The 57671-nt window shown below is 53.6% G+C and carries 57 protein-coding genes, 1 tRNA gene and 1 riboswitch (1 of these 59 running past the window's edge); of the genes, 53 read left to right on the forward strand and 5 right to left on the reverse strand.

Going from position 1 to position 57671, the window contains the following annotated elements; genetic code table 11:
* Nucleotides 1-257 precede the first annotated feature (257 nt).
* A complete protein-coding gene (locus FE783_RS32615; protein WP_138883589.1) occupies nucleotides 258-779 on the reverse strand; it encodes a hypothetical protein in 522 nt (173 codons plus the stop codon).
* A gap of 279 nt (nucleotides 780-1058) precedes the next feature.
* Here FE783_RS32615 and FE783_RS32620 point away from each other — a divergent pair, with 279 nt between their 5' ends.
* The 10 genes from FE783_RS32620 (at nucleotide 1059) to rsmI (ending at nucleotide 8782) form a co-directional block, all read left to right on the forward strand.
* Nucleotides 1059-1250 (forward strand): sigma factor G inhibitor Gin, encoded by a 192-nt coding sequence (locus FE783_RS32620; protein WP_138883590.1) that lies wholly within the window; start codon nucleotides 1059-1061, stop codon nucleotides 1248-1250.
* 136 nt (nucleotides 1251-1386) lie between these two features.
* Nucleotides 1387-2853, forward strand: coding sequence for an aminotransferase class I/II-fold pyridoxal phosphate-dependent enzyme (locus tag FE783_RS32625; RefSeq protein WP_138883591.1), 1467 nt, complete (start codon nucleotides 1387-1389; stop codon nucleotides 2851-2853).
* 68 nt (nucleotides 2854-2921) lie between these two features.
* Entirely contained in the window at nucleotides 2922-3596 is a 675-nt protein-coding gene (gene tmk, locus FE783_RS32630; RefSeq protein ID WP_138883592.1) for a dTMP kinase, read from the forward strand.
* Between the two features lie 135 nt (nucleotides 3597-3731).
* Nucleotides 3732-4061, forward strand: a complete 330-nt coding sequence (locus tag FE783_RS32635; protein WP_138883593.1) for a cyclic-di-AMP receptor — start codon at nucleotides 3732-3734, stop codon at nucleotides 4059-4061.
* 33 nt (nucleotides 4062-4094) lie between these two features.
* Entirely contained in the window at nucleotides 4095-4541 is a 447-nt protein-coding gene (locus tag FE783_RS32640) for a YaaR family protein (RefSeq protein WP_138883594.1), read from the forward strand.
* A gap of 17 nt (nucleotides 4542-4558) precedes the next feature.
* Nucleotides 4559-5530, forward strand: coding sequence for a DNA polymerase III subunit delta' (gene holB, locus FE783_RS32645; protein ID WP_138883595.1), 972 nt, complete (start codon nucleotides 4559-4561; stop codon nucleotides 5528-5530).
* A gap of 174 nt (nucleotides 5531-5704) precedes the next feature.
* Nucleotides 5705-6508 (forward strand): PSP1 domain-containing protein, encoded by an 804-nt coding sequence (locus FE783_RS32650; RefSeq protein ID WP_138883596.1) that lies wholly within the window; start codon nucleotides 5705-5707, stop codon nucleotides 6506-6508.
* Nucleotides 6509-6535: 27 nt separating this feature from the next.
* Nucleotides 6536-6886 carry a DNA replication initiation control protein YabA gene (gene yabA, locus FE783_RS32655; protein ID WP_138883597.1) on the forward strand — a complete coding sequence of 117 codons (351 nt, stop codon included), beginning with the start codon at nucleotides 6536-6538 and terminating at the stop codon, nucleotides 6884-6886.
* Nucleotides 6887-7051: 165 nt separating this feature from the next.
* The gene (locus tag FE783_RS32660; RefSeq protein WP_138883598.1) at nucleotides 7052-7858 is read left to right on the forward strand and encodes a tRNA1(Val) (adenine(37)-N6)-methyltransferase; all 807 of its coding nucleotides are present in this window, start codon (nucleotides 7052-7054) and stop codon (nucleotides 7856-7858) included.
* Between the two features lie 18 nt (nucleotides 7859-7876).
* Nucleotides 7877-8782: a 16S rRNA (cytidine(1402)-2'-O)-methyltransferase gene (gene rsmI, locus FE783_RS32665; protein WP_138883599.1), complete on the forward strand. Its 906-nt coding sequence runs from the start codon at nucleotides 7877-7879 to the stop codon at nucleotides 8780-8782.
* A 126-nt stretch (nucleotides 8783-8908) separates the two neighbouring features.
* Here rsmI and FE783_RS32670 read toward each other — a convergent pair whose 3' ends face one another.
* A complete protein-coding gene (locus FE783_RS32670) occupies nucleotides 8909-9172 on the reverse strand; it encodes an AbrB/MazE/SpoVT family DNA-binding domain-containing protein (protein WP_120751344.1) in 264 nt (87 codons plus the stop codon).
* A gap of 396 nt (nucleotides 9173-9568) precedes the next feature.
* Between FE783_RS32670 and FE783_RS32675 the strand changes: the two genes are divergently transcribed.
* Together FE783_RS32675 and FE783_RS32680 are read left to right on the forward strand one after the other, a co-directional pair.
* Complete coding sequence (locus tag FE783_RS32675; protein WP_138883600.1) at nucleotides 9569-10861, forward strand: HD domain-containing protein; 1293 nt, start codon at nucleotides 9569-9571, stop codon at nucleotides 10859-10861.
* Between the two features lie 36 nt (nucleotides 10862-10897).
* A complete protein-coding gene (locus FE783_RS32680; protein ID WP_138883601.1) occupies nucleotides 10898-11677 on the forward strand; it encodes a TatD family hydrolase in 780 nt (259 codons plus the stop codon).
* 102 nt (nucleotides 11678-11779) lie between these two features.
* Here the strand turns inward: FE783_RS32680 and FE783_RS32685 are convergent, their stop codons facing one another.
* Nucleotides 11780-12973: an ABC transporter permease gene (locus FE783_RS32685; protein ID WP_138883602.1), complete on the reverse strand. Its 1194-nt coding sequence runs from the start codon at nucleotides 12971-12973 to the stop codon at nucleotides 11780-11782.
* Nucleotides 12970-13716: an ABC transporter ATP-binding protein gene (locus tag FE783_RS32690; RefSeq protein ID WP_138883603.1), complete on the reverse strand. Its 747-nt coding sequence runs from the start codon at nucleotides 13714-13716 to the stop codon at nucleotides 12970-12972. The genes FE783_RS32685 and FE783_RS32690 overlap by 4 nt, the downstream gene beginning before the upstream one ends.
* Before the next feature lie 276 nt (nucleotides 13717-13992).
* A riboswitch (cyclic di-AMP (ydaO/yuaA leader) is annotated at nucleotides 13993-14146 on the forward strand.
* A 281-nt stretch (nucleotides 14147-14427) separates the two neighbouring features.
* Between FE783_RS32690 and FE783_RS32695 the strand changes: the two genes are divergently transcribed.
* From FE783_RS32695 to FE783_RS32750, 12 genes are all read left to right on the forward strand, one after another.
* Nucleotides 14428-15567 (forward strand): ubiquitin-like domain-containing protein, encoded by a 1140-nt coding sequence (locus tag FE783_RS32695; RefSeq protein ID WP_338015929.1) that lies wholly within the window; start codon nucleotides 14428-14430, stop codon nucleotides 15565-15567.
* 149 nt (nucleotides 15568-15716) lie between these two features.
* On the forward strand, nucleotides 15717-16289 hold the full coding sequence (gene rnmV / locus FE783_RS32700) for a ribonuclease M5 (protein ID WP_138883604.1): 573 nt from the start codon (nucleotides 15717-15719) through the stop codon (nucleotides 16287-16289).
* Complete coding sequence (gene rsmA / locus FE783_RS32705; RefSeq protein WP_138883605.1) at nucleotides 16286-17185, forward strand: 16S rRNA (adenine(1518)-N(6)/adenine(1519)-N(6))-dimethyltransferase RsmA; 900 nt, start codon at nucleotides 16286-16288, stop codon at nucleotides 17183-17185. The genes rnmV and rsmA overlap by 4 nt, the downstream gene beginning before the upstream one ends.
* A 50-nt stretch (nucleotides 17186-17235) precedes the next feature.
* The gene (gene yabG / locus FE783_RS32710; RefSeq protein WP_138883606.1) at nucleotides 17236-18117 is read left to right on the forward strand and encodes a sporulation peptidase YabG; all 882 of its coding nucleotides are present in this window, start codon (nucleotides 17236-17238) and stop codon (nucleotides 18115-18117) included.
* A gap of 258 nt (nucleotides 18118-18375) precedes the next feature.
* Nucleotides 18376-18651, forward strand: a complete 276-nt coding sequence (gene veg, locus FE783_RS32715) for a biofilm formation stimulator Veg (protein WP_138883607.1) — start codon at nucleotides 18376-18378, stop codon at nucleotides 18649-18651.
* Nucleotides 18652-18741: 90 nt separating this feature from the next.
* Nucleotides 18742-18930 carry a small, acid-soluble spore protein, alpha/beta type gene (locus tag FE783_RS32720; protein WP_138883608.1) on the forward strand — a complete coding sequence of 63 codons (189 nt, stop codon included), beginning with the start codon at nucleotides 18742-18744 and terminating at the stop codon, nucleotides 18928-18930.
* 127 nt (nucleotides 18931-19057) lie between these two features.
* Complete coding sequence (gene ispE, locus FE783_RS32725) at nucleotides 19058-19912, forward strand: 4-(cytidine 5'-diphospho)-2-C-methyl-D-erythritol kinase (protein WP_138883609.1); 855 nt, start codon at nucleotides 19058-19060, stop codon at nucleotides 19910-19912.
* Nucleotides 19913-19992: 80 nt separating this feature from the next.
* On the forward strand, nucleotides 19993-20811 hold the full coding sequence (purR, locus tag FE783_RS32730; RefSeq protein ID WP_138883610.1) for a pur operon repressor: 819 nt from the start codon (nucleotides 19993-19995) through the stop codon (nucleotides 20809-20811).
* A 46-nt stretch (nucleotides 20812-20857) separates the two neighbouring features.
* Nucleotides 20858-21244 (forward strand): RidA family protein, encoded by a 387-nt coding sequence (locus FE783_RS32735; RefSeq protein ID WP_138883655.1) that lies wholly within the window; start codon nucleotides 20858-20860, stop codon nucleotides 21242-21244.
* A gap of 114 nt (nucleotides 21245-21358) precedes the next feature.
* Complete coding sequence (gene spoVG, locus FE783_RS32740; RefSeq protein WP_138883611.1) at nucleotides 21359-21643, forward strand: septation regulator SpoVG; 285 nt, start codon at nucleotides 21359-21361, stop codon at nucleotides 21641-21643.
* Between the two features lie 102 nt (nucleotides 21644-21745).
* Nucleotides 21746-23143, forward strand: a complete 1398-nt coding sequence (glmU, locus tag FE783_RS32745) for a bifunctional UDP-N-acetylglucosamine diphosphorylase/glucosamine-1-phosphate N-acetyltransferase GlmU (protein ID WP_138883612.1) — start codon at nucleotides 21746-21748, stop codon at nucleotides 23141-23143.
* 95 nt (nucleotides 23144-23238) lie between these two features.
* Nucleotides 23239-23868, forward strand: coding sequence for a 50S ribosomal protein L25 (locus FE783_RS32750; protein WP_138883613.1), 630 nt, complete (start codon nucleotides 23239-23241; stop codon nucleotides 23866-23868).
* A gap of 111 nt (nucleotides 23869-23979) precedes the next feature.
* Here FE783_RS32750 and FE783_RS32755 read toward each other — a convergent pair whose 3' ends face one another.
* Nucleotides 23980-24180: a hypothetical protein gene (locus FE783_RS32755; protein WP_138883614.1), complete on the reverse strand. Its 201-nt coding sequence runs from the start codon at nucleotides 24178-24180 to the stop codon at nucleotides 23980-23982.
* A 113-nt stretch (nucleotides 24181-24293) separates the two neighbouring features.
* Between FE783_RS32755 and pth the strand changes: the two genes are divergently transcribed.
* The 29 genes from pth to hslO form a co-directional block, all read left to right on the forward strand.
* Nucleotides 24294-24854 (forward strand): aminoacyl-tRNA hydrolase, encoded by a 561-nt coding sequence (gene pth, locus FE783_RS32760; RefSeq protein ID WP_138883615.1) that lies wholly within the window; start codon nucleotides 24294-24296, stop codon nucleotides 24852-24854.
* Between the two features lie 115 nt (nucleotides 24855-24969).
* A complete protein-coding gene (locus FE783_RS32765) occupies nucleotides 24970-25200 on the forward strand; it encodes an anti-sigma-F factor Fin (RefSeq protein WP_138883616.1) in 231 nt (76 codons plus the stop codon).
* A 111-nt stretch (nucleotides 25201-25311) separates the two neighbouring features.
* Complete coding sequence (gene mfd, locus FE783_RS32770; RefSeq protein WP_138883617.1) at nucleotides 25312-28833, forward strand: transcription-repair coupling factor; 3522 nt, start codon at nucleotides 25312-25314, stop codon at nucleotides 28831-28833.
* Complete coding sequence (locus FE783_RS32775; protein ID WP_138883618.1) at nucleotides 28820-29914, forward strand: peptidylprolyl isomerase; 1095 nt, start codon at nucleotides 28820-28822, stop codon at nucleotides 29912-29914. Before mfd ends, FE783_RS32775 begins: the two co-directional genes overlap by 14 nt.
* A 196-nt stretch (nucleotides 29915-30110) precedes the next feature.
* The gene (gene spoVT / locus FE783_RS32780; protein ID WP_138883619.1) at nucleotides 30111-30653 is read left to right on the forward strand and encodes a stage V sporulation protein T; all 543 of its coding nucleotides are present in this window, start codon (nucleotides 30111-30113) and stop codon (nucleotides 30651-30653) included.
* A 301-nt stretch (nucleotides 30654-30954) separates the two neighbouring features.
* Nucleotides 30955-32610, forward strand: coding sequence for a putative polysaccharide biosynthesis protein (locus FE783_RS32785; RefSeq protein WP_138883620.1), 1656 nt, complete (start codon nucleotides 30955-30957; stop codon nucleotides 32608-32610).
* A gap of 16 nt (nucleotides 32611-32626) precedes the next feature.
* Nucleotides 32627-34117, forward strand: a complete 1491-nt coding sequence (yabN, locus tag FE783_RS32790; protein WP_138883621.1) for a bifunctional methyltransferase/pyrophosphohydrolase YabN — start codon at nucleotides 32627-32629, stop codon at nucleotides 34115-34117.
* Between the two features lie 112 nt (nucleotides 34118-34229).
* On the forward strand, nucleotides 34230-34502 hold the full coding sequence (locus FE783_RS32795) for an HU family DNA-binding protein (RefSeq protein ID WP_138883622.1): 273 nt from the start codon (nucleotides 34230-34232) through the stop codon (nucleotides 34500-34502).
* Nucleotides 34502-34762 carry an RNA-binding S4 domain-containing protein gene (locus tag FE783_RS32800; protein ID WP_138883623.1) on the forward strand — a complete coding sequence of 87 codons (261 nt, stop codon included), beginning with the start codon at nucleotides 34502-34504 and terminating at the stop codon, nucleotides 34760-34762. The genes FE783_RS32795 and FE783_RS32800 overlap by 1 nt, the downstream gene beginning before the upstream one ends.
* 138 nt (nucleotides 34763-34900) lie before the next feature.
* The gene (gene yabP / locus FE783_RS32805; protein WP_138883624.1) at nucleotides 34901-35182 is read left to right on the forward strand and encodes a sporulation protein YabP; all 282 of its coding nucleotides are present in this window, start codon (nucleotides 34901-34903) and stop codon (nucleotides 35180-35182) included.
* Complete coding sequence (gene yabQ, locus FE783_RS32810; RefSeq protein ID WP_138883625.1) at nucleotides 35179-35769, forward strand: spore cortex biosynthesis protein YabQ; 591 nt, start codon at nucleotides 35179-35181, stop codon at nucleotides 35767-35769. Before yabP ends, yabQ begins: the two co-directional genes overlap by 4 nt.
* A 31-nt stretch (nucleotides 35770-35800) precedes the next feature.
* Nucleotides 35801-36124 (forward strand): FtsB family cell division protein, encoded by a 324-nt coding sequence (locus FE783_RS32815; protein ID WP_138883626.1) that lies wholly within the window; start codon nucleotides 35801-35803, stop codon nucleotides 36122-36124.
* Nucleotides 36125-36306: 182 nt separating this feature from the next.
* Entirely contained in the window at nucleotides 36307-36777 is a 471-nt protein-coding gene (locus FE783_RS32820) for a S1 domain-containing RNA-binding protein (RefSeq protein WP_138883627.1), read from the forward strand.
* A 138-nt stretch (nucleotides 36778-36915) separates the two neighbouring features.
* Nucleotides 36916-36989, forward strand: a tRNA-Met gene (locus FE783_RS32825).
* A 571-nt stretch (nucleotides 36990-37560) separates the two neighbouring features.
* Nucleotides 37561-40005 (forward strand): stage II sporulation protein E, encoded by a 2445-nt coding sequence (spoIIE, locus tag FE783_RS32830; protein ID WP_238403345.1) that lies wholly within the window; start codon nucleotides 37561-37563, stop codon nucleotides 40003-40005.
* A 183-nt stretch (nucleotides 40006-40188) separates the two neighbouring features.
* On the forward strand, nucleotides 40189-40950 hold the full coding sequence (locus tag FE783_RS32835; protein WP_138883629.1) for a VWA domain-containing protein: 762 nt from the start codon (nucleotides 40189-40191) through the stop codon (nucleotides 40948-40950).
* Nucleotides 40934-41854: a protein kinase domain-containing protein gene (locus FE783_RS32840; RefSeq protein ID WP_138883630.1), complete on the forward strand. Its 921-nt coding sequence runs from the start codon at nucleotides 40934-40936 to the stop codon at nucleotides 41852-41854. The genes FE783_RS32835 and FE783_RS32840 overlap by 17 nt, the downstream gene beginning before the upstream one ends.
* Before the next feature lie 50 nt (nucleotides 41855-41904).
* The gene (gene tilS, locus FE783_RS32845) at nucleotides 41905-43338 is read left to right on the forward strand and encodes a tRNA lysidine(34) synthetase TilS (protein ID WP_138883631.1); all 1434 of its coding nucleotides are present in this window, start codon (nucleotides 41905-41907) and stop codon (nucleotides 43336-43338) included.
* Between the two features lie 64 nt (nucleotides 43339-43402).
* Nucleotides 43403-43945 (forward strand): hypoxanthine phosphoribosyltransferase, encoded by a 543-nt coding sequence (gene hpt / locus FE783_RS32850; protein WP_138883632.1) that lies wholly within the window; start codon nucleotides 43403-43405, stop codon nucleotides 43943-43945.
* A gap of 79 nt (nucleotides 43946-44024) precedes the next feature.
* Nucleotides 44025-45989, forward strand: coding sequence for an ATP-dependent zinc metalloprotease FtsH (gene ftsH, locus FE783_RS32855; RefSeq protein ID WP_138883633.1), 1965 nt, complete (start codon nucleotides 44025-44027; stop codon nucleotides 45987-45989).
* A gap of 197 nt (nucleotides 45990-46186) precedes the next feature.
* The gene (locus tag FE783_RS32860) at nucleotides 46187-46717 is read left to right on the forward strand and encodes a GbsR/MarR family transcriptional regulator (protein WP_158302170.1); all 531 of its coding nucleotides are present in this window, start codon (nucleotides 46187-46189) and stop codon (nucleotides 46715-46717) included.
* Between the two features lie 168 nt (nucleotides 46718-46885).
* Nucleotides 46886-49978 (forward strand): efflux RND transporter permease subunit, encoded by a 3093-nt coding sequence (locus FE783_RS32865; RefSeq protein WP_138883635.1) that lies wholly within the window; start codon nucleotides 46886-46888, stop codon nucleotides 49976-49978.
* A 31-nt stretch (nucleotides 49979-50009) separates the two neighbouring features.
* Nucleotides 50010-51278 (forward strand): efflux RND transporter periplasmic adaptor subunit, encoded by a 1269-nt coding sequence (locus tag FE783_RS32870; protein WP_138883636.1) that lies wholly within the window; start codon nucleotides 50010-50012, stop codon nucleotides 51276-51278.
* Nucleotides 51279-51303: 25 nt separating this feature from the next.
* The gene (locus FE783_RS32875) at nucleotides 51304-53037 is read left to right on the forward strand and encodes a hypothetical protein (protein ID WP_138883637.1); all 1734 of its coding nucleotides are present in this window, start codon (nucleotides 51304-51306) and stop codon (nucleotides 53035-53037) included.
* Nucleotides 53038-53296: 259 nt separating this feature from the next.
* The gene (gene nadA / locus FE783_RS32880; RefSeq protein WP_138883638.1) at nucleotides 53297-54235 is read left to right on the forward strand and encodes a quinolinate synthase NadA; all 939 of its coding nucleotides are present in this window, start codon (nucleotides 53297-53299) and stop codon (nucleotides 54233-54235) included.
* A gap of 103 nt (nucleotides 54236-54338) precedes the next feature.
* Nucleotides 54339-55967, forward strand: a complete 1629-nt coding sequence (gene nadB, locus FE783_RS32885) for an L-aspartate oxidase (RefSeq protein WP_138883639.1) — start codon at nucleotides 54339-54341, stop codon at nucleotides 55965-55967.
* Complete coding sequence (gene nadC / locus FE783_RS32890; protein ID WP_138883640.1) at nucleotides 55945-56817, forward strand: carboxylating nicotinate-nucleotide diphosphorylase; 873 nt, start codon at nucleotides 55945-55947, stop codon at nucleotides 56815-56817. Before nadB ends, nadC begins: the two co-directional genes overlap by 23 nt.
* On the forward strand, nucleotides 56814-57578 hold the full coding sequence (locus FE783_RS32895) for a type III pantothenate kinase (protein ID WP_138883641.1): 765 nt from the start codon (nucleotides 56814-56816) through the stop codon (nucleotides 57576-57578). The genes nadC and FE783_RS32895 overlap by 4 nt, the downstream gene beginning before the upstream one ends.
* An 18-nt stretch (nucleotides 57579-57596) precedes the next feature.
* Nucleotides 57597-57671 carry the start of an Hsp33 family molecular chaperone HslO gene (gene hslO / locus FE783_RS32900; RefSeq protein WP_138883642.1) on the forward strand. The gene runs 801 nt beyond the window's last position, so only the first 75 of its 876 coding nucleotides appear in the window; the start codon lies at nucleotides 57597-57599; its stop codon lies off the right edge, out of view.

The raw sequence follows: 57671 nt of genomic DNA on the forward strand, positions 1-57671 counted from the left end.
GGAAGCGCGGCAACGCGTGCAGCTGACGAATACTAATCGGTCGAGGGCTTATCCTAAAAGCTTTCCGGAGGAAAGCTACTTCGGAAGCAATAACTTGGTCCCGGTAAACCCCCGGGGCACTCGATTCAGCTTCAACTCGATTCGTTTCGCATTCAGTTTTCAGGGAATAAAATCGTAAAAGTAGAGCCTTGTCCTTATTGGACTGGGCTTTTTTTGATGAGTGATGCAAAATAACCAAGCCCGGGCATCGGCCCGGGCTATTGAACATATAAAGAAGTGTCGCTTGCATTGATCTTCAGAACCCCCGGTTTCTTGGAACGCCGCAGCAAGAAAAAAATCAAATAGCGGGGAGTCAGAAACCAAACGTGGAGAGCAATCAAGGCTAACCACCGGTCGATGGATATCCAAGGGTATAAGCAGCAAATGACGGCGAGACCGATCCAAAGCAGCTGGTGGTGAATTCGCATAATGACCCTAAGAGGGAAATGCTGATTGGGCAGCAGACCGACCCATGGCAGGCGCCAGGCGTAAGACCAGGTGCCGCGCTGATCGGTACCCAGCAGCTTTAAGTACAGATTGGTTACGATGTCATACATGAGAGGCAGCAGCAGCAGTCCCCCCGCGATCCATAGCAGACTCCATGGAGAAACGGAAGTCGCCAGGAAGACAGCGCTCGGTATGGGCAAAATTCCGTAGAGCAGGAGCGGCAGCGGGCGGTGACGTACTTTTCTGATTAGTGTAAAGTTATAGATGGTCGAGTCTTTGTCCAGACGATGCAAACGAAAACCTCCTGACAAGACGGCTAGTCCGTCTTGCGATCAAGCAGGGTCAACCTGTCTCTTCTATTATATAGGGAACGTTGCGGATGGCAAAAGCATTTTCTTGAAGTTATCGAATAACGGAATCCAATTATTTTCTGACACCATTCGCCCAGAAGCAACATACCTTAATTCATAACCTTTGCAGGAAAATCGGAAAAATGTTATCTGAAATTGCTCCAGCTAGTTTACGAGAGTAGAAAATGTGGCATACTGGTAGAGAAAGGGCGGGTGGACCGAATGGAACAAGAAGAGACATTGACGAATCCATGTATCATATGCGATCAGCCGAAGCCATACGGGATCATGATCTGTTCCGAATTTATATGTGACGATTGCGAAGCGGAAATGGTCAAGACCGATGTATTGGACGCCAAATATCCATTCTTTATTCATCGTATGAACAAAATCTGGTATAAAATGAACGCCTAGCGCAGAAATATAAGCCAGGCGGTTCTATCGTTCGCATGCCGAACTTCAAGGTCTTCCTTCACGGAACAGGCCTTTTTTGCTTTTCCCGGAACGTTTCCTGTATTGTATAAGAGGAAGCAAGGATGGAGGGCATCGAATGGATCCGAACCATATGCCGCTGCTAGGGGCGTTATTGCGTCACAGCCGGCATCAGCATGCCGGGTTTCACGTACCCGGACATAAATCCGGGAAGGGCTTGCTGCCCGCAGCGGCCATTTTCCGGGAAGTGATGTCGATCGATTTGACCGAGATTACCGGTCTGGACGATTTGCACCACCCCGAGGGAGCGATTCGGGATGCGCAGCAACTGGCGGCTGCCTGTTTCGGAGCGGAGGAAACGTTCTTTCTCGTAAACGGAAGCACGGTAGGCAACTTGGCCGCCATTTTGTCTTTATGCGATCAGGGAGATACGCTGATCGTACAAAGAAATGTACATAAATCGGTTATTCACGGCCTGATGCTGGCCGGAGCCAAAGCCGTGTTTCTCTCCCCACGCTACGACCCGGCATCGGGGTTGCCCGCGGGGATAGGCACGGAACAAGTAGAACTTGCCCTGCAGCGTTATCCCGAAGCCAAAGGCGTTTTGATTACGAATCCTAATTATTATGGCATGGGAGTCGATATTCGAAAGCTGGCCGCATTAGCGCATGCGCATGGAAAGCCTTTACTCATTGACGAGGCTCACGGAGCCCACTACGGCTTTCATCCCGCCCTGCCCGATTCCGCTTTGGCTTGCGGGGCCGATCTGGTCGTCCAATCGACGCACAAAATGCTGGGCGCGATGACGATGGGAGCGATGCTGCACATCCGGGGTAGCCGAATCGATAGAGAGCGCGTTAGAAATCGGCTGTCTATGCTGCAAAGCTCCAGTCCATCGTATCCGATAATGGCTTCGCTTGATGCGAGCCGGTGTCTGCTCCAAACGGTAGGGAGAAGCTGGCTGGACCTAGGGCTCTCGGTGGTGGAACGATTCGAGAAGAGCCTTGAGCGGTGGCCGTGGTTTCGGGCCATATCCCGTGCGCCGACGGAGGCGTATGAGACGAAGGATCCGTTCAAGGTGGCGATTGCCGATGCGACGGCGACATTAAGCGGTTTTCAACTGAGAGATGAGTTAGAGCGGCGTGGAGTTATGACGGAAATGGCCGACCCTTGTCACGTGCTGCTGGTGTTCAGCTTCGCTTCGGAAACCCGGGACGCCGACATGCTCATTGGCGCGTTGGAGCACATTTCAGCCCGATTCGAATTGTCCGGCAAAGAAATCTCTCTCTCACCGGAGGTGGCGATGAAGAATGCCCCTTATCATAGCGGCGTGTCTGCCCCGGTTCCATTCCGGATGAATGCGCTGACGGCGACTAAGGAAACCCCTGTCTCCGAGGCTGCGGGTGAGATTGCTGCGGAAATGGTCATTCCATATCCCCCAGGCATTCCGGTTTTATATCCGGGAGAGCTTATAACGGAGCAAACAGTGCAAGACTTACGAGCATTGGCGGCGATGGGGGCGAAATTTCAAGGTGTGTCCGATCCGCTTTTTCGCAAAATTCGAGTATTCTTACATAAAAAGTAAGCAGGAAACGGGATTGGCTGCAGCGAATAGAACATTATGCCGATAACGATGCTGATAGGAGAACGATTGTGGCGTATACAGGATATTTTATAACGGTTGAGGGTGGAGAAGGAGCCGGGAAAACGTCGGCGATCCGCTCGATGGAGCGATTGCTTCAAGATCGCGGCTTCGATGTCGTTGTTACCCGCGAACCCGGCGGCATTGCGATAGCGGAACAAATCCGCGAGGTGATTCTGGACAAGCGCAATGTTGATATGGACGGAAGAACGGAGGCGCTTCTCTATGCGGCCGCCAGACGCCAACATCTCGTGCAGAAAGTAATACCGGCGCTCCAGGAAGGCAAGGCGGTACTATGCGACCGGTTTATTGACAGCAGCTTGGCCTACCAGGGGTACGCGCGCGGGCTTGGCATCGATGAAATTTTCGCCATGAACCGGTTCGCCATTCATGAGACGATGCCGGACTTGACCTTCTTTATGGACGTATCTCCACAAGTAGGACTTGCCCGAATTCACTCCAACCGGGACCGCGAGGTGAACCGGCTCGATCTGGAGGCAGTAGCTTTTCACGAGCGAGTCAGAACCGGATACTTGCAGCTGCTGGAGCGTTTTCCGGAACGGATCGTAAGAGTTGATGCGGAGCAGTCGGAGGAAGACGTGGTGCGTACTTTATCCGGAATATTGCTCGAGCGGCTGGAGCGCAGAATGGCGGAAGGGAACATTTGCAAGCGAAATGGTGTATAATAATAGCGAGGCCGATTATTGGGCTCTGCATGGAAATTAGCGGCACCTAAAGCCCGTGTAAACGTTTTCTTACAATTGTGGTATACTATATATCTACAGTGTTGCATCATAAACGATTAAGAGGAGGTATTGCTTATGAAGCTGGTAATCGCGGTAGTACAGGATAAAGACAGCAATCGTTTGTCCAATGCCCTTGTCAAGGAAGGATTCCGGGCGACGAAGCTGGCAAGCACCGGCGGGTTTCTGAAAGCCGGCAACACCACGTTTATGATCGGTATCGAGGATGAAAGAATACATGAAGTGTTCCACGTGATCAAGTCGAACTGTAAAGTCCGGGAGCAGCTCGTAACGCCCGTTTCGCCAATGGGAGGAACTACCGATTCTTACATTCCGTTTCCGGTTGAAGTTCAGGTTGGCGGCGCCGCCGTATTTGTCCTCCCGGTGGAACGATTCGAACATTTTTAAGCGAATCCCTACGATAAGGCAGGTTTAAGCGTCGTGAAAATCAATCCCGGCTGGCGCCCATTCGGCAAGCAGATCCAACTGACCGACAGCCCCGCTTCCCCTCCGGTTGCTTCGAAGAGCTTCTCGGACATGCTGAATCAGCAAGACGGCAAATCGGACGCGGAGCAGTTGAACCGTATGCTGCAGCAAATTCAGCTGCAGGGGGAACGGCTGAATAAATCGATGACGATCCGCGAGCTTCGGGCTTACAAAACACTGGTGAAGCAGTTTCTCGAGAAGACGGTTCGTAAAGGGATCGGAATCAAGGACACTACCGGGTGGGATCGCAGAGGCCGCGGAAAGCGGTATAAATTACTGGACGAAATTGATCGGCACCTGGTCGAAATGGCGGACGACATGCTCGAAACCGAAGAAGGGAAAATCGAGCTTCTGGGCAAAGTTGGCGAAATTCGCGGGCTGCTGATCAATTTGTTTTACTAGTATCGGAGTGAGCCAATATGAATTTTCAATCGATACCGGGACAGGAGCGTACGAAGCGGATGCTGCAAAACAGCTTGCGCACGGACAAACTGTCCCATGCCTATATATTCGCAGGTCCGCTTGGCAGCGGCCGGAAGGAAATGGCGAAAGCGCTCGTAGGGGCGCTGTTCTGCAGCCGGAATGCCGACGTAGCTTGCGGGGAATGTCTCGACTGCCGAAAGCTCGCCCACGGCAATCATCCCGATCTGTATTGGATCGAGCCGGACGGCGCCAGCATCAAGATCGACCAAATACGCGAGCTGCAGCAGCAGTTCGCGTATCGTTCGTCCTCTTCGGGAACGAAGGTATACGTGTTGAACGAGGCGGACCGCATGACCGTACAAGCCGCCAACAGCTTGCTGAAGTTTCTGGAAGAGCCCCAATCGCCCGCGATCGCCATTCTTATTACGGAGAACGGACAAGCCTTGCTGCCGACGATCCAGTCGCGCGCGCAATGGATGCACTTTATGCCGATTCCCCCCGAACAGATGAAACAAACGCTTCTCGCAGAAGGGCTGCCTCCGGAGCTGGTGCATGTCGCCGTACACTTGTCGGCCGGACTAGAAGCCGCGCGGGCGCTTATCCAAATAAATTGGTTTGCAGAAACGAGAAACGTGATGATACAATTAATGAAGGACGTGGCAGGTAAGCAGCCTTTTGTCGTCTCCGTCCAACAAAAGGTCGTCAAGTCCGAAGTGGCGGAGCATCTGGACATGTTGTTCGACATGATTATGTTGTGGTACAAAGACATGATTCATGTATCGTTCGGAAGAAAACAAAGCATCGTTTATATAGATCAGGCGGACTGGTTGGCCAAGCAGGCATTCACCCGGGACGCCGACGGTTGGATCCAGTGTATGGAACGCGCCGTGGAAGCACGGAAGCGGCTCCGGTCCAACGCGAACGCACAGCTTGTCCTGGAACAGTTTCTGATCAGCGTCAAATCTTAGTCCGGTATCGCTTACGAAGTAAACGTTGCATTCGCAACGTTCAGTGAAGCTTACGAAGTAAACGTTGCATTCGCAACGTTCAGTGAAGCTTACGAAGTAAACTTTGCTAACGCAAAGTTCTGTAGTGCTTACGAAGTAAACTTTGCTTACGCAAAGTTCTGAGGAGGGGAGCAAGTGTACAACGTCGTCGGAGTCCGTTTCAAAAAAGCGGGCAAAGTGTATTATTTCGATCCATCGGATCTTCCTATACAAAAAGAAGACGCGGTTATCGTGGAAACCGCCCGCGGTGTCGAATACGGGAAAGTAGTGATCGGAAAGCGTACCGTTGGCGAATCGGATGTAGTGCTTCCTCTGAAACGGGTCATCCGCGTCGCCGACCAAACCGACGCGAAGCTGGTCGATGACAACAAAAGCGCGGCCAAAGGCGCAATGGTTACGTGTCAGGACAAAATCAAGGAACACCAACTGAAGATGAAGCTGGTGGACGTGGAATATACGTTTGACCGCAACAAGATCATTTTTTATTTCACGGCCGAAGGCCGAATCGATTTTCGCGAGCTGGTGAAAGACTTGGCCGGCATATTCCGGACCCGCATCGAGCTGCGTCAGATCGGCGTGCGCGACGAAGCGAAAATGCTGGGCGGAATCGGCCCGTGCGGTCGCATCCTTTGCTGCTCGTCGTTTCTCGGCGATTTCGAGCCGGTGTCGATCAAAATGGCGAAAGACCAAAATTTGTCGCTCAATCCGACCAAAATATCGGGTCTGTGCGGCCGATTAATGTGCTGTCTGAAGTATGAGCACGATCAGTACGAAAGCGGTAAACAAGAAATGCCGAAAGTTGGAAGTGTCGTCATCACGTCTTTGGGTAACGGTAAAGTTATTGGCTTGCATGTGGAGAACCGCACGGTGAAAGTACAATTGTTCGATTCGGGCAAAGTCGAGGTAATGCCTTGTGACGATGTCGTGGAACACGATTAACCGATAGTTGGGCGCTGAGGTGCAGACGTGGAGAAAAAGGACCTGTTTACGCAAATGCATCAGTTGGAGGAGCAGGCGGGCGGCATTCATCAGGTTATCGGCTCATTGAAGCAGGAAGTCGTCCAGCTGTTGGAAGAAAACAAACGGCTCAGCATAGAAAATCAACAACTGCGAAAGCTGCTCCGGCGGGAAGCTTCCGAAGACGAGCCGTCTCAGGAGCAAACCGAGAAAACGGCCAAGGAGACTACGGCCGTCGGTGAAGGGTACGATAATTTGGCCAGGCTTTACCTCGAAGGCTTTCATATATGCAATGTACATTACGGACATTTGCGGACGGAGAAAGATTGTTTGTTCTGCCTATCGTTTTTGAATAAATAAGAACGGTCACGTAATTCGGCTGCAGGACGGGTAATTATGAGACTGTTCCTAAGTATCGGTAACCCTAAGTACCGTAGAGAGCGATTTCGGACGGCAGCGTACCAGTTGCCGGATGCGCTACTCTACGGTTTTTTCGCCCTTGACGGAGAGGAGATTCGCGGATTCATGGAACCGAACAATGGTTTGAAACCCGGGGAGCGGCTGGACGATTTGCTTACTCACGATTTGCGGATCATTCAAAGTGACGAGGTGTTCAGCTTCTCGCTCGACGCCGTACTGCTGGCCCGCTTCTGCAGCGTGCCGATTCGCGGGAGAATCGCTGATCTTTGCACGGGAAACGGTGTAATTCCGATACTGCTCTCTACGAGAACGAAGGCGGAAATCGTCGCGGTAGAAATTCAAGACCGTTTGGCCGATATGGCGAACCGCAATGTCGAGCTTAACGGATTAGCCGAACGAATTCGCATCGTGCATGGCGATTTGAAGCAAGCTCACGAGACGCTGGGTTATGGGAGATTCGATCTGATTACGGTCAATCCCCCTTATTTGCCCGTGACTTCAGGCGATCTGAAGACGAATCCGCACATTGCGGCTGCCCGTCATGAGCTACATTGCACGTTGGACGATGTGCTGGCCGCATGCAGCAGGCTTGTACGCACAGGCGGCAAAGTAGCGATGGTTCACCGTCCTTCTCGGCTGGTGGAAATTATCGGCGGAATGCAGAAGTATCGCCTGGAACCGAAGCGGATGCGATTCATCCATCCGCGCGAAGGGCAAGAAGCCAATATCGTGCTGATTGAAGCCGTGCGCGACGGGAAGCCGGAGCTTCGGCTGCTTCCGCCTTTGATCGTTCATGAAGGCGACCGGTATTGCCAGGAGCTGTTGGATGTTTATTACGGGCGAGCTGATCGGCTAAGTCCGGAGAATTCGGAATCGACCGCCGCTGCGTTTATCGCGGAGGAAGGATATTGACAGCCGGCTGCTTCTATAATGCAACAAGCGGAGGAGATCGAATTGGACGTTCAGGTTCAGAGAAGCTATGAGCAAAGAGAAGGGTTGGGCACGCTCTACCTCGTCGCTACACCGATCGGCAATTTGGAAGACATGACGTTTCGAAGCGTTCGCGTCTTGAAAGAAGTCCATTGCATAGCGGCAGAGGACACGAGGCAGACCCGGAAGCTGCTCACCCATTTCGACATTCAGACTCGGCTCGTCAGCTACCACGAGCACAACAAGCGCGCAAGCGGTCCGGAGCTCGTTCGGATGATGCGCGAAGGACAATCGATTGCCTTGGTGAGCGATGCGGGAATGCCCGCGATATCGGACCCCGGCTATGATCTTGTTAGGCTGGCGGTGGAAGCGAACGTTCCCGTCATACCTGTGCCGGGAGCCAATGCGGCTTTGTCCGCGTTGATCGTCTCCGGATTGCCTACGGAACGATTTCTATTCGCCGGTTTTTTGCCCCGGGACAAAAAGAAGCTGAAGGACGAGCTGGAACGGCTCGGTCGCGTTCCGGCCACTCTCATTTTCTACGAATCGCCGCATCGGATCGTGAAGACGCTTGAAGCGATGAAGGAGACGTGGACCGATGCGCCCGTGGCCGTCGTGCGCGAACTGACGAAACGATATGAAGAAATTGTAAGAGGAACCGTTACGGAATGCTTGGCGCTGCTTCAAACCCGGGAGACGATGGGGGAGTATTGTCTGGTCGTTGACCGGAACGGAGCGGAGTCTGCCGATTCACCCGGCGCAACAGGACCGTGGTGGGCGGAGCTTACGATCGGGGAGCATGTGGAACGATACGAGCGGGAAACCGGTGACCGGAAGGAAGCGATGAAGCGGGCGGCGGCCGACCGGAACGTCAGCAAGAGGGATATATATAACGCCTTGCTGTAAAATGGAAAAAAAGATCCCCATGCGCAACGCCATCACATTACGCTTGGGGATTACAGAGGAGATATATAAAGGTTAGAATTAACTTCGTTATAATCCTATTATAACCTATAATTCCGATTTTGTCTTTTAATTTGTCATAGAATTATAAATTTCTGCTAACTCGGCCAAACATTCTTTGCTGATCATCTTTCCTTTGAAGTAGACGAGGTTGTCAGCATTACCCGTGAAGATGCAGGCAGGCTCGTATTTCTTGAGCATGATCCGCTCACCGTCTACGTAAATTTCCAACGCGTCCTTCTCCCCGATTCCCAGAGTACGGCGAAGTTCTATTGGAATCACGACACGCCCGAGTTCGTCGACTTTTCGGACAATACCAGTGGATTTCATCATGTGTTGTTCTCCTCTCCATTCTTTCGTCATTATTCGACAAGGTTTTCGACTATAATCATACCAACCATTCCCATAATAGTCAACCGGATTTCAGGCGTTTGGAAGTCGTTTCGCGCGCGTGAATTTTTGTGAAGAGGTTCAAAAGGGTTGATAACATTGGGTTCTTGCTGAATGGGGTTTCGATTCTGTATACATAATACCATATTATGCGTATGAAAAATAGGGTTGTCTATCAATGGATTTGGAAGAGAAAAACGAATATAATTCGACAATATATAAGGCATTATGTCGAAAGTCGACGGCGTTTGGAGGCGGGCTGTCGAAAGGCAGACGTCAACTTTGATGCGGCTGTTTTTGCGCGGTTGGTATATACTAGAAAAGAGAGGAGGGTTGGGTATGGCCAGGCTGCTGATGGAAGAAAAGGTGTTCAAAGATCCTGTTCATAAATACATTTACGTGCAGGACGAAACGATCTGGAATTTGATCAATACGAAAGAGTTTCAAAGGCTTCGCCGCATCCGCCAGCTGGGCACATCCTTCATGACGTTTCATGGCGCCGAGCATAGCCGGTTCTCCCATTCCCTCGGCGTATATGAGGTGGCCCGCCGGATTATTTCGCAATTCGAACGAAACCGTTACGACGACTGGCCGAGCGAAGAACGGCTGCTGTGCCTCTGCTCGGCTCTTCTACACGATATCGGACACGGTCCCTTCTCTCACTCGGTGGAGAAGGTGTTCGGCACCCATCATGAAGATTGGACATGCAGGCTGGTGCTGGGAGATACCGAAGTGAATCGGGTATTAACCGAGGCCGATCCGGAATTGCCGCAGAAAGTGTCTGATGTCATCTGCAAATCGTACGGCAAAGAAATCGTTGTCGGGCTGATCTCAAGCCAGCTGGATGCGGACCGGATGGATTATTTGCTTCGGGATGCCTATTATACGGGCGTACATTACGGAACATTCGATCTGGAGCGAATATTGCGCGTCATTCGGCCGCACAAAGGCCATATCGTCGTCAAAGAAAGCGGTATGCACGCAGTCGAAGATTATTTGATGTCGCGTTATCAAATGTACTGGCAAGTCTATTTCCATCCCGTTACCCGCAGTTCGGAAATCGTGCTGCGCAAAATATTCGAGAGAGCGAAGCGTCTTCACACCGATCGGTATGCATTTCAATTTTTGATGGGGCCGCTAGTCGGATTGCTCGACAATGAGATGACGATTGAAGATTACTTGACGCTCGACGAATCGTATGTCCAGATGACGATCATGCAGTGGAGCAAGGAGAGAGATCCGATTTTGTCCGATCTGTGCGCCCGGTTTTTGAACAGAAGGCTGTTCAAATATGCGGCGCTGGACGATATCAACGAGGCGATGGAGCACGAGCTTCGGGCTGGGCTGCTTGCCTGCGGCATCGATCCGGAATATTATTTGGAGATCGATTATTTGACCGAGCTTCCTTACGATGTGTATCGTGCCGGCGACGAAGAAGAGAGCTTGCCGATTTGGCTGCTGGACGGGCGGAACGAGCTTGTGGAAATTTCCCGCAAGTCGGACATCATCCGCTCGATCGGCAGCATACATGGGGGCAAGCATCATATTTATTTCCCGGCTGAGCTCGTCAGGAATGCGGAATCTTGTCTGTCGCCGGAGATGCGTCGTCTTCTTGGTTTGGACGAGCGATAAAAGTTCTCGGGATTCACTTACGGAGGTAAAAATTAAATGCTTACGGATACGCATACGCATTTGAATGCCCGGCAATTCGACGAGGACCGGGAGGAAGTGATCGCGCGCGCGTTGGAAAACGGGGTCAGCCGGATCATCAATATCGGCTTTAATCGGGAGACGATCCCGACTTCGATCGAATTGACCGAGAAGTACGACTTTATATATTCGGCGGTCGGATGGCATCCCCAGGATGCGATTCACATGAAGGCCGACGATCTCGATTGGATTGAGGAGCTGTGCGCCAAGGACAAAGTGGTCGCGATCGGAGAAATCGGACTGGATTATTATTGGGACACCTCTCCGAAAGACGTACAGCATCGGGTATTCCGCGAACAAATCCGGTCGGCCCGCCGGCTGGGAATGCCGATCGCCATCCATAACCGGGACGCCCATCACGATGTCTTGCAGCTGCTGAGGGAAGAGAAGGCGGAAGATGTCGGCGGAGTGATGCACTGCTACTCGGGCAGCTGGGAGACGGCCAAGATGTGTCTTGACATGAATTTCTACATCTCGTTCGGGGGGCCGATAACGTTCAAAAACGCCAAACAGCCGAAAGAAGTGCTGGCTCAAGTGCCGATGGAGCGGCTGCTGATTGAGACGGACGCCCCTTATTTGACCCCGCATCCTTACCGCGGCAAGCGCAATGAGACAAGCTACGTCCGCCTGGTTGCCGAGGCTGCGGCGGAAATCAAAGGGGTTTCTTTCGAAGAAATCGCCGCTATCACATCGGAGAATGCAACCCGATTGTTTCGGTTGCCAAAGGCTCCGAATTGATATAAATTTTAACGAAATTTGAAAAATCCCCGCCAAACTCCCGCTCGCAGGCCATTGCGACAACGGATGATTGGCGGGGATTTCCACAATGCGTGGAGCGATTCAATTCTTACGCCGTGCTCGGAAAGCATAAGCGAGCGCCAAGCCGAACAGCGGAAGAAGGAGCAGCCAAGGCGTAAATACCGAAGGCCGGAACATCGGCAGAGCGAGCAGGACGACTTGGACAAGCTGGGCGGTGTAAGCGATCCGGGCCGCAGAGACGTGGCGGAGCGCAGCCTGAATCGGATACAGGGCGGGCCAGACGGAATGACGGTGAAATCGTCCCAGCGCGGACAGCTGCACATTCGTAATCAGCTGAAACAGCGCGTAAACGGCCGCGAAGAGGAGCGGGCTGCCGACGACCAGCAAAATCGCCAAAGCTACTGCCGTCAAGCGCATCGTTATGCCGAACAGCTCCGATCTCAGCAAGGTCAGAGCGTACAAATAGCGAAAGGCGTTATCTTTGCGGAACGGGACAAGATTAGCCAGGCCGGATAACTTTTTTCGGGATTTTACGCGATTCGGCAATTCCTGTACATCCACGAACCAGTTAAAGAAAAGCAGCAAAGTCGTATTGTGCCCCGCCTCCTTGGTCCGTAAGTAAGGCCAGTTAACCGGCACCCTCCGCGACGAGCGGGCCCAAACGCTCATGATGGCGAATGCGGCAAGAACAAGGAGAGAGGCGGCAAAGCTGCCGTACCGATACAGCACGTAAGCGATAATGCCGGTGAGGAGCCAGCGCACGGAACGGAACAAGAGGCGATAGCCGGCTCTGACAAACGTGCTCTCCGTCCACGCGCCCAGCAGATTGGCGAATTTGATAGCCAAGGCGAACAAGAGCAGGACGATGTACGAAACGGCTTCGCTGCCAAAGCCGTGTCGATAAATAGGCATGCTCGACGAAACAGCGAAAACGATGGCGAATGCTTGCGTAACGAAGCTGTACAGCATAGCTCGCCGAAAATAAGTTCCCATCTTGGCTTCCATCGGAAGCAGGAAGACAAGGTCGGCTTCGCGAAGAAGCGTGCGAATCGGACTGACCGCGAGAAAAGGCAGCAGCCAGCAGGTGATGATGAGCGCATGAGGAAACGTTTCCGGTATGCGCGCAAGCGCTTTGCCGTACATATACGACGAGGCGATGAACAAGGCGATCAGAAACAGAAAAAAACCGCTTTGTCCAGCATATACGGTATATCGCGAAACGGTCTTCAAGTGTGCCGACAGACGTTCCTTCCATAACCGCGCTGCCGGATTCATGTCGCGCCGCCTTTCACGATCGTGTAGAACAGATCGTCGAGCGTCGTTTCGGGGGCTCCTCCGACTGCGGCCCGCATCTCGGGCAGCGTTCCTTTCGCCGCTATTCGACCCCGGTGAAGGACGACAAACCGGTCGCAGTATGTCTCAAGTGTCGACAAAATATGGGAGCTGATCAAGAAGGCGGCGCCGCTTTTTTTTCGCTCCACCATCAGATCGAGGAGCGACCGGATGCCGAGCGGATCGAGTCCGAGGAACGGCTCGTCGATCACATACAACGGCGGTTCGACAAGAAAAGCGTTCATGATCATTACTTTTTGCCGCATGCCTTTCGACAGCGTCTGAGGAAACGAATCGAGCTTGTCGATCATGTCGAATTGCCCGGCCAGAGCGGCGGCGCGGCGTTCGAACTGCGCGGAGTCGAGTCCGTACGCCATGGCCGTCATGCGAAGATGCTCGCGGATCGTTAATTCCTCGTATAATTCGGGCGCTTCGGGCACATAGGCGAACGAGCCGCGATAGCGGTCGCTATCGTCGCCTGCTTGAATGCCCATAACTCGCACATGACCTTCCTGGGGCGTCAGCAATCCCAGTATGTGTTTGATTGTCGTGCTTTTTCCGGCTCCGTTCAATCCGATCAGCCCGACCATTTCCCCCGGATTGATCGATAATTCGAGCTCGCGAATGACCGGGCGGTTCCAAATATAGCCCCCGGACAGCTTGCTGATCGTAAGTATCGGCTCCATCTTTTTCCTCCAGCCAAGGTTCGCATTTCCAGTCCATCATACCATTTTCGTCCGAAAAATCGCATCTTTGGGCGGGTGATTTTAACAAAACTCATTCAAAGAGGCAGCCATAGAAGGTTTAGACGAAGAGAAACAGCGATTTGTTGCACAAAAAAAGTGAAATATCACACATTTTTCGGGTTTTCGCTAAAATACCGGCTTTTCACCCTCTTTACAGGTTTTTCATAAGGCTTTAATATTACGATCATAATGATTCGAAACTGCATACCGCCATCGACTTTACTATCGCTGAGTTTCCGTAAGGGAAACGGGGGAACCAAGTTCATGGGGTGAATTTCGCGGCAAGCCGTCTGAAGCGGCTTATGTGCGAATAGGGCGACTCTCGCGTCCGAACCCGTCAGCTAACCTCGTAAGCGTGAAGAGAGAGGCACGATTGTCGGGCAATGATGCCGCCATCACTTGGATGAGCATTGAATTTACGCCGCGAGAAGAGTACCTCTTCATTGCGGCTTTTATTTTCGAATAATTTGGAATTATTCGAAAATAATTCTTATACGGTCTACTTGGACAGACGCAGTCGTATATTATAGCCCTGAACATGCTGCAGCAAGATGGCACAGAGCACGAATCATCACCAAAACCAACCAGGTCGCGTCAATCCAGTCATGCGTAACACTCGACGGCGAGAACTGATGAAGGAGGACCGCAGAAGTGGGCGATATTCCAGGCGGAGACACCCATGTAAAACGATCATCCAGCATGTCTTTCGCAATGCGATGGAAGCATGAAAACTTGCGTTTGATCTCAATAGGCGCTTTGTTTTCGATCGTGATGGCAGTTATGTTTGTATTGCTCGTACAAGGTACGGCAATTAAAAAAGTGTCGTTGTTCGTCAACGGCGAAGAAAAACAGATCCAGACAAAACAGTCGACACTGTCCGCTCTCCTCGAGGAGCAGCAAATTCCCGTAAGCGAGCACGACAGGGTGTCCGCGGGACTCAAAACGAAATTAAAGCATGGCGATAGATTCGCCATTAATCATGTGGTACCCGTTCAGGTGACGGCCGACGGCAAGACGGAGACGCGCTATACGGTAGCCAAGACGGTAGCGGGGGCTCTCCAGGACTTGAATGTCGAGCTTGGAGAATTGGATAAATTGACGCCGGCCTTGGAGGAAGAGGTCGCGGCCAATACGCCGATCCAAATCGTACGGGTGCAGAAGCAGTTGGAGGATCAGACCGAAGCGATCCCGTTCGATACGGTGAAGCAGAACGATCCGAATTTGCTCAAGGGCAAGGAGCAGGTCGTTGCCGAAGGCAAGGAAGGCATTCTCGCCAAAAAGATCGAGAAAGTGTTCGAGGATGGCCAGCTTGTCGCGGAAAATGTGGTGGACTTGAAGGTCGAGCAGGAAAGCATCAGCCGTATCGTTGCTCTCGGCACGAAAAATCCGGTTGTAGTCTTATCCGCATCTTCTCCGGATATTGACGAGGTATCGAAGGGCGATGTTAAGTTCGCCTACAAACAAATCCTGAATAACGTCTCGTTGACGGCATACTCCATCGATGTCGCCTCCACGGGCAAATCGAGCGATCATCCGCAGTACGGGATTACGTCCTCCGGAGCTCGGGTGAGCGAAGGTCGCACGATCGCGGTCGATCCGAAGGTTATCCCGATCGGCTGGTGGGTATATATCGAAGGGATTGGTCTGCGCCGGGCGGAAGATACCGGAAGCGGTGTCAAAGGCAATATGATCGACGTTTATTTCGAGAACCCCGATTATGCCAAACGTTTCGGCCTGAAGCGTGGCTATAAAGTATACATTATCGGCAAAGAAAAACCGTCGATGAATTAATCGTTCCATTTTTGCGGCGTACCATTCATTACCCGTTATCCATTTGATTGTAACAGCTTCATTCGGTATTATTTAAATATAAGCTACCCAAACGAAAGAAGAGGCGGAGCCCTCTTCTTTTTGTTCGTACAACGAAAGGAAACAAGAATATGATCCGAGAAATCATTGTCGTCGAAGGCCGGGACGATACGGTCGCCATTCGCCGGGCCGTGGAAGCGGAGACGATCGAGACGGGCGGCTCCGCGATCAACGAGGACATCTTGCAGCGCATCGCGCTTGCGCAGAAGCGCCGCGGGGTTATAATCTTTACCGATCCCGACCATGCGGGAGAGCGTATCCGCAAAATCATTTCCGCCAGAGTGCCCGGATGCAAGCATGCATTTCTCACGCAGGAGGAGGCGACGCGGAAGGCGGACATCGGCGTAGAGAACGCGTCCAGGGAAGCTATCGTAAAGGCGCTCGGGAATGTGCGCACCGAGATGGAGCAGGACGCGGGACAGCAGCCCGAGGTCACGATGGAAGATTTGATGGCCACAGGGCTGCTCGTCCATCCGCAGGCGGCCGCCCGCAGGCTCGAGATGGGCAAGCTGCTCGGGATCGGGTACTGCAACGGCAAACAATTTTACAAGCGCTGCCGGATGTTTCGCATCGGGCGGGAAGAATTCGCCAAGGCGTATGGGCAGATGACCGCCGCCTTGCGGGAAGACGGTGACCAGTTATGAGCGACGTTCGAGTTTCCGATGTGGCCAGCCCGAAACGGACGAAAGAGATCATTCAGAAGCATGGATTTACGCTGAAAAAAAGTTTGGGGCAAAACTTTTTGACCGACGCCAACATTTTGCACAATATCGCTTCGGCCGCCAAGCTGGACTCCTCCAAAGGGGCTCTCGAGATCGGACCCGGGATCGGGGCGCTGACCCAGCAGCTCGCCAAGGCGGCGGGCAAAGTCGTCGCGGTCGAAATCGACGCCAGGCTGCTGCCGATTCTCGAGGAAACGCTGCAGCCGTATCCGCATGCATCGGTCGTGCACGGCGACGTGCTCAAGCTCGATTTGCGGAAGCTGTGGCACGATCATTTCACCGGATGCTCGAAGGTGAGTGTCGTAGCCAATTTGCCGTATTACGTAACGACTCCGATTATCATGAAGCTGTTGGAGGAGAAGCTTCCTCTCGAGCATATCGTAGTCATGATCCAGCGGGAAGTCGCCGACCGGATGTCGGCCAAGCCGGGGGGTAAAGAATACGGAAGTCTGAGCATAGCGGTGCAGTATTATGCCGAGCCCGATATAGTGGCCATCGTACCACCCTCGGTATTCATTCCTCAGCCGAATGTCGATTCGGCCGTCATCAGGCTGAAGCTGAGGGAAACTCCGCCCGTTCGCGTCGAGGATGAGAGCTTCTTCTTCGAGGTCGTGCAGGCATGCTTCGCTCAGCGGCGGAAGACGATATCGAACAATTTGCTTGCCGGCCTCTTTGGCAAAGCGGAAAAGCCCGCAATGGAGGCGATACTGGCCGAGTGCGGCATCGAGGCGTCCCGGCGGGGAGAGACGCTCAGCATCGCGGAATATGCGAGTTTGGCGAACGCCATTTGGCTGTACCGCAAACAACAACGGCAATAGGCACCAAACGCCCACAACGCCCATAAGATAGTCGAGGAGGCGATTGTGGTATGAAGCAAGGAGAACTGGTCGTTCGAAAGTCCTACGGCGGCGACGTCATTTTTAAGATCGACGCGATCGAAGCGAGGCGCGCGGTATTGAAAGGCGTCGACTTCCGGCTGCTGGCCGATTCGCCCGTTTCGGATTTGCAGCTCGTTCAAGACGCTCGGCCGCTGCAGCAGCACTACTCGCAAATGAAAGTGAATGAATCGCTGCGCGAGCTGGCGCGCTTTAGGCTATGGCAGCGGGAGAAGCAGCAGACGGAGCTCGGCGGTGCGGATCATGTGTCCCATTCGTATTTCGAGCTGCCCGGGAAAGTGCTGCACTTGGACGGGGATCCGACTTATTTGCGCAAAAGCATGGCTTTATACGGAGAGTTTCGCGTTCCGGCGGAAGGATACTTTGTATCGGAGTCGAACATGACGCAAGCTTTGTACCGGCTGCTGCCCCAAGTAAGGCCGGATATATTGGTTATAACGGGTCATGACGGGATTCTGAAACATTTGAAGGACCGTGACATCAGCAGCCTGAACAGCTATAAAAACTCGCACAATTTCGTAAACGCCATCCATATGGCGCGCCAATTCGACCGCAACCTGGATTCGCTGACGATCATCGCGGGTGCTTGCCAATCGCATTTCGAGGCGCTGCTGAAAGCGGGAGCGAACTTCGCAAGCTCCCCAGCCCGTGTCCTGATCCATGCGCTTGACCCGTCCTGCGTCGCCATCAAAAATGCGTTCACTCCGGCGAGAGAAACGGTGAATATCGCCGACGTGATCCGCAACACGATCAGCGGGTTTGACGGCCTCGGAGGCATCGAGACGCGAGGAAGCTACAGGCTCGGCTTGCCGAAGCTGAAGATGCCTGCAACGAACTTTGGCGCCGCAACGTAAGGCTCTAATTCGGGGAAATGAATCGCATATCCGTTCCCAAAAAAGTACCGAAAGGTGCTTTTTTTGTTTTTATCGACCAAAATGGATAAAACTTGAACATATTGCGAATGTTAAAAGAGAAATTGGGCTCAAAAAGCGGTAAATCCCGATAGAAAAGGCATTGACAATAACTTTGTTTCACTGATATAATATTTGTTTTGCCTTGACATCTTTCGCTGGATCTTGTATAATAGACAAGGAAAGAGGTGGTAGTTGACAATGGCTAAAAATGCGCTGTTGGAAATCAAACGCAGTTTGGAAGCCCATGTCGGGCAGAAGATCATGTTGCGGGCAAACGGGGGCCGTAGGAAAACGATCGAACGCTCCGGAGTGTTGGAAGAAACCTACCCTTCTGTCTTTATTGTCAAGCTGGACCAGGACCATCACGCGTTCAAGCGGGTGTCTTACAGCTATGCGGACATTTTGACCGAATCGGTCGAAGTGACCGTATGTCAGGACGAAGGACAAGTCCGTATCACCTATATTCAACATTAACATGACGTGTAACCGGCGGCGAAACGAATCGTTTCGCCGCTTTTTTTGCATACTACGGATAGTCCCGCAACTTAAAGGAGGTTGGATGCGATGAGTCGTCGAAGACGCGGTATCATGTCGGAGCAATTCAAGGACGAGCTTGCCAAAGACCTGGGGTTCTACAATACGGTCCAACAGGAAGGCTGGGGAGGCATCAAGGCGAAAGACGCCGGAAATATGGTGAAACGCGCCATTCAGCTCGCAGAGCAGCAGCTGGCGAATCAAACTCCCCGCCGGTAAAGGATTGAAGCTTCTTCTCATGAGACTTTCCCGGCAGCCTTAGCTAAAGCGGTCCAACTGCTTTAGCTTTTCTTTTGACCGTTTGATATAATATGGAAAGCTATCGCTTCGGTAAAGGTTGTGGGCTATGAAAATATACGAGAAGGCACCGGCGAAAATCAATCTGCTTCTGGACGTATTGCGCAAAAGGGACGACGGCTACCACGAGGTCGAAATGGTAATGACCATGATCGATTTGGCGGACCGTCTCGAGATGCAGGAGCTTCCGCGCGACACGATCATCATCGCAAGCCAAGCGGGCTACATCCCGTTGGACGAGAAAAATTTGGCGTTTCAAGCGGCCAAGCTGATTAAAGAACGCTATGACGTCCGAAGCGGCGTCTATATTCATCTGGATAAGCGCATTCCGGTAGCGGCCGGACTTGCTGGAGGAAGCAGCGATGCGGCAGCCGCTCTGCGCGGCTTGAATCGGCTCTGGAGGCTGAATATCCCTACCGAGGAGCTGCAAACGCTCGGCGCTGAGCTCGGCTCCGACGTGCCGTTCTGCGTGACGGGCGGGACGGCGGTCGCTCGGGGGCGGGGGGAGAAGCTGGAGCCAATTGAAGGACCTCCGCAGTGCTGGGTCATTTTGGCCAAGCCCCCGATTCACGTCTCGACACAGGAAATATACGGCCGGCTTCACGCTCCGTCCATCGAGCGCCATCCGTCTGCGGCGGACATGCTCCGGGCGATCCGCGAGAAGCGGTTTGCCGATATGTGCGCCGCGATGGGCAACGTGCTGGAGGATGTGACGATCCGGCATTATCCGGAAGTGAGACAAATCAAGGAATGCATGCTGCGGCTCGGGGCGGACGGGGCGATGATGTCCGGCAGCGGACCTACCGTGTTCGGACTCGTGCAGAAGCAGTCGAAGGTGGCCCGCATTTATAACGGACTTCGCGGGTTTTGCAAAGATGTGTACGCGGTTCGTCTTTTGCCGTAATTTGTTGCGAAAAACCGTATGAAAGTGATATATTTTGTGTATATTATTCGGAAATTTTGCGGTAGTGGGGGGAGAGGCGCGTGAAAAAATTGAAGCGAAGTGCCAGATTGGTGGAAATGACGCAATATTTGTTGTTCCGCCCCCACACGCTAATACCGCTTACCGTATTCGCGGAACGGTACGCGTCCGCCAAGTCGTCGATCAGCGAAGATTTGGCCATCATCAAGGAAGTATTCGAAGAGGAAGGACTCGGCGACCTTCATACGCTGGCCGGAGCGGCCGGCGGCGTCAAGTTCGCTCCGAAAATATCCAAGACGGCGGCGCTCGACATTTTGGAAGAAATCCGGCACGAGCTCGAGCAGCCCGACCGGGTGCTGCCAGGCGGCTACTTGTATATGAGCGATATGCTCGGACACCCGAGCCTCGTCAACAAGATCGGCAAAATGTTTGCAACCGCCTTCGCGGACAAGCCTCTGGACGTCGTCATGACGGTGGAGACGAAAGGCATTCCGCTCGCCTATGCGACCGCTTCGTTTCTGAATTTGCCGGTAGTGATCGTGAGGCGGGATAACCGGGTGACGGAAGGCTCGGCTGTCAGCATCAACTACGTGTCCGGCTCGACCAAGCGGATCTCGACGATGTCGCTTGGCCGCAGAGCGCTCAAGGAGCAGTCGAATGTCCTGATCGTCGACGATTTCATGCGCGCGGGTGGAACGATTCAAGGAATGATCGATCTGCTGCGGGAATTCCGGGCGACAGTACAGGGAGTAGGCGTATTCGTAGAGTCCGCCGAGGTCGACGAGCATCTGATCGAGGATTACGTATCGGTCGCCAAGCTGACAAGCGTAGATCCGAAAACGAAACAAATTTCGGTGCTGCCGGGCAGTTATTTCAACTGAAGCCGGGGCAGCCATAAAACAATGAAACGGGGTATCGCAAGTGAACATTGAAATCGTATCCACGACCAAAGCTCCTGCCGCAATCGGTCCTTATTCGCAAGCGGTTACGCTCGGCGATCTGATCTTCACCTCCGGGCAAATTCCGCTCGATGAGAACGGCCAGCTGGTGGAAGGCGGCATCGAGGAACAGACCCATCAAGTATTCCGGAACTTGTCCGCAGTGCTGGAGGCGGCGGGCTCAACTTTTGCGAATGTAGTCAAAGCGACGGTGTTTATCAAAGATATGAATCAATTCGCGGCCGTCAATCAAATATATGCTTCGTACTTCGGGGACCATAAGCCGGCACGCTCCACCGTTGAAGTGGCGCGCCTTCCGAGAGATGTTCTTGTCGAAATCGAACTGATTGCGACGAAAGTTGTCGAAAAAGTTTAAATAGAAAATTAAATTTTAAAAAAAACGATTTTTTCGGAAAAATCTAGGAGGAATCAGCTCTGTGATGTGGAAGTATACACCAAGTCTCGCATAGTCCAAAGGTGGTGAACACAATTGCAGATTACTGATGTACGTCTTCGCCGGGTGAATTCCGAGGGGAGAATGAAAGCGATTGCTTCCATAACGATTGACAACGAATTTGTCGTTCACGACATTCGCGTCATCGATGGAAACAACGGGATGTTCGTCGCGATGCCGAGCAAGAGAACGCCGGATGGCGAGTTCCGCGACATTGCGCATCCGATTTCTTCCACAACTCGCGAAAAAATCCAAGCGGCCGTCTTGGCTGAGTACGAGCGGGTTTCCAGCGAGGAAGAAGTTATCGAAGAAGGAGCCTGAGATCATGCGACGGTGAAGGGAGCCGGACTTTCGGCTCTCTTTTCTTTTTGCTACAATTGCGATATATTCGGTAAGGAATCTAGCTTTGGGAGGTTGAAACGAATGCGGATGCTAGGGATTGTGCTTGCCGCCGGGCAAGGCAAACGGATGAAATCGAAGCTGTACAAGGTGCTTCATCCGGTATGCGGCAAACCGATGGTAGGTCACGTGCTCGATGTGCTGGATTCGGTCCGGGTTGATCGGAAGGTGGTAATCGTCGGTCATGGTGCGGAGGAAGTGAAGAGCTATGTTGGCGATCGCGCGGAGTTTGCCCTGCAAGCCGAGCAGCTAGGTACGGGTCATGCCGTACTGATGGCCAAACCGCTGCTGGAGCAGGAAGAAGGCGTCACGGTCGTTATTTGCGGAGATACGCCGCTGATCCGGTCGGACTCGCTGGAAACGATGATTCGTCTTCACCGGGAGCAAGGAGCGGCTGCAACGCTCATGAGCGCCGAGCTCGGCGTCCCTCAAGGATACGGGCGCATCGTCCGCAACGAGCAGGGGCACGTGGTGCGCATCGTGGAGCAGAAAGATTGTTCCCCCGATCAGGATGCCATCCGGGAAATCAACGCAGGCACTTATTGTTTCGATAACCGCAAGCTGTTCGCCGCCTTGGCGAAAGTGAAGAACGATAACGCCCAGAAGGAATACTACTTCACCGATGTAGTCGGTATTTTGCGCGAGCAGGGCGAGACCGTGCTGGCCTATTGCACGAATGACGAATCCGAGTGGATCGGCGTGAACGATCGCGTCGCTTTGTCGGAAGCGGAAAAATATATGCGGGAGCGCATCAACCGTAAGCATATGACGAACGGGGTAACGATTGTGGACCCCGCCAATACGTATATCGAGAAAGACGTTGAGATTGGCGCGGACACCGTCCTGCATCCGGGAACGATTCTGCGCGGGAAGACTGTAGTCGGGGAAGATTGCGTCATCGGCCCGAACTGCGAATTGACGGATACGGCAGTAGCTGCCGGAGTTCAGATCAAACATTCCGTCCTATCGGAAGCCGATGTAGGGCAAGGCTGCACCGTAGGGCCGTTCGCTTATTTGCGTCCCGGAGCGAAGCTGGCCGGCAACGTCAAAATCGGCGATTTCGTTGAAATCAAGAATGCCTTCCTGGACGAGGGGGCAAAAGTATCGCACTTGAGCTATATCGGCGACGCTCATGTCGGCAAAAACGTCAACGTCGGCTGCGGCGCGATCACCGTCAATTATGACGGGTTCAACAAGCATAAAACCGTTATCGGCGACGATGCTTTCATCGGCAGCAATGTGAACTTGGTAGCGCCGGTGACGATCGGGAAGGGCGCGTTCGTGGTGGCCGGTTCGACCATTACGATAGATGTAGCGGAGAACGATATGGCGATCGCCAGGGAGCGGCAGGATAATAAACCGGGCTATGCCGAGAAGCTTCGCGCCAGATTTAAAGCGGCTAAAGAAAACAAGTCCAAATAAATACGAATTGGGTAAAGGCTCCTAGCATGTTTCGATCCTCCTCAAGATGGGTAAGTTAAACAAGACCAGCCATTTTGTCAGGAGGTATTTCGAACATGGAATTGACATTGAAAGCGGAAAGCCGCAATGGCAGCGCAACGAAATCCGACTTAAAAAAAATGCGGGAGCGCGGCAAAATACCGGCTGTCGTATACGGCAAAAAAGTAGCGAGCACTCCGATATCCGTGGATGAGAAGCAGCTGGTGGCACTGCTGAAGCAAAATCCGCATGCCATCATCCAGATGGATATTCCAGATGCCGGGAAGCAACCGGTCATGATTACCGGTACACAGCGAGACAGCATTCAGCGGAGCTTGCTGCACATCGATTTCCATCAGATCAATATGGACGAACCGATCCGGGCGACAGTAGGTCTCGAGTTTACGGGCGAATCGCCTGCCCAGCGGGAAGGCGGAGTGCTGACGGCATTGCTGCACGAGGTCGAGGTGCGCTGTCTGCCCGAGCATTTGCCGAGCGCGATTGCGGTTGACATTAGCGGTCTCGAGCTGGGAGGGAGCTTCCTAGCCAAAGATTTGCAGCTTCCTCCCGAGGTCGAGTTAAAGACGGACGATAATGCCGTATTGGCCACGATACTCGTTCCGCAGAAGGCGACCGAGGAAGCCGAAGAAGCGGCCAACGAGGCGAAAGATGCCGAATCGGCGGAAGAAGCCGTCAAGCAGGACTGACGGCTTCCCGGCCAAGGCAAAGGGTTACGTTCCGTATACGGACGCGTAACCCTTCTTTTGTTTCCCGAAAATTGCAGTTATACTGCTATGGATGGGCATTCCGGCGCCGAATCAATAACCCGGACGGGATATAAACGTGTACAAGCCCCGATTGTAATAAGTGCTGTTTACTTTGATGAACGATTGGGTGACGCGTTCCACGTAGCCGATATCTCGGTGAAGCTGCTCCAAATAAATTTGCACGGGCACTTGATGTTCGATATGATCTTGGAAATGGTGGTCTTCAGAAATAGGATCGCCGTTGGAATACATAGTTCCGCCCTCGCTCGTCTTGAATTTTGATTTTGATAGCATAGACAATCGAAGCCGGCATTTCGTTGCATATGAACTAATAATTTTTTTTGAAAGGAAACTGTGATCGGGCTATGAAATGGATAGTAGGACTAGGCAATCCCGGAACCGCCTATCGCAACAACCGCCATAACGTAGGATTTATGGTTCTGGACCGTGCCGCCGAGCAGTGGGGCATCTCGATCGGCCAAAATAAATTCAAGGCGCTGGTGGGCGAAGGGCATGTCAAAGGGGAAAAGGTGTTTTTACTGAAGCCGATGACGTACATGAACTTGTCGGGGGAATCAATGCGGGCGTTCATGGATTTTTACAAAGCGCCGTTAGAGGATTGCATCGTCGTATACGACGACATGGACACCCCGTTCGGTCAAATCCGGCTTCGCTACCAAGGCAGCGCCGGCGGGCACAACGGCATCAAATCGATTATTCAGCATGCCGGCACGCAGTCGTTTAACCGGATTCGCGTCGGTGTATCCCGTCCGGCGCCTGGCTACAGCATAGTCGATTATGTGTTGGCTGATTTTTCGAAGGAAGAAGCGAAGACGCTCCCCGAAGCCGTGCAAAAATCGGTGGACGCGCTGGAATATGCGATTGAGTACAGCTTCGACAAGACGATGGCGAACTTCAACAAGTAAGAAGACGAATGAAGCGGGCAGACCGGCCCGATCGGCGGCTAAGTTTACGCATATTTGTTCATACTAGTACGAAGAATATGCGTTAACGATACTAACCCGGTTGGGAGGACGACCTATGACAGTAAAATACGTGTGCCGGCATTGCTCGGCGCAGCTCGGGGAAATCGACAATCCGCAGGTGAACGAAATTCAATTAGGCTTCCATTTCTTGACCCCCGAAGAGCGCAGAGATATAATTACGTATAGTCACAGTGGCGACGTACTCGTCAAGCTTACGTGCGACTACTGCCGTAAAGCGCTTGACGAACACCCGGAATTGAACCTGGTCGCCAGTCCGCTCCAATAATCGGAGCTTGCACGGACGATAGAACAGATTCGATCGGATACGAAATAAGGGCCTCGGTACTTTAACCAAGGCTTTCTTTTTGGTTTGCTCGTATAAAAGGAGTGTATTCCCTTGCAATCATTGATCCGCGCATTTTCTGAGGATCGCGAATTTGTATCGATTGTCACCGGCATCGAATCGGGCATGCGGGAGCAGCTCGTATCGGGCTTGGCCGGCTCTTCGCGGCAAGTGTTTATTTCCGCGCTCGCCGACAAGCTGAAACGGCCCGTATTCGTGGTGACGCATAACATGTTCTCGGCGCAAAAAATGACCGAGGACTTATTGGAATGCTTACCCGAAGAGCAGGTGCTGCTCTATCCGGCCAATGAGCTGATGGTCACGGAGGCGGCTGTGGCAAGTCCGGAGACGCTCGCTCAGCGCATCGACGCCCTAACCCGTCTGGCCGCCGGGTTCAGAGGCGTATGTGTGGTGCCTTTCGCCGGAGTGCGCAAGCTGCTGCCTCCGAGCGCCGTTTTCCGCGAGGCGCAGTTTGCGATCAAGGTCGGCGAGACCATCGATCTGGATTCGCTGCTGCAGCGAATGGTGGAGCTCGGGTACGAACGGGTCGAGCGTGTGGAGTCCAAGGGCGAAATGAGCGTGCGCGGGGGAATTCTCGACTTTTACCCGCTGACATCCGAGACGCCTTACCGGGTGGAGCTGTTCGATGTGGAGGTAGACTCGATTCGCAGCTTCGACGCGGCCGATCAGCGCTCCATCGATAAGCTTTCGTCGGTCGTCATTACGCCCTGCAAGGAATTAATCGCCGAAAGAAAACGCTTCCAAAATGCGGCGCAGCACGCCTTCGATCTGCTTCAGGATCAGCTCGCGAGAATGACCGATCGTCAAGTGAAGGACCGGCTGAAGGAAGAAATCGGCCATGAAATCGAACGGATGCGCGACCACCAATTTTTTACCGGCTTGTACAAATATGTCGGCTTGTTGTATCCGGAGCGGCATACGCTCATGGACTACATTCCGAAGGACGCGATTCTCGTCATCGACGAACCGAGCCGGCTGCTCGAGACGTCCAAGCAGCTGGAGCGGGATGAAGCGGAGTGGATGACGAACCTGCTTCAAGAGGGCAAATCGCTGCCGGGCTTCGTCATGTCCAAATCGTACGAGTCGATTTTGCACCGGACCGCGTATCCGACCTTGTACGTTTCTTTGTTCTTGCGCCAAGTTCCGCAAACCCAGCCGCAGAACATCGTCAATTTCATGTGCCGGGCGATGCAAAATTTCCATGGTCAGATGAATGTGCTCAAGTCGGAGATGGAACGCTGGAAAAAGACCGGGGCTCGCGTCATGGTGCTGGCCAACGGCGAAGAGCGGGTAGATCGGGTGCGCCGCGTTCTCGGCGATTACGAGATCGAGGAGCCTGCCATCCTGAACGGAAATTTGCAGGCCGGCTTCGAGCTGCCATCCATTCATTTGGTCGTCATTACCGAAGGCGAGATGTTCACCCAGAAAAACCGCAAAGTGCGCAAAATCGATAAAAAAATCGACAATGCGGAGCGGATCAAAAGCTACAGCGAGCTGAAGGTGGGCGATTACGTTGTTCACGTCAACCACGGCATCGGCAAATACGTCGGTATCGGTACGCTCGAGGTAGGCGGTATTCATAAAGACTACATGCATATTTTGTACGCCGGCGGCGATAAGCTGTCCGTACCGATCGATCAAATCGATCTGATCCAGAAGTATGTGGGCTCCGAGGAAAAGGAGCCGAAAGTTTACAAGCTCGGCGGAGCGGACTGGGCCAAAGTCAAGAACAAGGTGCGCAGCACGGTTCAGGATATCGCCGACGATCTGATCAAGCTGTATGCCGAACGGCAGGTGGCATCCGGGTACGGATTCAACAAGGACACGACGTACCAGCAGGAGTTCGAGGGTATGTTTCCTTATGACGAGACGCCGGACCAGCTGCGCGCGATCGAGGAAATTAAGAAGGATATGGAACTTTCCAGGCCGATGGACCGTTTATTATGCGGGGACGTCGGCTACGGCAAGACGGAAGTGGCGGTGCGGGCAGCGTTCAAAGCGGCGATCGACAACAAGCAGGTGGCGGTGCTCGTGCCGACGACGATTTTGGCCCAGCAGCACTACGAGACGTTCCGCGAACGGTTCGCGGACTACCCGATCAACATCAAGGTGTTGAGCCGGTTCCGCTCGCAGAAGGAGCAGAAGGAAACGATCAAGGGCGTCAAGCAGGGAACGGTCGATATCGTGATCGGCACGCACCGGCTGTTGTCCCAGGATCTCATCTTCAAAGACTTGGGACTGCTTATCGTCGACGAGGAGCAGCGTTTCGGCGTATCGCACAAGGAGAAACTGAAGCGGCTGAAAACGAACGTCGACGTGCTGACGCTGACCGCAACGCCGATCCCGCGCACACTCCACATGTCGATGCTCGGCGTCCGCGATTTGTCGGTTATCGAGACGCCGCCCGAGAACCGGTTTCCGGTGCAAACGTACGTGGTCGAGCACAGCAACGCCCTTGTCCGGGAGGCGATCGAGAGGGAGCTCGCGAGAAACGGACAAGTGTACTATTTGTTCAACCGGGTGCAGGGGATCAATCAGATGGCGGAGCAAATTTCGTTCCTGGTCCCGGATGCGAAGGTCGGCGTAGCTCACGGTCAAATGTCCGAGCAGGAGCTGGAGCGGACGATTCTCGACTTCCTGGACGGCGAATACGATGTGCTCGTCAGCACGAGCATCATCGAAACCGGCGTTGATATTCCCAATGTAAATACGCTGGTCGTGCACGATGCGGACAAAATGGGCTTATCCCAGCTGTATCAGCTTCGCGGGCGGGTAGGACGGTCGAACCGGATCGCGTACGCGTATTTCACGTATCAGCGCGATAAAGTGCTGACGGAAGTGGCGGAGAAGCGGCTGCAGGCGATCAAGGAATTTACGGAGCTCGGCTCCGGGTTCAAGATCGCGATGCGCGATTTGGCGATCCGCGGAGCGGGCAATTTGCTCGGCGCGGAACAGCACGGGTTTATCGCGTCGGTCGGCTTCGATCTGTACACGCAAATGCTCGGCGAGGAAATCGCCAAGCGGAAGGCGGAAATGCACGGCGAGCAGCCTGCGGAGAAGGTCGCGGCGGCTACCCAGATCGAGCTTACGCTCGACGCCTATTTACCGTCCGACTATATTTATGATAGTATGCAGAAGATCGAGATTTACAAGAAAGTGGCCAACATCAAGACGCTTGAAGAAGCGAAAGACATGTACGAGGAAATAGAGGATCGATTCGGCAATTTGCCTCAGGCGGTATTGAATCTGCTTGCTGTGGCCCGGTTGAAGGTGTACGGGGCCGATTATGCGATAGAGTCGATTTCGCAAAAGGGAGATGATATTCAGCTCAAAATCCGCTCAAGCGAAAACGGCAATCTGGACGGCCAGCGGCTTCATGCCCTTTCCTCGCAGTTCGAGGGCAGGATCAAGCTCGTGCCCGGACCGCAGATCGTCATCCAGATGAAATGCAAGGGATTAAAGCCAGAAGACTCCATCGAAATGCTGGAGCGATTTTTGGTACAATACAAAGAGGCTTTGAAATCGAAAGGAGAGTTGCGCCATGTTGCCAATTAACCGCAGCAAGACCGCTCGCCGGCTGTCCGTCGCATTAGCGGCGGTAGTCGTAGCGGCGATGGCCTTGACCGGGTGCGGTAAAGATAAAAATGCTGCAAGCGGAGCCGGAAGCACGGAAGTAGTCGCCACCTATAAAGAGGGCGGGAAAGTAACGAGAGGCGAATACGATTCGTTCGTCGGCTCGGTCAAATTTTTCAACCCGATGTACGCCCAGTTTGACACGGATCCGACGTTCCAGGATTATATGATGAAGCAGCTGATCGGCTTCAAGGTGCTTGGAGCCAAAGTGGACGAGCAGTCGAAGAAGGACGCAGACAAGAAAACGCAAGAACAGATGGATCAGATCAAGAAGTACTTCGAGCAGCAGGGCGGAGACAAGAATGCGTTCGACAATCAGCTGAAGACGGCCAATCTGAAGCAGGACGATATTAAAGATTATATTTATAAAAGCTTGATCGTGCTTGGCGACGCCGAGAAGAAAGTGACCGACGACAAAGTAAAGGCTAAGTATGACGAGAACGCCGCAGCGAATGCCTATACGGTCGCTACAGTCAGCCACATCCTCGTATCGCTTAAGGACGAGAATCAGGAGAAAGACATTCGTACGAAGGACGAAGCGCTCAAGCGGGCTCAGGAAGTGAAGCAGAAGGTGGATGCCGGCGGCGATTTCGCGGCGCTCGCCAAAGAGTTTTCCGACGACGGCGGATCGAAAAACAACGGCGGCAAATACGAAAACGCCGAAGTAAGCCAATGGGTCGAAGGCTTCAAGAAAGCCGCAATCGAATTGCCGATCGGCAAAGTCAGCGATCCGGTCGAGACCGAATTCGGCTATCATATCATGAAGGTTGAGTCGCGCTCGACGAAGACGTTCGATCAAGTGAAGGAGCAGATCAAATCGGAGCTGGCCGAGATGCAAGTATCGGACTTTATCGAGAAGGATTTGCCCGCTATGATCGAGAAAATCGACACGGACAAGCTTCCTAAGGCGGCCCCAGCCCCTTCAACGCCGGGAGCGGGAACTACTCCGAATTTGACGACCCCGGCTCCGTCCGGAACCGAGCAGCAGCCTGCTGCCAAATAATGCCGATATAGCCCAAGACGTCCGGTTTTCCGGACGTCTTTTCTTTTTTCCCTCCCTGTATAAGAAAATGGGAGCAGTAACATACTATGGGCAGACAATAAAGTTAACAAAAAGCCTCCTGCAAGGATTAGCGGATATTGCATACCCATCCAGTCGTATTTAAAACTCTTCATTGGAAAGTGAGGCATCCAGAATTATGAAAGCAACTGGAATTGTTCGTCGGATCGATGATTTGGGCAGGGTCGTTATACCGAAAGAAATTCGCCGCACGCTCAGAATCCGCGAAGGAGATCCGCTGGAAATATTCGTGGACCGCGACGGTGAAGTCATATTGAAGAAATATTCCCCGATCGGCGAGCTCGGCGATTTTGCCAAAGAATACGCCGAATCGCTATACGAGAGCACGAACCATATTACGATTATCTCCGACCGGGATTCGGTCATTGCCGTAGCCGGAGGGTCCAAGAAAGAATACTTGGAGAAGCAAATCGGGTCGATAGTCGAATCCAGCATGGAAAACCGCAAAACGTCGCTCGAGACGAACTCCGGGCAATACGAACTATGCAAAGATTTGAACGAAACGTACAGCTCCTTCGTAATCGCGCCGATCGTAGCCGGCGGAGATCCGATCGGTTCCGTCATCTTGGTCAGCAAAGACGAGAACGTCAAGATGGGGCAGATGGAAATGAAGATGGCGGAGACGGCTGCGGGTTTTCTGGCCAAGCAGATGGAACAGTAGGGAACTTTAACGGAATTACCACCCTGACTGATGACCGGGGCTTTGTGACCCGGCAACACGGCCGTCAGAGAGCAGGTACGTTATTCCGTTAAAGTTCCTAGGCGGTACACGAACAAAGGCTTCCCGGCGAACCGAACCGGGGAGTCTTTTTTGGATACTAGGGTTTATTTCGGGGGCCCCGCAAAGTACTTGGAACAAGCTTCGAAGCAAGGCTGCACTTTGTGGGGTTATTTTGGATGGCGAAACTTGACGGCGCTTTGTGGGGGGATATAATAAAGGCGTGGTGTGAAAGGGGAATCGTATGCAGCAAAGCCCGAACCCGCCCCCGATGCCCGGCAGGGCGATCGTCAAGGGCGCTTTTGTGCTTGGGGCGGCGGCCGTCGTGTCCAAGCTGCTCGGCACAATGCAAAAAATCCCGCTTCAGAACGTGGCGGGAGACAGCGTGTTCGGTATTTACAATGCGGTGTATCCGCTTTATACGTTGATTTTGTTTCTGGCTACGGCCGGATTCCCGGTGGCGGTATCCCGCTTTGTAGCCGAGGAAAGCGCCCGTGGTTCCGCCCGCGGAGCGCGCGGCGTATTGAGAATGGCGCTCGTGCTGTCGGCGGCGACGGGGCTCGCCTGCTTTATCCTGCTGTACTTCGGAGCCGGCATGCTCGCGTCGTGGATCGGCGACCGTCAGACCGAAGCCGCTCTGCGCAGCGTATCGTTCGCTTTGTTTTTCGTTCCCTTGATGGCAACGCTGAGAGGATACTTTCAAGGTTTGGGCGATATGGCCCCGACGGGTGTCTCGCAAGTAGCCGAGCAGCTGATCCGCGTGGCGGTCATGGTAGTCTTGCTGATCATTCTCGCCCAGGCGGGCGCACCGGACGCGGACATTGCCGCGGGTGCGACGCTCGGATCGGCGGCAGGGGCATTGGCCGGTCTGCTCGTCATGTGCGGCTACTGGATCTCGCATCGAAAGAAGGAGGGGCGGCGGCAAACCGATGATTCCGACACGCGGCGTACGGGCTCGGCTGAACGTGTCGGATACCGGAGATTTGTCGCTTACGCGCTGCCGATCTGCCTCGGCTCCATCGTGCTGCCGATGCTGACGCTGGCGGATACGTTTACAGTGCCGAGACTGCTGATGCAGAGCGGCTTGAGCAATGCCGAAGCGATGGCGCGATTCGGCTTGTACAATCACGGTCTTCCTCTTGTCCAGCTTGTGGCGATGATCGTCTCCTCCATGTCGGTGGCGCTCGTTCCCGCCATATCCGAAGCGAGGGCGAGAGGTGCGCTGGCGGAAGTGCGCGGCAGCGCATCCGCGTCTCTGCGGCTCACGTGGCTGATAGGGCTGGCCGCGTCCGCCGGGATGGCTGTAACGGCGATCCCGTTGAACGTAATGTTCTACAAGGATGCGGCGGGATACGTCACGATGATGATTCTCGCCTGTACGACTGTGTTCAGCGTCGTTCAGATCGTGTCCGGAGCCATTCTGCAGGGCATGGGCGCGGAGCGGGCTACCGCTTATCATCTGCTCGCCGCCGCGGCGATTAAGGTCGGATTGAACCTGTGGCTCGTACCCCGATGGGGGATTGAAGGAGCCGCGGTTTCCGCAGTGGCCGCGTATGCCGCCGCCGCCGGACTGAACTTGCTGCGGCTTAGCCGGATTCGGTTAATCAGCTTGTCCTGGCGCGATTATGCCGTCAAGCCGCTGCTCTCCACCGCAGTAATGGCGATCGTAACCGCTGCCGTTCTGTTCGCAGTCGACCGGATTTTGCTGCATGCTCTCCCGGAGTTTTCCTATAGAGGGAGACAAACGGTCGTTGCCTTAGTCTCCGTCATGTGCGGAGCATCCGTCTTTGGCGTCATGCTGTTCCGTACCGGCGCCGTCAGCGCGAACGAGCTTGCGGCCGTACCGAAGCTCGGGGCGAAGCTGCTCCCGGTTTTGCGCAAATGGCGCATTTTACAATAGCTGAAGGAGGCTTACGATGTCCCCGTCTATTACCGTAGTAGGGCTTGGTTCCGGAGACGAGAACCAGCTTACGCTAGGCGTCTGGAAAAAGCTGCAGGCGGCCGATCCCTTATATGTGCGCACGGACAAACACCCGGTTGTCGATTTTCTGAGGACAAACGGTGTAACGGTCCAGTCGTTTGACGGGCTTTACGAAGCGCACCGTTCTTTTGCCGAAGTCTATGATTCCATCGTGGACGAGCTGCTCCGAATGGCCCGTACCTCGCAGCAAGCGGTCGTATACGCGGTTCCCGGCCATCCGATGGTGGCCGAATCGACGACCCGGCTGCTTCGCGAGCGCTGTGCGAGCGAGGAAGTCGAGCTGACCGTCGCCGGAGGCGAAAGCTTCCTCGACCAAGCGTTCTCGCGGTTCGGATTCGATCCGATCGAAGGCTTCGCTTTATTCGATGCGACCGCGCTTCCGGCCGGCGGAGCGGGATATGAGCCCCGCATGCACGCGCTTATCGCGCAAGTGTACGATTCGCATACGGCGTCGGACGTCAAGCTGTTTCTGATGAACGCGCTGCCCGACGAACACGAAGTCGTAGTCGGACACGAGCTCGGGGTGGCCGGACGGGAGCGGATCGTCCGGGTGCCGCTGTACGAGCTGGATCGTCTGGACGGGTACGGGAACTTGTCGCTCGTATGGGTCCCGCGCACGGAGGAGGAGTCGGTGCGCAACCGCACATTCGAGAGGCTGCGTGAAATTGTCGATATTCTCCGCAGTCCGGAGGGGTGTCCGTGGGACCGGGAACAGACGCATGCCAGCATTCGCAAAAACTTGATCGAGGAAACGTACGAGGTGCTGGAAACGATCGACGACGACGACCCTGCGGCGATGTGCGAAGAGCTCGGCGACCTGCTGCTGCAAATTATGCTCCACAGCCAAATGGAAGCGGAGACGGGAGCGTTCGACGTCTATGACGTGATCGCGGGGCTGAACGACAAGCTGATCCGACGCCACCCCCACGTGTTCGGGGAGCTCGGGGCGGACGATGCGGACGAGGCGCTGCGCAACTGGAACGAGATGAAGGCGGAGGAGAAGCGGAGCAAAGGCATAGATGTGGAGCAGCTATCCGTGCTCGCGGGTGTCCCGAGAGATTTGCCGGGGCTCATGAAGGCGTACAAGCTGCAGAAGAAGGCGGCCCAGGTCGGTTTCGACTGGGAACGGACGGAAGAGGTGTACGCCAAGATCGAGGAGGAGCTGGCGGAGCTGAAGGAAGCTTCCGACGAGGAACGGTCGGGGGAACTCGGCGATTTGTTGTTTGCTGTTGTCAATTTGGCTCGATTTTTGCGGATTGATCCCGAAGAGGCGATTGCGGCGACAAATCGCAAATTTTTGGAAAGATTCGGCTATATCGAGCGCCAGCTGCGTCTAAAAGGCCAAACTTTTGACCAAACTGGGTTACCGGAGATGGAAAAAATGTGGCAAGAAGCAAAAAAACTTTCGAAAAATGCAAGATCGTAGAAGGAATTTCCGGGCCAACAAAGAATACATACTACCGTACAGGCAAAATGCCCATGCAAACCCAGCTTTCCTTGGGAGAGCTTCATGCCAACTTTTTAGGAGGAATTAAACGATGAATAAGACAGATCTCGTAAACAACATCGCTACTAAAAGCGGATTGTCCAAAAAGGATGTAGAGTCCGTATTGAACAGCTTTCTTGGTGAAGTAACCGACGCTTTGTCGAGCGGCGGCAAAGTTCAACTGATCGGCTTTGGCACGTTCGAAACCCGTACCCGTTCCGGTCGCACCGGCCGCAACCCGCAAACGGGCCAAGAAATCAAAATCCCGGCATCCAAGGTTCCTGCTTTCAAAGCGGGCAACAAGCTTAAAGAAGCTGTAAAATAATGCGTCTCGACAAGTTTCTGAAAGTATCCAGACTCATTAAACGGCGTACGGTCGCCAAGGACGTATCCGACCAAGGTCGAATCTGGATCAACGGAAGGGAAGCGAAAGCGAGCAGTACCGTAAAGATCGGAGACGAGCTCGTCATCCGATTCGGTCAGAAGAGTGTGACCGTGCGCGTGGAACGAATCGCCGAAACGACCCGGAAGGAAGAAGCGGGCGAGATGTATACTGTGCTGAAGGAAGAATCCCATGCGGAATAATCCGCATCCAGAGACCGGCCGCAAGGCCGGTTTTCGTGTCTGTACGGGGCGTTAGCCGCCTGCCGGTCAATCGGTGTTTCTGGTTCTAAAACGAGCCCCCCCACCATAATCTAGTCGTAAGAGGGAGGGGTACATGCCATGATCGATCCGGTTAAGCAAAAACGCCAGGAAGTGAAGATGCTCAATCGCAAGCTGCTCGAAATATCCGGCGTGCTCAACGTAGAGAGCTTCGACAGCGAGGAATTTCTGCTGGAAACGGAATGCGGGTTCCTGGCTATCAAAGGGCAAAATTTACATATTAAGAACTTGAACCTTGAGCAAGGTCTTGTGGCGATCGAAGGGACGGTGCACGGCCTCAACTACCTGGATGCGAGCGCGCACGAGAAATCCAAAGGATTTCTAGGGAAGTTGTTCAAGTGAGCCTGCACATCCAATTTCTGACCTTATCCGTCATGGCGGGCAGCGGTGCGTTCATGGGAGCGTTGTTCGACGTCTACCGCGTCTTATCCGGGCAGCTGCGGCCTCCGCGCTGGCTCGTTCCGCTGCTCGACATCGGCTACTGGATCGTCGCCACCCTGTTCGTCTTTCGCGCACTGTTATACAGCAATGACGGACAAGTCCGCGTGTATGTGTTCTTGGGCTTGGCTCTCGGCTTATGGCTGTACTTCCGGCTCGCCAGCCGGCTGACGATTGTATTCGTCCAGTTTTGCATCCGGCTCGTCCGGGCGCTGATCCGCTTCATCGGGAAAACGATTGAGATCGTCATTATTAAACCGGTACAGCTTTTGTACCGTCTCATCCTTGTGCTGTTCGGATTTTTATGGGCGCTCACTATTTTCCTCGGTAAAATTATGTTACAATTGCTTTATCCGTTCCTTCTTTTGGGGAAATGGCTCATAAAGCCGCTGCGGAAACGGCTTAGAAAGCCGGACTGGTGGAACCGCTTCACCGGACGGTGCGGCAGATGGGTACAAGCCATCAAACGGTTGTTTAGGAAAAACGGATAAACAAACCGCAATAGGAGGAACCGTTAAAGCAATGCGCGAAGCGAAAAAAGCCGGTACACCGGAACAATCGAATAAAGGCGCTCGCCGCCGCGTTCGGCTGCTCGCATTTGCGATGGTCGGTTTTATGACTTGGGCGGCTCTTATTTTATGGAACCAGCAAGGACGTCTCGGAGTCAAGGCCGCGCATGTCGAAGAGCTCGATCAGAAGCGCACCGAGACCGTCAAATTGAACGAATCGTACAAGAAAGAGATCGAACGGCTGAACGATCCCGAATACATACTCCAGAAAATCAGAAAAGAATATCATTATTCAAAGCCGGGGGAGACGCTGTTCTACACCCCCAAATCTCCGTGAGCCCACGTCCTTATTGACCTTTATGTCGTCGATCTTGTATAATCTCCATATCCGATCCTCACATCGCCTGCCTGTTGGTGCAACTTTTTTGGCCCGAACCGTCGCAAAAGTTGCGAGAATTGCGTATGGATAGGTATGAGAGATTATTTCCAACATATTTTTAGGGAGGAACGTTTCATTCTATGGCAATTGAAGTGGGCACCAAGTTGGAAGGCAAGGTGACAGGCATTACTCATTTCGGGGCTTTCGTGGAGCTGTCAGCAGGCGTGACCGGTCTCGTACACATCTCCGAAATTGCCGACAATTATGTGAAGGACGTCAACGATCATTTGAAGCTGGAAGACAAAGTTTTGGTGAAAGTGATCAATGTGGACAAGGACGGCAAGATCGGTCTGTCCATTCGCCAAGCCGTCGACAAGCCGCCGGGAGAGCAGCAGCAGCGCCCGGAGCGTCCTGAACGCGGATTTAACCGGGACCGCGAAGATCGCGGAGGCCGGAATGATCGTGGTGGTCGCCCCTTTAAACCAACCGCTAACCGACTTACGTTCGAGGACAAGATGTCGCGCTTCTTGAAGGACAGCGAAGAACGCATCTCGTCGTTGAAGAAAAACACCGAAGGGAAACGGGGCGGAAGAGGCGCACGCAGAGTATAAGCGTGCCGACAGCCCGTTATACATGGAATGGTACGCCGGCCGTCCGACAGGACAGTCGGCGTTTTTGGCATCATGTTACCCTAATTTGCACGGAAGTTGACAACGGTCCGGTTGTAGTATATACTTTCGAATTGTTATGGCGGCGTAGCTCAGCTGGCTAGAGCGTACGGTTCATACCCGTGAGGTCGGGGGTTCGATCCCCTCTGCCGCTATTCCTTCAGACATTAGCTCCGACACGTTACGGCGTGTCCGGAGCTTTTTTTGTTCGCATACAGAATCCCCGAGAGACATATGGGAACTTTAACGGAATAACGTATCTGCTCTCTGAAGACCGGGACTTGCGATCCACAAAGTCCGGGTAGTCAGTCAGGGCGGTAATTCCGTTAAAGTTCCTAGGAGCAGAGGTCGAAGCCGTAACTCCACTTTCCGGGGTTATTTTCTTTTTTGCACTGCTTTTGTCGGACCGCTTCCCTATCGGCTATCAAATCGACACTGTTTTACTAGAAGGGAGGCTTCTCATGCTTGGTCACGGCCAAAGAATAGACAAATGCGTTTGCGGGATTGCTTTCCGAAAACAGTACGATGGCAAGCCTGGCAAAGGTTCCGGGTTCGCGCGCGCTCCGGCTGTTTTTGTCGGAAAATTCTTTCACTCTATCAACTCATTGTGACAAACTTTATACTAGATTGTTTTTATAATAGGGAACACACGAAAACGAATAAGGTGGTGCCCTAAGGATGCAAAAGTGGAACGTTGTTGATCTGAAGTCCGCGCCTATAAGCGGGATGATGCAAAAGGCTAAAGCCGGAGGCAAGCGCACGCTGATGGAAAACCGGTTCGTCCAGTCGGTCGTCGCCAAGAAATGGGCGTTTGTGCTGGTCGCGATGGCGTTCCTGCTCGGCAGGGCGATGATTCTGGAGCAGCTCGCCCCCTTTGCAATCGCTTACTTCGCCGTCGTCTACTTCGTGCGTAAAGATTTGACGCGTTGGGTCGGCCTTTCTCTTCTGGCCGGGAGTCTGTTCGCGCTGGAGATGAAGACGGGCTACATTTTAACCGAGATGATCGTATTCCTGCTCATTCAGAAGGGGCTGGAAAAATATGAGCGGGCGGAGTTGTCCTATGCGCCGATTATCGTGTTCACGTCCGCTTTTACGGTTCAGCTGTTCGGATGCATCGTCGCCTCCGAGCTGACCTGGTACACGCTAATGCTGACGGCCGTGGAGGCAGCGCTCAGCTTCGTGCTTACCCTTATCTTCATCCAGGCGATACCGGTATTTACGCTGACTCGCAAAAGCTACTATTTAAAGAACGAAGAAATCATCTGTCTGATTATATTGCTCGGTTCCGTCATGACCGGTACGGTAGGCTGGATCATTCAGTCGGTATCGCTGGAGCATGTGATGTCGCGGTATTTGATCCTGATGTTCGCACTGGTCGGAGGAGCGCCGCTCGGGGCGTCCGTCGGCGTCATTACCGGTCTTATCCTGAGTTTGGCAGACGTCAATGCGATTTACCAGATGAGTTTGCTCGCCTTCTCCGGCATGCTGGCCGGGTTGCTGAAGGAAGCGAACCGGATGGCGGTGGCGTTCGGCATGCTGCTCGGCTCCTCGATTTTGTCGATCTATATCGGCAGCCAGACGGAAGTGATGAGCTCGACCTGGGAGTCGGTAGCGGCCGTTCTTCTCTTCCTGCTCACACCGCGAAGCTTCATTCAGACGATTGCCAAGTATGTTCCCGGCACGCAGGAAAATATGAAGTCGCAGCACGATTACGCCAAGCGGGTACGGGACATTACGGCCGGCCGGGTCCAGCAGTTTTCCGAGGTGTTCCGCCAGCTGTCGCGCAGCTTCAAGCAGCTTACGCATTTGGATGAAAGCGCGGCGAAGGAAAGGGAGGTCGAGCATTTCATGAACTCGGTCGCCTCGCAGACATGCGCGATGTGCTGGAAGCGCAAGCAATGCTGGGACGACAAGTTTTATCAAACGTACAAATTCATGACCGAGATGATGAGCGAAATCGATGCCCGCGAAACGTTCGCGAAGCGTGACATCCCGGGGGAATGGAAGCAGGCGTGCGTCCGGACCGATCAAGTGCTCGTCGTCATGAAGCAGCAGTACGGGCTGTTCAAGCACGATTTGCATTGGAAGAAGCAAATTCAGGACAGCCGCCAGCTTGTAGCCGAGCAATTGACCGGAGTTTCGCAAGTAATGGAGGATTTGGCCAAAGAAATAAAACGGGAAGGGCATGCGTTGTTTCTGCAGGAGGAACAAATCCGTTCGGCGCTCGAGGATCTGGGACTGTCCATCCACAGCATCGACATTATCAGTCTGGACGAAGGCAACGTGGAGATCGAAATTATCCACCAATATACGAAAGGGTTCGACGAGTGCCGGAAAATTATCGCGCCGCTGCTGTCCGATATTTTGGGCGAGAACATCGCGGTGCGCAATGAGGAGGTATCGAGCCGGGGAGACGGCTATGCGACCGTATTGTTCTGCTCCGCCAAGGAGTTCGAAGTGGAAACGGGGGTAGCATGTGCGGCCAAGGGAGGCGACATTTTGTCGGGAGACAGCTTCAGTACGGTGGAGCTGGGCAATGGAAAATTCGCGGTTGCGCTTAGCGACGGGATGGGCAACGGAGAGCGGGCTCGCGCGGAGAGCAGCGCGGCGCTGTCGATTTTGCAGCAGCTGCTGCAATCGGGCATGGACGAGAAGCTTGCGATCAAGTCGGTGAATTCGGTGCTGATGCTCCGCTCTTCCGACGAGATGTTCGCCACCGTCGACGTAGCGCTTATCGACCAGTACAACGCGAAAACGACTTTCGTGAAAATCGGCTCGACACCGAGCTATATTAAACGCGGAACGGATGTGATCCAAATCTCGGCCAATAATTTGCCGATCGGCATTCTGCAGGACATCGATGTCGATCTCATCTCGATGCAGCTCATGCCGGGGGATACGCTGATCATGATGACGGACGGCATATTCGATGCGCCGGGACCGGCCGTCAATAAGGAGATGTGGATGAAGCGGATTATCCAAGGCATCGATGCGGAGGAGCCGCAAGCTTTTGCCGATTGCTTGCTGGAAACGATCGTACGCTACCATCAAGGCGAAATTATGGACGACATGACCGTTGTCGTCGCCCGAATCGAGAAATATAAGCCGGAATGGGCCACCTTCCGTTGGCAGGGGGTGACCAAAGTAGAGCGGCCGAGAACGGTCAGTTGACCCGGATATTCCGGGTTTTTTGCTTTCTTGGAACGGATTTCGGCATACGCTTCTCTCCGATGAGGGGCGTTTTCTTTTTTTTGCCGGATAACTATCCATTCCGTTGCGCCGCTCGGGTATTGGACGCTATTTGCGCGGAAATACTAGATGATAGAATCCCAGGCGAAGAAAGGGAGTTGCCGAATGAACCAAATCGTATTGATAACGGACGGATGTTCCAATGAGGGAATCAGTCCGGTTGTGGCGGCTGCACACGCGCAGCGGCTCGGCATCGTCGTGAATGTGATCGGGATCGTCGACGGCGGCGACATGAGCGAACGCGGAGCGGCGGAAATAGCGGATATCGCCAAAGCGGGAGGCGGCATGAGCCGAATCGTCTCTTCCGGGGCATTGGCGGAAACCGTACAGATGATGACGCGCAAGACGGTTGTGGAGACGATCCGGCAAACCGTCCAGCAGGAGCTGCGGCAGTTGATGGGGCCGACGGCCGCGATCGAGCGGTTGTCTCCGGAACATCGGGGACCGGTTGTAAAGCTGATAGACGAGTTGAGCGAGACCGGTGCGCTTCGGGTGGCGCTGCTTATCGATACGAGTGCGAGCATGCGGCCGAAGCTGAGAGCGGTCGAAGAGGCGTGCAGAGATTTGCTTGCGAGCCTGCGGGCGCGGCGGGGGAAGAGCGAGATGTCCGTTCTGCGATTTCCCGGCAATACGGAAGCGGACCTGCTGGCGGGTTGGACTTCCGATCTTGCAAAAAAAGACGAATTGTTCTATAAATTAAACATGAAGGGGACGACGCCTACCGGTCCCGCGCTGATGAAGGCTGTCCGGTACGTATCCGAAGCGCGAACGCCGGAAACGACCGACGGCCGGGAGGGCGGCACGGAGTATGCTCCTTCTTCCAGGGCGAGCAGCGGGGATGGGATATTAAGTGACTACATCGTCTAGGGTGGTTTTGACCGAAGGCTTTATCGTTTGCGGCAAGTGGAACAAACGGTCGTACCGGATCGTCAGACTGCTCGGTGAAGGGGCCAACGGAAAAGTGTTTCTCGTGCATTCCGGGAAGCAGGCTTATGCGCTCAAATTCGGGTTTGACGCGCTCGATTTGCAGATGGAAGTAAACGTGCTCCGCGAATTGGATAAGAAAAAATCCCGGCCTTTCCTGCACGATGCCGACGATGTGGAATTGAACGGCAGCGTGTACCCTTTCTATGTGATGACCTACATACGCGGCGATATTCCCCGGCATTACATTGGAAGAAATGGGCCCGACTGGTTCTATATGATCGGCTTGAACCTGCTTCGCAAGCTTCAAGCTTTGCACCTGCAAGGGTATGCATTCGGCGATTTGAAGGCGGAGAACGTGCTGGTTTCGGGATACGGCGATGTAGAGCTTGTCGACTACGGCGGAGTAACCGAGAGGGGACGCTCGATCAAACAGTTCACCGAGCTGTATGACCGCGGTTATTGGAACGCCGGGGAACGGGTGGCCGACGACGGCTACGATTTATTCGGCTTCGCCGTGCTATGCCTGCAGATGAGCGGCATGGAGAAGAGAATGAAGGAACTGGCGAGCGGGCTGCCGCAGAACCGGAGCTCGAACGATCTGGTCAAGCTGATCGAAGAATGTCCGAACTGCCGTCCGGTTGCGCATGTACTGAAAAATGCGATCGCAGGCAGATGGACAAGCTCCTCCGAAGCGGCGGCTTCATGGAAGCAGGTGATGGAGAAGCACGGAGCGAGTCGGCATCATATTCGGTCCGCCATGGCGGCTGTTTGGATCAAAACCGCATTCTTCACATCAATCGGGTTGTTCTTATCGGTCCTTTACATGTTTTGGTTCAACGGATAAAGTTATGGAATCGAACACAACACGTGAGCAAGCCAAGAAAGGTGTAGACCATGGAACTGCTGAAGAAAGTGGAAAGCGCGATTCGGAACGAGCAGCTCGCGGAGGCGGGTGACCGGATTGTCGTAGCGGTTTCGGGCGGACCGGATTCGATGGCGCTGCTGCACGTTCTTTTTTTGCTTTCCCGGGATTTCCGGTTCCAGCTTATCGTATCCCATGTCAATCACGGGTTCCGGGTGGAGGAGTCGGAGCGGGAGGCGGAGACGGTAGCCGCTTATGCGGCCGAGCTGGGGGTGCCCTGCGAAATCGGCCGGTTCGATCTGCCTGCGTACGTGGCGGAAACCGGCATGAACTCCCAGGCGGCCGCGAGGGAAAAACGGTATGCTTTTTTGTTCGAGACGGCAAAGCGTCACGGCGCGGGCAAAATAGCGCTCGCCCATAATGCGGACGATCAGGCCGAGACGATGCTGATGCGCATCATGAGAGGAACCGGTCCGTCGGGGCTTACCGGTATCCCGCTTCGAAGAACGGAAAAAAATTTGGAACTAATTCGTCCTTTGTTACGTATATACAAATCGGAGATCGAACGCCATTGCGCCGAATACGGCATCCCGGTGTGCCGGGACAGCAGCAACGAGCAGCGCAAATATTTCCGCAACGTCGTGCGGCTCGATGTGCTTCCGTATTTGCGCGGATACAACGATAAGCTGCCCGAATCTTTGAACCGGCTCGCCGACATGATGCAGGCCGAAGACGATTGGATGGATGCCGAAGCGCGCAAGAAATTCACGGAGTTCGTGACGGTCGAGCAGGCGGAAGGACAGGTCGAATGCAGCCTTGGCGCGAACCGTTTTGCCGGGCTTCACGTTGCTTTACAAAGGCGCTTGATTAAACTAATATTAAATTATGTTTTTTCGGAGGCAGATTTATCCGATTACGCACGGATTGAGACCGTTCGTTCCGTCATCGTCCGAGAGCAGGGAGAGTCGCTGTCGCTCGATCTGCACGACAGGCTCAAACTGTTACGCGAGTATGATCGTGTAAGGTTCGTTCAGGCGGCGCCGGTACCCCGGCCCTACGAGTACCTTATGGAAGGGCCGCATCATTCGCTGCGCTTGCCGGAAGCGGGAATGGAGCTGGAAATGGCGCTGATCGGCGGAAGCGAAACGACCGATCCTTCTTGGAGGGGACGCGGCGGGCGCGACGAGGCTCGGTTCGATTACGAGCTTCTGCATTTCCCGTTGTCCGTTCGCAGCCGTCAGCCGGGAGACCGCATGGAACCGCTCGGTTTAAAGGGGACGAAAAAAGTAAAAGATATGTTCATTGACGAAAAAATGCCGCCGGAGACAAGAGACCGCGTCCCGCTAGTGCTGGATGCATCGGGCCGTATTCTATGGATCCCCGGGGTGCGCAGATCGACGCATGCCACCGTATCCGAAACGACATCAAGGGTATTGGTAATGAAGGTCCGCCCCATCGAAAGGTAAGCTTTTGTCTTACCGAGAATGCGGTCATTCATGCTTTCATAGTATTAAGTAGGAGGGTCCATGGTTGGTAAATGACATTCAGAACGTTCTGTTCTCCGAAGACCAGATTCGGCTCAAGGTTGAGGAGCTCGGGGAGACGATCAGCCGCGACTTCGAAGGCCGGAATCCGCTCGTCATTTGCGTACTGAAAGGCGCATTCATCTTTATGGCCGATTTGGTGAAACGGATGACGATTCCGCTTGATATCGACTTCATGGCGGTATCGAGCTACGGGCAGGCAACCAAGTCGTCCGGCGTAGTGAAAATCATCAAGGATTTGGACGTTCCGGTGGAGGGCCGGAATGTGCTTATTGTGGAGGACATCATCGACAGCGGCTTGACCTTAAGCTATTTGATCGATGTGCTGGAACGTCGGAATGCATGTTCCGTATCCATCGTCACTCTCTTCGACAAGCCGGCCAGAAGGTCCGTCGATTTGGAGCCGGATTACAAAGGCTTTACCCTTCCCGACGAATTTGTTGTCGGATACGGGCTTGACTTTGCCGAGAAATACCGCAATTTGCCGTATATCGGCATCCTGAAGCCGGAAGTTTACAAAAGGCCGTAAGCCGCTTGCGCGTTTATTGTGAACGGCAGATGCGCTGTGGTAAAATAAGTTACGTGTGTCGCCAGAGAGGAGGTAGGGGATGAATCGGATCATCCGCAATACCGGATTTTATTTGCTCATATTTTTAGTTACGGTCGGGATCGTACATTTCATCAGCAGCCAGAATGATACGAAGCAGACCATTACGTACACCAAATTCCGCGAGGAATTGAAAAATAACAACATCGAAGAAGTAGCGGTGAAATTTGACGGCTATACTTATTTGATTCGAGGCAAATTCAAGCAATCAAGTACAGACAAGCTGCTTTTTGAAACCCATGCTCCTTTCGATCCCCGCGTTGTCGAGCTGCTCGAGCAAAGCAACATAACCAAGGAAGTCCATGAGAAGATGGACGGAGACAACGTCTGGATTACGTTCCTGACGTCGATCATCCCGTTCGTAATCATCTTCATCCTGTTCTTCTTCCTGCTGAATCAAGCCCAGGGCGGCGGCGGCAAAGTAATGAATTTCGGCAAGAGCCGTGCACGTCTTTATAATGAAGAGAAGAAGCGGGTCACGTTCGACGATGTGGCCGGGGCCGATGAAGAGAAGCAGGAATTGGTCGAAGTCGTCGAGTTTCTGAAAGACCCCCGGAAGTTCGCCGCGCTCGGCGCGAGAATTCCGAAGGGTGTCCTTCTAGTTGGTCCTCCAGGTACGGGTAAAACGCTGTTGGCCCGAGCGGTAGCCGGGGAAGCGGGAGTTCCCTTCTTCAGCATCAGCGGTTCCGATTTCGTGGAAATGTTCGTCGGTGTCGGGGCATCCCGGGTACGCGACTTGTTCGAGAACGCCAAGAAAAATTCGCCCTGCATCATTTTCATCGACGAGATCGATGCCGTAGGCCGCCAACGCGGAGCCGGCTTGGGCGGCGGTCACGACGAGCGCGAGCAAACGCTCAACCAGCTGCTTGTCGAGATGGACGGTTTCGGAGCGAACGAAGGCATTATCATCATCGCCGCAACGAACCGCGCCGACATTTTGGACCCTGCCTTGCTGCGTCCAGGCCGTTTCGACCGTCAAATTACGGTAGACCGTCCGGACGTCAAAGGCCGCGAAGCGGTACTGAAAGTCCATTCGCGCAACAAACCTTTAAACAAAGACGTCAAGCTCGATTCGCTGGCGCGTTACACGACCGGCTTCAGCGGCGCCGATTTGGAGAACCTGCTGAACGAAGCCGCCTTGATCGCGGCCCGGCGCAATCGCAAAGATATTTCCATGGATGAAGTCGAGGAAGCGTTCGACCGCGTTATCGTCGGGGTACAGAAGAAAAGCCGTGTCGTCAGCGACCGCGAGAAGAAGACGATTGCGTTCCACGAAGCCGGACACGCGATTATCGGCTACTACGAACGTCATGCGGATGTCGTGCATAAAGTTACGATTATTCCGCGCGGACGTGCGGGAGGCTACGTGCTCAGCATTCCGAAGGAAGGCGAAGACCGTTTGCTTGCGACCAAATCCGAGCTGTTGGACCGCATTACCGGTCTGCTCGGCGGACGCGTCGCCGAGGAAATGTTTATCGGAGAAATCGGTACCGGCGCCTATGACGACTTTAAGAAAGCCACCTCGATGGCGCGCAGCATGATCGTCGAATACGGCATGAGCGAGAAGCTCGGCCCGATGCAGTTCGGCAATTCCCAAGGCCAAGTGTTCCTCGGGCGCGACATCGGTCACGATCAAAATTACAGCGACGCGATCGCTTACGAGATCGACAAAGAGATGCAGCAAATCATTCGCTCCTGCTACGAGCGGGCGAAGGAAATATTGCAAACTCACAGCGACAAGGTACATTTGGTGGCAAACGCTTTGCTCGAACGCGAAACGCTCGACAAAGACCAAATTATCGAATTGCTCGAGAAAGGCTCGATCGTCGGGACAGGCAGTGACGAAGCGGGTCCGCTCGGCAAGGAAGATGAGCCGAAGGTTAATATTCATACTCAGACCAACGGCTTGGAAGCCAACAAGCTCGATTTCGATAAAGATAAGAAGGATGACAAGAAGGAAGAATGATTGCATAGCCCCCCAAAAGCTGTCTCTCTTAGAGGAGACGGCTTTTTTTGTCCGCTCGTCGGCTGCTCCATCTATGACTTTAGAAAAAATTCACAATTTAAACCGATTTCAACGTTTGACGTATAGAGGCATCTGCCGTTACGATTAGATCGTTAATATGCTTATTAACAATGTAAACGATGATAGGAGAGAATGACATGGGCAACGGGGAGTTCGACCGCTTCCGTTCGGAATTGACGGAGAGGATGGCGCGGCTTTTCGAAGAGAGCGGATCAAGCCCGTTGGTCGGACGCATTTATGCGCTGTTGATTTGTTCTCCCGAGCCGGTCAGCTTGCAGGAAATTGCCGAGCGGCTCGGTGTGACCAAAGCGGCGGTAAGTATTCAAGTGCGAACGCTCGAAAGTTTAGGACATTGTCTGAAACTTGCCAGGGGGAAGGACCGTAAAGATTATTACTGCATTCCCGAGGAGCATCTGCAAATCACGATGCGTATGGTGATGGAACGTATGACCGCCGAGATGAACTGGGTTGAAGATACGCTTCGCAAATTGCCGGACCCACTAGTATTGCAGGAGAGCGAGAAGGCGTCGTTCCAGGTGCTGCAGCAGCGGTATTCGGAGCTGGCGGTATTTTACCGTGTCGTGTTCAGAAGGCTGGAAGGGGTAGAGGAAGAAATGAATCGGTTGATCTCGGACATGAGAGGGAGGAACACGGAGAACGAATCGTAACGAATACCGGCAAGAAACCGGTCTTAGGTCTAGGTCAAGATACAGCCACAGCCCATGTTGCGGCAAGCCGTTGTTTTTTACAATTATCAATGGGATACATAGCAGCGAGAAAGGGTAGCAACAAACAGAAAAGCTTGATGTAAGATCGTATGGGAGGGATGAAACCGAATGAATCGCTTGACCGATTTTTCCATGAAAAACATAGCAGCGGTAATCATTTTAATTTTGCTGCTGTCCATCGGGGGGGCCTATGCTGCCGGACAATTGAAAGTGGAGAGCATGCCGGATATTTCGTTTCCGGTCGTTATCGTAAACACCCAGTATATGGCTCCGCCCAAAGACGTGCTCGATCAAGTGACGAAGCCGCTGGAGAAAGCAATAGCCGGCGCCAAAGGACTCAAAAATTTGACCTCGACCTCGAGCGACAACTTCTCGCAAATTGTAGTCGAGCTGAACCAAGGCATTAAAGTCGACGACGCGAAAAAAGACGTGGAAAGCCTGATCGCTAACGTGAAGCTGCCGCAAAGCTCGGAGAAGCCGCGCGTCATGACGTTCGGCTTCGCCTCTGAACCGGTATACTACATGTCCGTATACGGTGAGAACGGGATGAACCAAACCGAGCTCGACAAGCTGTACAAGGACATCCTTCTTCCTGGCTTTAATGGGATCAGCGGCATCGACCATGTCGATTCCATCGGCAATCAGGAAGCGCAGATGGCCATTCGTCTGGATGCCAACGCGCTGAATCAATACAAACTTTCTCCTTCGCAAGTTTCCGGTCTGATCAAAGCGGCCTTATTGTCCAGTCCGGCCGGATCCGTAGATTTCGAAGGACGTACTCAAATGGTGCGAGTGAAAGGCCAAATCGATACGGTTTACAACCTGGATAACTTACCGCTCTCCACTCCGTCAGGCGGAACGATTCTACTCAAGCAAATCGCCAAAGTCGAATCGATTACGGAATCTCCGTTCATGGCGAGACTCGACGGCAAGCCCGCCATCGGGATTCACCTCTATAAAACGAAAGATGCCAACGCGGTCGAGTTCGGCGACGCTGCCGACAAGTTGATCGCAGGATGGGAAAAAACGCTGCCTAACGTTAAATTCCACTCCATATACAACGCTGCGGTTGATATTAAGCATTCGATCGACGGCATGGTTCGCGAAGGCGGATTGGGAGCCATCCTCGCTTCGCTTATGATTTTGCTCTTCCTTAGAAACATTCGCATGACGATTATCGTTTTAGTCTCGATTCCGCTTTCGATCCTCGTTACGCTGTTATTTATGTCGGGACTCGATATTTCGCTCAACATCATGACATTGGGCGGGATGGCGATCGCCGTAGGACGGGTCGTCGACGACAGTATCGTTGTTATTGAAAATATTTATAGCCAGCTGCAGAAAGCCCATGAACGAAACGAATCGGTGATCAAGCTGGCGACTCAGCAAGTATCGGCCGCCATCACATCCTCGACGATTACGACAGTAGGCGTTTTCGCCCCGATCGCATTTGTAGGCGGGGTAGTCGGTGAGGTGTTCCGTCCGTTCGCGCTGACGCTGGCCTGCGCTCTCCTATCTTCTCTGATCGTGGCATTGACCGTCATTCCGATGCTTGCCAAGCTGATGGTCATGAAGCAGAAGAGCATTCAGGCTCACGACGAAACGAAGGTCGGAAAGTTCATGAAATCGTACAAAGGCGTGCTCGTCTGGTCGCTCAACAATCGGATCAAAACGATGCTCTTCGCCGCTCTGCTGTTTGTTATGTCTTTTGTCCTTATCGTTCCCCAGCTCGCTATGGGCTTTATGCCGGAAAGCGAATCGGATCGCCAGATGATGTTCCAGATCCAGATGCCTCGCGAAACGTCGATGGAAACGATGAACGCGAAAATGAACCAAATCGAAGAAATGATGAGAAACGAGAAAGATACGGCCGGCGAATCGAAATTTACGTACATCGAATCGTTGGTAGGATACGATTTCGGTACGGAACGGGTTCCTTACAAAGCTTCGATCTTTACGGAGGTCAGCCTCAACACGAATGCGAAGGACGCGCTGCAATATTATAAGGAAACGATATTGAAAGATATGCCCAAAGGCTCCAAGGTCGATGGTCAGCTGCTGTCGTTCGCGGGAGGCGGAGGCGGCGGAACCGACTTCTCGTACTCGCTCAAGGGCGACGATTTGTTAAGTCTCGAGCACGCAGCAGGTTTGATCAAGGAGAAGATGCAGACATTCCCGGAGCTGCGCGAAATCAAAGACACACTTGGCGAGAAGAAGATGGAGGTCGAAGTAACCGTCGATGCCGACAAAGCCCGCGTGTACGGCTTGAGCTCGGCCCAAGTGATGGATGCCGTCCATACGTGGACCCGAAAGGAAGAACTCGGCGATCTCAAGTTCGACAATGTAACGTACGAGACGAAGCTGGAGCTTGACCGCAGCTACAAAGATTCGCTCAGCGATATCGGTAATATTCCGCTTACTACTCCCTTCGGAACGACGGTTAACTTGAAAGACATCGCGAAAGTTCGGGAAATCGATGCTTCGGTATCGATCAGCCGGGAGAAGCAAATGCAAGTCGTAAAGGTTACTGCCAAAATCGACAGCGCTGATAAAGGCGGAGTAAGTGCCAAAGTTTCCGCCGAGCTTAACACCTTGGAGCTTCCTACCGGCGTTAGCCGGGAAGTATCGGGCGTATCCGACGATATTGCCGAGAGCTTCAGCCAAATGTTCGTAGCGATGGCCGCTTCCATTTTCATCGTGTACCTCATTATGGTTCTCGCCTTTGGCAATGCCAGAGCACCGCTCGCCATTCTGTTCTCCTTGCCGCTTGCGGCGATCGGCGGTCTACTCGGCTTGCTCGTTACGAACGAATCACTCAACATGACCTCGTTGATCGGGTTCCTGATGTTGATCGGGATTGTCGTAACGAACGCTATCGTATTGATCGACCGCGTGCAGCAGCTTCGCGAGCAGAATTATTCGGTGCGCGACGCTTTACTCGAAGCGGGTGTAACGCGGCTGAGACCCATTGTAATGACGGCGGGCGCGACTGTTTTCGCACTCATGCCGCTCGCGCTCGGAATGTCCAAAGGAACGATCATTTCCAAAGGTCTTGCCGTCGTCGTTATCGGCGGACTGACTACATCGACCGTACTTACGCTTGTTGTCGTACCGATCATTTACGAGCTGCTCTTTGCACGCCGCACGAAAACGAAAAACAAAAAGGCGGATATCGCCTCCCCGGACCCGTTGTCCGCGTAATATGAACTTGATCAAAGGAGCATAGGCGAAAATGAGACAAAAAAGAAATAAAACGAAATCGTTTCGAGGCGGCGCGAAAATCGCGGCAGCACTCGTCCTAACCGTCGCGGTCGCGGCGGGCTGCACGGCGGGGGGCAAACAAGCGGCGGCACCGACAACAGCCCAAGAACAAACGATCAAGTCAGTTAAAGTGCAAAAAGTGTCCAAACAAAAAATCGGCGAGCCGTTGGAGCAAGTCGCCGACGCCGTAGCGGCCACCCAGCTCGACGTAATTGCGAAAGCGGGCGGGGAAGTCAGACAAATATTGGTCAAGCGGGGAGACCGCGTGGCCGCGGGCGATGTGATCATCAAGCTGGACCCGACCGACATGCAGATCCAGAGAGAAAAGGCCGCGCTCCAGCTGCAGAGCAGCCAGCAAGCACTGGTGAAAGCCAAGAAAGATTTGGCCGACGGCAAGACGGAGATGGCCAACAGCGTCAAGAAGATGGAGCAGGCGCTTCTGGACGTGACCAAGACATACAACAAAGCGAAGAACGATTACGATCAAGGACTTATTACGAAACAGCAATTGGACCAAACCGAGACGATGTGGAAAAACCAGACGATGGATCTGGACCTGCTCAAGCAGAAGCAGAAGACGCTGGAGACATCCGACACGTTGTCCGCCTTGGAAACGCAGGTTCAATCGGCATCGCTTTCGATGAAAGAGCTGGAACGCAGCATTGCCAATCTGGAAGTTAAGGCTCCGGTAGCCGGCGTGGTAACCGAGCTTCCGCTCGTGGTCGGCATGACGATTCAGCCGGGAATGAAGGTCGGTCATCTGCAGCAGCTCGATCCGATCCGGATTAAAGCGCAGCTTACGGAGAGCTCGGCCAAGCTTGTACGCGGCAAGCAGGAGCTCGTCTATTACGTGCCGGGAAGTACGGAAAGACCGAAAGCGAAAATAAACTATTTGTCGGATTCGATGGATGCGCAAACGAAGTCTTATGAGCTGGAGCTCGAGGTCGCAAATCCGACCGGGGCCCTTAAGCCGGGCATGAAAGTTCAGGTGCAGCTGACGTATGAGCAGGAGCAAGTCGTCATTACCGTTCCGACGTTAAGCGTCGTGCGCGAAAGCGGGGATTCCTTCGTGTTCGTTCTAGTCGGCGATACGGTAGAAAAGCGCAAAGTGGAGCTCGGACGTTTGAGCGAGCTGAACCAGGAAGTCATCTCCGGCGTCAAAGAAGGAGAACAGCTCGTCGTTTCCGGACAAAACCAGTTGAAGGATAAAGAAAAAGTACAGCTTGCCGAATCGAAATAGGTAGAATGAAACGGAGGAACATCTTTTGAAACCGACATGGAAGAAATCATTATCCGCTGCAGTCTTGAGCGTTTCTCTCGTCTTGACGGCTTCGCCGGCGATGCTGCTCGCTCAGGAATCGGGTGCGGTGACGCAAAGCGCGCAAGGACATTACGTGCTGACTCCGCTCGTTGGAGCGGACGTAAAAAGCGTCTACAGCGAACGTTTCCAGGAAGGCACGAGAATCGGTGCGGTTGTCAGGCTTTATAATGAAGGAAATCGCGTAGTCCGGGTACCGGATTACGATCTACGGGTGAAAACGGCGGAAGGCGTCGAATATACGCTTCGGGCAAGCGTGGCCAACGCGAAGGCGATTCAGCCGAAAGAAAAAGTCGATCTCAGCTACATGCTGACACTGGACTACATAGATGCTACGGGGCTGTCCGAATTATCGTGGGTAGAGGTTGATGAGTACGTATATCCGAAGCTGGAAACGCCCATTCTAACCGTTCCCGTGAACGGGATCGTATGGAACGGCAGCGACTCCGCCGTAACGGGAGAAGGCGCGCTCAAGCAATGGGCGGAGCCGTTCAAGCTCCCCGTCCTGTCCGATTCGCTGCAATATACGCCGGTGACGTTAATCAACGAGAAGACGCCCCAAGGGCCGGTTACGGTTATTACTCTGATTGCCGAGAATACGGGCGATCGCACCGAAACGGTTCCGGACTTCCGCATTGACGGGAAATCCGATTCGCGCTCTTACGCAGGCAAGCGTGCGGAAACGAGCGTAGAGCTGAAGCCGGGCGAGAAAAAATATATCCATTACGGTATCCTGACCGAGAACAACGCAGTATTGAACAGCTTGACCGTATTGACGCCTGAAACGTTCGTACAGCTCGGGGCGAACAATACGCCGTCCGTCGAGTCTTATACGGTAGGCCGGTTGAGCGTGGCATTGCCGCAAGCATCGACGGTCGATGTCAACGCCCTGCCCGTCTATAAGATGAAAGACCGTATCGCCTTCGACCCGCTTAACAAGCTGATCGACAAGGATACGGAAGTATCGCTCGTCGATTTGACCATGAACGAATCGGAATCGGCCGGCTACAATACGATTATCGCGAAGTTCATCGTGAAAAATAACGGAGAGCGTCCCGTACCGCTTCCGGCTTTTCAAACCGAGCTGACCAATGCGGAAGGATTCCGGTACAGCGGCACGCGCCAGACGACGTCCGTCGGGCAATTGGCGCCGAAGCTTTCCTATCTCGTCAATTATACGTACGCCGTGCCTTCGTCCGAGAAGGGCGGGGACTTGCTGATGAAGCTGCAGGACAATCAGACGATCGCGCCTTACAATATTCCGATCGCCGGCTTTAAGACGACGGTTGCCGAGAATAAGCCCACGAACGATGATACGCTCTCTTTCTATCCTTATAACGTCAAGTTGAACAGCTGGGCACTTTCGATCCAAGGCAGCGCGATGGGCCAATTTTCGTATAAGCTGAAGCTGGATACGGACATTACGACGGTAGACGACGTGATCGCCGACGTCAATTCGGCGAACATGAAGATCGAGCTGCTCGACAATTCCGGTCGGATGATTGCGACCCAGACGATGCCGTTCGCAGGAGTGAATAAATTGATCAGCGGCACGCAATACCTCGTATTCCAAAATTTGCGTACCGACCAATTCGAATGGCCGCTCACGGTCAAGCTGTACGAATCGATCCAAACGCCTGCGGGCGAAGCGAATCGGCTTATCAAAACAATGAAGCAATAAGCCGAAAACAGCAAAACAATCAAGCCACGTGTAACCCGGCCCTCCATAGCCGGGTTTTTCCACGCTACAGCGGGTTTTTCCATATTGACAGCGCAATCCCTGTTGTGTAAATTAGGTGTAAACTTACGTATAACCTTTGGCTGGCAAGTAGCGCTTCGTTCCTAAAAATACATCGGCTACGGCCGCTGGCCTTGGCTCATACTAGTGCTAAGCAAATGCGTGAACTTTTTCACGTGTTTCCACGAAGGGAAGGATTCGGATGGAAGCTCTCGCGTTGGAGCGCAAGGCTGAACAAAACCGCGAGCTGAAGGAGCGCATTGCCCAGCTCAAGAAGGAACGCAACGCTATTATTCTTGCTCACTATTACCAGCGGGATGAAATACAGGAAGTGGCGGACTTCCGGGGGGACTCGTTTTTGCTTGCGCAAAAAGCAGCGCAAACGGATGCCGATGTCATCGTATTTTGCGGCGTACATTTCATGGGGGAGAGCGCCAAAATTTTGGCGCCGAACAAAACGGTCATTATACCGGACGAACGGGCCGGATGCCCGATGGCCGACATGGTCAACGTAGAAGGATTGAAGGCGCTTAAAAGCCGTCATCCGAATGCCAAGGTCGTCACGTACATTAACTCATCGGCCGAGATTAAAGCGGAAACGGACATTTGCTGTACGTCCGCCAATGCTGTCAAAGTGATTCAGTCCGTCGATGCGGACGAGATTATTTGGGTGCCCGACAAAAATTTGGGTGACTATGTCTCCAAGTTTACCGATAAGAAAATGATTATTTGGGAAGGGTATTGCAATACTCACGACATGCTGACGGTCAAGGATGTCATGGAGATGAAGGCGCAGCATCCGAACGCCCAATTCGTCGTTCATCCGGAATGCCGTCCCGAAGTCGTGAAGCTGGGCGATTTTGTAGGGAGTACCACGGCGATTATCAAATATTGCAAAGAATCGGATTGCCAAGAGTTCATCGTCGGCACCGAAGACGGAACCGGCTTCCAGCTTCGCAAGGACAGCCCGGATAAAACTTTCCATTTCGCGACGAAGTTTCTCGTATGCCCGAACATGAAGGTGAATAACCTCAAGAAAGTCGTCAAATGTTTGGAAACGATGCAGCCGCAAATTTATGTGCCGCCTCAAGTTGCGGAAAAAGCGAGACTTTCTTTGGAACGCATGTTGCAAGTTAAGTGATTTGCGCTTGGGGCGCAAGTTTCCGTGACACGAAACTTGCGCCATGAGCGTATGCCGACTGGTCGTTGGCATACGCTACTCTCTTGTCTTGTAGGTGATCGCCATGGTGCCGCGTTATTTGATCGATTTCTCGCTGAATGAGCTGCCGCGTGTAGAAACGGATGTAATGGTCATCGGAGCGGGAATTGCAGGCTTGTTCACAACCATCAGGGCTAGCGAAGCGAATCGCGTCCTGATTATTACGAAGCCGAAGTCGTTGCTTGAGAGCAATACCCGGTATGCCCAAGGCGGAATTGCCGCCGTCATATCGGATGAGGATTCCCCGGATTACCACCTTCAGGATACGTTGAACGCGGGAGCGGGGCTGTGCGATCACGATGCCGTGGAAGTGCTCGTTCACGAAGGACCTGCCGGCGTCAAAGATTTGATCGCGATGGGCACGCAGTTCGACTTGGAGAACGGAGAACTGGCGCTAACGAAAGAAGGCGCTCACAGTCAGCGGCGCATCCTGCACGCTCACGGCGACGCGACCGGAGCGGAAATCGTCAGGGCGCTGTCCGAGAAAACGCGGCAAAACCGCAACGTTACGATTTGGGACGACCATTTCGTAATCGATTTGGTTACGGCTAACGGCGTATGCCATGGCGCGATCGTGCAGAAGCCGGACGGCCAGCGCGTATTCGTTCGGGCGAAAGCGACCGTCTTATGCTCCGGGGGTGCAGGTCAGCTTTACCGGTATACGACCAATCCCGAAATCGCGACAGGGGACGGCATCGCCATTGCCTACCGGGCGGGAGCGATCGTGCGGGACGTAGAGTTTATCCAGTTCCACCCGACATCGCTTTGTTATCCGGGTGCTCCTCGCTTCTTGATATCGGAGGCGCTTCGCGGGGAGGGAGCCGTGCTCCGGAACATCAAAGGCGAGCGGTTTATGGAGAAGTACGACCCGCAGCTGGAGTTGGCACCGCGCGACATCGTAGCCCGAGCCATCCTCGACGAGATGGAGCAGACCAAATCGACGTTCGTGTATATCGACATTACTCATGAACCGGCGGAGATGGTCAAGCACCGTTTTCCGAATATATATGAGTTTTGCCTGAATTACGGGCTCGATTTGACATCCGATTGGATTCCTGTCGCTCCGGCGGCCCACTATATGATGGGCGGAGTGAAAACGGATTTGAACGGGGAAACTTCCATTAAGCGGCTGTATGCTTGCGGTGAAGTTTCCTCTACGGGTGTACATGGGGCGAATCGGTTAGCCAGCAATTCGCTGTCGGAGGCAATCGTATTCGGCCGGCGCATTATAGAGCATATCCGTACCTTGGCTCCGCTCGAAGAAACGCCGGAAATAGAGGAACGAAGCCATCGTCCGGAGCATCCGATGCAGGCCATCGTCGAGAAACGTCTGAAGCTGCAAAAGGTGATGCTTCGTTATGTGGGGCTGAAGCGCGACGCGGTCGGACTGGAGAAAGGCTTGGACGAATTGAAGCGGCAGCTGAAAATATACGAAACGTGCTTGACGAAGAGAGAAGAATACGAGTTTGCCAATCTGTTGACGCTTGCCATGCTGACAACCGAATCCGCACTGAACCGCGAAGAAAGCCGCGGAGGGCATTACCGCGAAGATTTCCCGGAGAAGAACGACTTAGTGTGGCGGAAGCACATTCATCTGCAGCGTGAGAACGGAATAACGGAGGAGCGCATTCATGACGTTTTACGGAAATCTTGAACAATTGTCGAAGCACATCCGTCTATGGTTAGAGGAAGACATTGGCACCGGCGATGTAACGACGATGACTACCATACCTTTAGACCAACAGTCTAAAGGTATTATTCATGTTAAGGAATCGGGCGTGGCGGCGGGAATGCCGGTTGCGGAGCAGGTGTTCCGGATCGTGGACCCCACCCTTGTATTTATCGCCAAGGTACAAGACGGAGCGGCCGTAGAAAAAGGCACGGTGCTGGCCGAGGTGAGCGGAAGCACGCGCAGCATTTTGCTCGGCGAACGACTGGCGCTGAATTTGCTGCAGCGGCTGTCGGGAATTGCAACCCGGACGCGCCAGTATGTGGACGCCCTGAAGGGCTTTCCGGTTCGGCTGGTCGATACGCGCAAGACGACTCCCGGACACCGCGCGCTGGAAAAATACGCCGTACGGGTCGGCGGCGGGCACAATCATCGCTTCGGGCTGTACGACGCCGTTATGATCAAGGACAACCATATCAAGGGAGCGGGAGGCATCACGGCAGCCATCACGGCGGCACGGGCCCAAATCCCCCATACGATGAAAATCGAAGTGGAAGTCGAAGGGTTCGACCAACTGGACGAAGCGCTGGGAGCCGGAGCGGACATCATTATGCTGGACAACATGGCCCCCGACGCGATGAAGCGTGCGGTGGACATTATTAAAGGCCGCGCTCCGCATACCGTAGTCGAGGCTTCCGGCTCGGTTACGCTCGAAACGATTGAAAATATTGCGCGGTCCGGAGTAGACGTCATTTCCGTGGGCCGGCTGACTTATTCCGTACAGGCGCTCGATATCAGCCTCGATTTGAACGAGAAGAAGGTGGCCGCGCCGTGATTCTGGTAGTGGATGTAGGCAACACGAATATCGTGCTTGGCATCTACGAAGAGAAGAAGCTGCTGCATCACTGGAGACTCGCCACCAACCGCTCGGCTACCGTAGACGAATACGGCATTATGGTGCACAACCTGTTCCGCTTCGCCGACATTTCCGAAGATCGGATCGAGGGGGTCATTATTTCTTCCGTCGTCCCCCCTCTTATGTTTGTTTTGGAGAGCCTTTGCTTAAAATATGTAAAGAAAAAGCCGCTTATCGTCGGTCCCGGCATCAAAACCGGACTTAACATCCGGATCGAAAATCCCCGCGAGGTGGGAGCCGACCGTATCGTAAATGCGGTGGCCGGCATCGAGCAGTACGGATCGCCGCTCATTATCGTCGATTTCGGCACGGCCACGACGTATGACTACATAGACGACAAAGGCCAATTGCTCGGGTGCGCCATCGCGCCGGGAATAGGCATCTCGACGGAGGCGCTTTACGAGAAAGCGGCCAAGCTCCCGCGGATCGAACTGGTCCGGCCCAAGAGCACCGTCGGCCGGAATACGGTCTCGGCCATGCAGGCGGGCATTATTTTCGGATATGCCGGGCAAGTAGACGGCATCGTCCAGCGGATGCGGGAGGAATTCAGTCCGGAGGCGAGAGTGATCGCCACGGGGGGATTGGCCGAACTAATCGCCGGGGAGTCCCGCACGGTTGAGACGGTCAACCCGCTGCTGACGCTGCAAGGATTGCAACTCATTTACGAAAGAAACCGTTAAGTCGAAAGGAATAAAACGATGCAAGATTATTTGATACGCGCTACCGCATTCGACGGACGCCTTCGCGCCTTCGCCGCCAATACGACGGGAATT

Source organism: Paenibacillus mesophilus (assembly GCF_005938385.1).
In the GTDB taxonomy this organism is placed as follows: Bacteria; Bacillota; Bacilli; order Paenibacillales; family NBRC-103111; genus Paenibacillus_AB; species Paenibacillus_AB mesophilus.

What these genes read in the sequence shown, in the direction of transcription:
- FE783_RS32670 (WP_120751344.1), bottom strand. Translation starts at nt 9,172, where the DNA reads ATGATGAAATCCACTGGTATTGTCCGAAAAGTCGACGAACTCGGGCGT.
- spoIIE (WP_238403345.1), top strand. Translation starts at nt 37,561, where the DNA reads ATGATGCAAAAGGCTAAAGCCGGAGGCAAGCGCACGCTGATGGAAAAC.
- nadC (WP_138883640.1), top strand. Translation starts at nt 55,945, where the DNA reads ATGACGTTTTACGGAAATCTTGAACAATTGTCGAAGCACATCCGTCTA.
- FE783_RS32785 (WP_138883620.1), top strand. Translation starts at nt 30,955, where the DNA reads ATGCAGCAAAGCCCGAACCCGCCCCCGATGCCCGGCAGGGCGATCGTC.
- FE783_RS32860 (WP_158302170.1), top strand. Translation starts at nt 46,187, where the DNA reads ATGGGCAACGGGGAGTTCGACCGCTTCCGTTCGGAATTGACGGAGAGG.
- FE783_RS32835 (WP_138883629.1), top strand. Translation starts at nt 40,189, where the DNA reads ATGAACCAAATCGTATTGATAACGGACGGATGTTCCAATGAGGGAATC.
- FE783_RS32755 (WP_138883614.1), bottom strand. Translation starts at nt 24,180, where the DNA reads ATGTATTCCAACGGCGATCCTATTTCTGAAGACCACCATTTCCAAGAT.
- FE783_RS32720 (WP_138883608.1), top strand. Translation starts at nt 18,742, where the DNA reads ATGAGTCGTCGAAGACGCGGTATCATGTCGGAGCAATTCAAGGACGAG.
- FE783_RS32870 (WP_138883636.1), top strand. Translation starts at nt 50,010, where the DNA reads ATGAGACAAAAAAGAAATAAAACGAAATCGTTTCGAGGCGGCGCGAAA.
- FE783_RS32660 (WP_138883598.1), top strand. Translation starts at nt 7,052, where the DNA reads ATGGAACCGAACAATGGTTTGAAACCCGGGGAGCGGCTGGACGATTTG.
- yabP (WP_138883624.1), top strand. Translation starts at nt 34,901, where the DNA reads ATGATCGATCCGGTTAAGCAAAAACGCCAGGAAGTGAAGATGCTCAAT.
- yabG (WP_138883606.1), top strand. Translation starts at nt 17,236, where the DNA reads ATGAAGCAAGGAGAACTGGTCGTTCGAAAGTCCTACGGCGGCGACGTC.
- FE783_RS32620 (WP_138883590.1), top strand. Translation starts at nt 1,059, where the DNA reads ATGGAACAAGAAGAGACATTGACGAATCCATGTATCATATGCGATCAG.
- FE783_RS32680 (WP_138883601.1), top strand. Translation starts at nt 10,898, where the DNA reads ATGCTTACGGATACGCATACGCATTTGAATGCCCGGCAATTCGACGAG.
- veg (WP_138883607.1), top strand. Translation starts at nt 18,376, where the DNA reads ATGGCTAAAAATGCGCTGTTGGAAATCAAACGCAGTTTGGAAGCCCAT.
- rsmI (WP_138883599.1), top strand. Translation starts at nt 7,877, where the DNA reads ATGCAACAAGCGGAGGAGATCGAATTGGACGTTCAGGTTCAGAGAAGC.
- FE783_RS32625 (WP_138883591.1), top strand. Translation starts at nt 1,387, where the DNA reads ATGGATCCGAACCATATGCCGCTGCTAGGGGCGTTATTGCGTCACAGC.
- FE783_RS32765 (WP_138883616.1), top strand. Translation starts at nt 24,970, where the DNA reads ATGACAGTAAAATACGTGTGCCGGCATTGCTCGGCGCAGCTCGGGGAA.
- FE783_RS32820 (WP_138883627.1), top strand. Translation starts at nt 36,307, where the DNA reads ATGGCAATTGAAGTGGGCACCAAGTTGGAAGGCAAGGTGACAGGCATT.
- glmU (WP_138883612.1), top strand. Translation starts at nt 21,746, where the DNA reads ATGCGGATGCTAGGGATTGTGCTTGCCGCCGGGCAAGGCAAACGGATG.
- FE783_RS32865 (WP_138883635.1), top strand. Translation starts at nt 46,886, where the DNA reads ATGAATCGCTTGACCGATTTTTCCATGAAAAACATAGCAGCGGTAATC.
- ftsH (WP_138883633.1), top strand. Translation starts at nt 44,025, where the DNA reads ATGAATCGGATCATCCGCAATACCGGATTTTATTTGCTCATATTTTTA.
- FE783_RS32795 (WP_138883622.1), top strand. Translation starts at nt 34,230, where the DNA reads ATGAATAAGACAGATCTCGTAAACAACATCGCTACTAAAAGCGGATTG.
- spoVT (WP_138883619.1), top strand. Translation starts at nt 30,111, where the DNA reads ATGAAAGCAACTGGAATTGTTCGTCGGATCGATGATTTGGGCAGGGTC.
- FE783_RS32750 (WP_138883613.1), top strand. Translation starts at nt 23,239, where the DNA reads ATGGAATTGACATTGAAAGCGGAAAGCCGCAATGGCAGCGCAACGAAA.
- pth (WP_138883615.1), top strand. Translation starts at nt 24,294, where the DNA reads ATGAAATGGATAGTAGGACTAGGCAATCCCGGAACCGCCTATCGCAAC.
- tilS (WP_138883631.1), top strand. Translation starts at nt 41,905, where the DNA reads ATGGAACTGCTGAAGAAAGTGGAAAGCGCGATTCGGAACGAGCAGCTC.
- holB (WP_138883595.1), top strand. Translation starts at nt 4,559, where the DNA reads ATGAATTTTCAATCGATACCGGGACAGGAGCGTACGAAGCGGATGCTG.
- FE783_RS32800 (WP_138883623.1), top strand. Translation starts at nt 34,502, where the DNA reads ATGCGTCTCGACAAGTTTCTGAAAGTATCCAGACTCATTAAACGGCGT.
- FE783_RS32635 (WP_138883593.1), top strand. Translation starts at nt 3,732, where the DNA reads ATGAAGCTGGTAATCGCGGTAGTACAGGATAAAGACAGCAATCGTTTG.
- FE783_RS32685 (WP_138883602.1), bottom strand. Translation starts at nt 12,973, where the DNA reads ATGAATCCGGCAGCGCGGTTATGGAAGGAACGTCTGTCGGCACACTTG.
- FE783_RS32775 (WP_138883618.1), top strand. Translation starts at nt 28,820, where the DNA reads ATGTTGCCAATTAACCGCAGCAAGACCGCTCGCCGGCTGTCCGTCGCA.
- FE783_RS32815 (WP_138883626.1), top strand. Translation starts at nt 35,801, where the DNA reads ATGCGCGAAGCGAAAAAAGCCGGTACACCGGAACAATCGAATAAAGGC.
- rsmA (WP_138883605.1), top strand. Translation starts at nt 16,286, where the DNA reads ATGAGCGACGTTCGAGTTTCCGATGTGGCCAGCCCGAAACGGACGAAA.
- yabN (WP_138883621.1), top strand. Translation starts at nt 32,627, where the DNA reads ATGTCCCCGTCTATTACCGTAGTAGGGCTTGGTTCCGGAGACGAGAAC.
- rnmV (WP_138883604.1), top strand. Translation starts at nt 15,717, where the DNA reads ATGATCCGAGAAATCATTGTCGTCGAAGGCCGGGACGATACGGTCGCC.
- nadA (WP_138883638.1), top strand. Translation starts at nt 53,297, where the DNA reads ATGGAAGCTCTCGCGTTGGAGCGCAAGGCTGAACAAAACCGCGAGCTG.
- FE783_RS32690 (WP_138883603.1), bottom strand. Translation starts at nt 13,716, where the DNA reads ATGGAGCCGATACTTACGATCAGCAAGCTGTCCGGGGGCTATATTTGG.
- nadB (WP_138883639.1), top strand. Translation starts at nt 54,339, where the DNA reads ATGGTGCCGCGTTATTTGATCGATTTCTCGCTGAATGAGCTGCCGCGT.
- ispE (WP_138883609.1), top strand. Translation starts at nt 19,058, where the DNA reads ATGAAAATATACGAGAAGGCACCGGCGAAAATCAATCTGCTTCTGGAC.
- FE783_RS32675 (WP_138883600.1), top strand. Translation starts at nt 9,569, where the DNA reads ATGGCCAGGCTGCTGATGGAAGAAAAGGTGTTCAAAGATCCTGTTCAT.